At 72.1% G+C, this 57326-nt stretch carries 46 protein-coding genes (2 of these 46 only partly in view); 13 read left to right on the top strand and 33 right to left on the bottom strand.

Features of this window, described 5'->3' with window-relative positions; all coding sequences use genetic code 11:
• A protein-coding gene (locus tag WMF11_RS20705) for a hypothetical protein (RefSeq protein ID WP_437554078.1) crosses the window boundary here: on the bottom strand, positions 1–306 show its beginning. It extends 459 nt beyond the left edge of the window; the window shows 306 of its 765 coding nt (coding positions 1–306); it begins with the start codon at positions 304–306; the stop codon falls past the left edge of the window.
• A gap of 504 nt (positions 307–810) precedes the next feature.
• Between WMF11_RS20705 and WMF11_RS20700 the strand changes: the two genes are divergently transcribed.
• A complete protein-coding gene (locus WMF11_RS20700) occupies positions 811–1026 on the top strand; it encodes a biotin/lipoyl-binding carrier protein (protein ID WP_437554077.1) in 216 nt (71 codons plus the stop codon).
• Positions 1027–1164: 138 nt separating this feature from the next.
• Here the strand turns inward: WMF11_RS20700 and WMF11_RS20695 are convergent, their stop codons facing one another.
• Entirely contained in the window at positions 1165–2187 is a 1023-nt protein-coding gene (locus WMF11_RS20695; RefSeq protein WP_437554075.1) for an MlaD family protein, read from the bottom strand.
• A gap of 185 nt (positions 2188–2372) precedes the next feature.
• Between WMF11_RS20695 and WMF11_RS20690 the strand changes: the two genes are divergently transcribed.
• A complete protein-coding gene (locus tag WMF11_RS20690) occupies positions 2373–3113 on the top strand; it encodes an ABC transporter ATP-binding protein (RefSeq protein ID WP_437978671.1) in 741 nt (246 codons plus the stop codon).
• A gap of 31 nt (positions 3114–3144) precedes the next feature.
• Here WMF11_RS20690 and WMF11_RS20685 read toward each other — a convergent pair whose 3' ends face one another.
• Positions 3145–4002 (bottom strand): MlaE family ABC transporter permease, encoded by an 858-nt coding sequence (locus WMF11_RS20685; RefSeq protein WP_437554072.1) that lies wholly within the window; start codon positions 4000–4002, stop codon positions 3145–3147.
• A gap of 15 nt (positions 4003–4017) precedes the next feature.
• On the bottom strand, positions 4018–4908 hold the full coding sequence (locus WMF11_RS20680) for an MlaE family ABC transporter permease (protein ID WP_437910183.1): 891 nt from the start codon (positions 4906–4908) through the stop codon (positions 4018–4020).
• Positions 4909–5198: 290 nt separating this feature from the next.
• On the opposite strand from WMF11_RS20680, the gene WMF11_RS20675 reads away from it, so the two are divergent.
• Positions 5199–6137 carry a DMT family transporter gene (locus tag WMF11_RS20675; protein ID WP_437978670.1) on the top strand — a complete coding sequence of 313 codons (939 nt, stop codon included), beginning with the start codon at positions 5199–5201 and terminating at the stop codon, positions 6135–6137.
• A 54-nt stretch (positions 6138–6191) separates the two neighbouring features.
• Here the strand turns inward: WMF11_RS20675 and WMF11_RS20670 are convergent, their stop codons facing one another.
• The 4 genes from WMF11_RS20670 to WMF11_RS20655 all read right to left on the bottom strand — a co-directional run bounded on the left by WMF11_RS20670 (position 6192) and on the right by WMF11_RS20655 (position 10396).
• Positions 6192–7937, bottom strand: coding sequence for a cation:proton antiporter (locus tag WMF11_RS20670; RefSeq protein ID WP_437978669.1), 1746 nt, complete (start codon positions 7935–7937; stop codon positions 6192–6194).
• 108 nt (positions 7938–8045) lie between these two features.
• Positions 8046–8720, bottom strand: coding sequence for a glutathione S-transferase family protein (locus tag WMF11_RS20665; RefSeq protein ID WP_437978668.1), 675 nt, complete (start codon positions 8718–8720; stop codon positions 8046–8048).
• Between the two features lie 57 nt (positions 8721–8777).
• Positions 8778–9749, bottom strand: a complete 972-nt coding sequence (locus tag WMF11_RS20660) for an NAD-dependent epimerase/dehydratase family protein (protein ID WP_437978667.1) — start codon at positions 9747–9749, stop codon at positions 8778–8780.
• Entirely contained in the window at positions 9746–10396 is a 651-nt protein-coding gene (locus WMF11_RS20655) for a class I SAM-dependent methyltransferase (protein ID WP_437978666.1), read from the bottom strand. The genes WMF11_RS20660 and WMF11_RS20655 overlap by 4 nt, the downstream gene beginning before the upstream one ends.
• A gap of 417 nt (positions 10397–10813) precedes the next feature.
• On the opposite strand from WMF11_RS20655, the gene WMF11_RS20650 reads away from it, so the two are divergent.
• Positions 10814–13450 carry a S8 family serine peptidase gene (locus WMF11_RS20650; protein ID WP_437978665.1) on the top strand — a complete coding sequence of 879 codons (2637 nt, stop codon included), beginning with the start codon at positions 10814–10816 and terminating at the stop codon, positions 13448–13450.
• Between the two features lie 9 nt (positions 13451–13459).
• Here the strand turns inward: WMF11_RS20650 and WMF11_RS20645 are convergent, their stop codons facing one another.
• From WMF11_RS20645 to WMF11_RS20580, 14 genes are all read right to left on the bottom strand, one after another.
• On the bottom strand, positions 13460–14587 hold the full coding sequence (locus tag WMF11_RS20645; RefSeq protein WP_437978664.1) for an RtcB family protein: 1128 nt from the start codon (positions 14585–14587) through the stop codon (positions 13460–13462).
• Complete coding sequence (locus tag WMF11_RS20640) at positions 14584–14907, bottom strand: ribosome-binding factor A (RefSeq protein ID WP_231864927.1); 324 nt, start codon at positions 14905–14907, stop codon at positions 14584–14586. The genes WMF11_RS20645 and WMF11_RS20640 overlap by 4 nt, the downstream gene beginning before the upstream one ends.
• A gap of 351 nt (positions 14908–15258) precedes the next feature.
• Positions 15259–15909, bottom strand: a complete 651-nt coding sequence (locus tag WMF11_RS20635) for a hypothetical protein (RefSeq protein WP_437910165.1) — start codon at positions 15907–15909, stop codon at positions 15259–15261.
• Positions 15910–16023: 114 nt separating this feature from the next.
• The gene (locus WMF11_RS20630; protein ID WP_437978663.1) at positions 16024–16737 is read right to left on the bottom strand and encodes a hypothetical protein; all 714 of its coding nucleotides are present in this window, start codon (positions 16735–16737) and stop codon (positions 16024–16026) included.
• A gap of 72 nt (positions 16738–16809) precedes the next feature.
• Positions 16810–18183 (bottom strand): 3-deoxy-7-phosphoheptulonate synthase class II, encoded by a 1374-nt coding sequence (locus WMF11_RS20625; RefSeq protein WP_437978662.1) that lies wholly within the window; start codon positions 18181–18183, stop codon positions 16810–16812.
• A 232-nt stretch (positions 18184–18415) separates the two neighbouring features.
• The gene (locus WMF11_RS20620) at positions 18416–19399 is read right to left on the bottom strand and encodes a hypothetical protein (RefSeq protein WP_437978661.1); all 984 of its coding nucleotides are present in this window, start codon (positions 19397–19399) and stop codon (positions 18416–18418) included.
• Between the two features lie 68 nt (positions 19400–19467).
• Positions 19468–21195 (bottom strand): serine/threonine-protein kinase, encoded by a 1728-nt coding sequence (locus WMF11_RS20615; RefSeq protein ID WP_437978660.1) that lies wholly within the window; start codon positions 21193–21195, stop codon positions 19468–19470.
• Between the two features lie 317 nt (positions 21196–21512).
• On the bottom strand, positions 21513–21683 hold the full coding sequence (locus WMF11_RS20610) for a hypothetical protein (RefSeq protein ID WP_012236312.1): 171 nt from the start codon (positions 21681–21683) through the stop codon (positions 21513–21515).
• A gap of 226 nt (positions 21684–21909) precedes the next feature.
• Positions 21910–22740, bottom strand: coding sequence for an RNA polymerase sigma factor (locus WMF11_RS20605; RefSeq protein ID WP_437978659.1), 831 nt, complete (start codon positions 22738–22740; stop codon positions 21910–21912).
• Entirely contained in the window at positions 22737–23114 is a 378-nt protein-coding gene (locus WMF11_RS20600; protein ID WP_437554044.1) for a hypothetical protein, read from the bottom strand. Before WMF11_RS20600 ends, WMF11_RS20605 begins: the two co-directional genes overlap by 4 nt.
• 217 nt (positions 23115–23331) lie before the next feature.
• Complete coding sequence (locus WMF11_RS20595; RefSeq protein ID WP_437300722.1) at positions 23332–23649, bottom strand: PEGA domain-containing protein; 318 nt, start codon at positions 23647–23649, stop codon at positions 23332–23334.
• 2 nt (positions 23650–23651) lie between these two features.
• Positions 23652–25226 carry a glutamine-hydrolyzing GMP synthase gene (guaA, locus tag WMF11_RS20590; RefSeq protein ID WP_437978658.1) on the bottom strand — a complete coding sequence of 525 codons (1575 nt, stop codon included), beginning with the start codon at positions 25224–25226 and terminating at the stop codon, positions 23652–23654.
• A gap of 69 nt (positions 25227–25295) precedes the next feature.
• Positions 25296–25592 carry a hypothetical protein gene (locus WMF11_RS20585; RefSeq protein ID WP_437978657.1) on the bottom strand — a complete coding sequence of 99 codons (297 nt, stop codon included), beginning with the start codon at positions 25590–25592 and terminating at the stop codon, positions 25296–25298.
• Positions 25589–25978, bottom strand: coding sequence for a hypothetical protein (locus WMF11_RS20580; RefSeq protein ID WP_437910149.1), 390 nt, complete (start codon positions 25976–25978; stop codon positions 25589–25591). Before WMF11_RS20580 ends, WMF11_RS20585 begins: the two co-directional genes overlap by 4 nt.
• Before the next feature lie 70 nt (positions 25979–26048).
• Between WMF11_RS20580 and WMF11_RS20575 the strand changes: the two genes are divergently transcribed.
• The 3 genes from WMF11_RS20575 to WMF11_RS20565 are packed head-to-tail and all read left to right on the top strand — an operon-like array spanning position 26049 to position 28724.
• Positions 26049–27329: a glutamate-5-semialdehyde dehydrogenase gene (locus WMF11_RS20575; protein ID WP_437910147.1), complete on the top strand. Its 1281-nt coding sequence runs from the start codon at positions 26049–26051 to the stop codon at positions 27327–27329.
• 56 nt (positions 27330–27385) lie between these two features.
• On the top strand, positions 27386–28279 hold the full coding sequence (gene rsfS, locus WMF11_RS20570) for a ribosome silencing factor (protein ID WP_437978656.1): 894 nt from the start codon (positions 27386–27388) through the stop codon (positions 28277–28279).
• A gap of 7 nt (positions 28280–28286) precedes the next feature.
• Entirely contained in the window at positions 28287–28724 is a 438-nt protein-coding gene (locus WMF11_RS20565; RefSeq protein WP_437718623.1) for a 23S rRNA (pseudouridine(1915)-N(3))-methyltransferase RlmH, read from the top strand.
• A gap of 34 nt (positions 28725–28758) precedes the next feature.
• On the opposite strand, the gene WMF11_RS20560 is transcribed toward WMF11_RS20565, so the two are convergent.
• On the bottom strand, positions 28759–29712 hold the full coding sequence (locus WMF11_RS20560; protein WP_437910144.1) for an SDR family oxidoreductase: 954 nt from the start codon (positions 29710–29712) through the stop codon (positions 28759–28761).
• Positions 29713–29898: 186 nt separating this feature from the next.
• On the opposite strand from WMF11_RS20560, the gene WMF11_RS20555 reads away from it, so the two are divergent.
• Positions 29899–30909: a helix-turn-helix transcriptional regulator gene (locus WMF11_RS20555; RefSeq protein ID WP_437978655.1), complete on the top strand. Its 1011-nt coding sequence runs from the start codon at positions 29899–29901 to the stop codon at positions 30907–30909.
• 34 nt (positions 30910–30943) lie between these two features.
• Here the strand turns inward: WMF11_RS20555 and WMF11_RS20550 are convergent, their stop codons facing one another.
• Positions 30944–34282, bottom strand: a complete 3339-nt coding sequence (locus WMF11_RS20550; RefSeq protein WP_437978654.1) for a DNRLRE domain-containing protein — start codon at positions 34280–34282, stop codon at positions 30944–30946.
• An 884-nt stretch (positions 34283–35166) separates the two neighbouring features.
• Here WMF11_RS20550 and WMF11_RS20545 point away from each other — a divergent pair.
• Complete coding sequence (locus WMF11_RS20545) at positions 35167–37605, top strand: SUMF1/EgtB/PvdO family nonheme iron enzyme (protein WP_437978653.1); 2439 nt, start codon at positions 35167–35169, stop codon at positions 37603–37605.
• A 148-nt stretch (positions 37606–37753) separates the two neighbouring features.
• Here the strand turns inward: WMF11_RS20545 and WMF11_RS20540 are convergent, their stop codons facing one another.
• The 7 genes from WMF11_RS20540 to WMF11_RS20510 form a co-directional block, all read right to left on the bottom strand.
• On the bottom strand, positions 37754–39157 hold the full coding sequence (locus WMF11_RS20540; RefSeq protein WP_437978652.1) for a hypothetical protein: 1404 nt from the start codon (positions 39155–39157) through the stop codon (positions 37754–37756).
• Between the two features lie 83 nt (positions 39158–39240).
• Positions 39241–41259, bottom strand: coding sequence for a potassium transporter Kup (locus WMF11_RS20535; RefSeq protein WP_437978651.1), 2019 nt, complete (start codon positions 41257–41259; stop codon positions 39241–39243).
• A 400-nt stretch (positions 41260–41659) separates the two neighbouring features.
• A complete protein-coding gene (locus tag WMF11_RS20530; protein WP_437978650.1) occupies positions 41660–45619 on the bottom strand; it encodes a hypothetical protein in 3960 nt (1319 codons plus the stop codon).
• Positions 45620–45933: 314 nt separating this feature from the next.
• Entirely contained in the window at positions 45934–46428 is a 495-nt protein-coding gene (locus WMF11_RS20525) for a hypothetical protein (protein ID WP_437978649.1), read from the bottom strand.
• 79 nt (positions 46429–46507) lie between these two features.
• The gene (locus WMF11_RS20520) at positions 46508–47650 is read right to left on the bottom strand and encodes a hypothetical protein (protein ID WP_437978648.1); all 1143 of its coding nucleotides are present in this window, start codon (positions 47648–47650) and stop codon (positions 46508–46510) included.
• Entirely contained in the window at positions 47651–48922 is a 1272-nt protein-coding gene (locus WMF11_RS20515; RefSeq protein WP_437978647.1) for a FecR domain-containing protein, read from the bottom strand. It abuts the gene before it with no gap.
• Positions 48919–49542, bottom strand: coding sequence for an RNA polymerase sigma factor (locus WMF11_RS20510; RefSeq protein WP_437910120.1), 624 nt, complete (start codon positions 49540–49542; stop codon positions 48919–48921). Before WMF11_RS20510 ends, WMF11_RS20515 begins: the two co-directional genes overlap by 4 nt.
• Before the next feature lie 321 nt (positions 49543–49863).
• On the opposite strand from WMF11_RS20510, the gene WMF11_RS20505 reads away from it, so the two are divergent.
• Positions 49864–50691: an SPOR domain-containing protein gene (locus WMF11_RS20505; RefSeq protein ID WP_437910118.1), complete on the top strand. Its 828-nt coding sequence runs from the start codon at positions 49864–49866 to the stop codon at positions 50689–50691.
• Positions 50692–50737: 46 nt separating this feature from the next.
• Here WMF11_RS20505 and nikR read toward each other — a convergent pair whose 3' ends face one another.
• Both nikR and WMF11_RS20495 read right to left on the bottom strand, forming a co-directional pair.
• Positions 50738–51160 (bottom strand): nickel-responsive transcriptional regulator NikR, encoded by a 423-nt coding sequence (gene nikR / locus WMF11_RS20500; RefSeq protein ID WP_012236284.1) that lies wholly within the window; start codon positions 51158–51160, stop codon positions 50738–50740.
• Between the two features lie 14 nt (positions 51161–51174).
• Entirely contained in the window at positions 51175–52293 is a 1119-nt protein-coding gene (locus WMF11_RS20495) for a hypothetical protein (protein ID WP_437978646.1), read from the bottom strand.
• A gap of 365 nt (positions 52294–52658) precedes the next feature.
• On the opposite strand from WMF11_RS20495, the gene WMF11_RS20490 reads away from it, so the two are divergent.
• The 3 genes from WMF11_RS20490 to WMF11_RS20480 all read left to right on the top strand — a co-directional run.
• Positions 52659–53852 (top strand): SPFH domain-containing protein, encoded by a 1194-nt coding sequence (locus WMF11_RS20490; protein WP_437978645.1) that lies wholly within the window; start codon positions 52659–52661, stop codon positions 53850–53852.
• 123 nt (positions 53853–53975) lie between these two features.
• Complete coding sequence (locus WMF11_RS20485) at positions 53976–55790, top strand: protein kinase domain-containing protein (protein WP_437978644.1); 1815 nt, start codon at positions 53976–53978, stop codon at positions 55788–55790.
• A gap of 181 nt (positions 55791–55971) precedes the next feature.
• A protein-coding gene (locus WMF11_RS20480; RefSeq protein ID WP_437978643.1) for a response regulator crosses the window boundary here: on the top strand, positions 55972–57326 show its 5' end (the start). 1693 nt of this gene lie beyond the right edge of the window; the window shows 1355 of its 3048 coding nt (coding positions 1–1355); the start codon lies at positions 55972–55974; its stop codon lies beyond the right edge, outside the window.

Raw genomic sequence — 57326 nt, 5'->3', positions numbered from 1 at the left:
CATCGCCTCGAGCCGCGCCTTCTGCTCGGCCTCGACGCGCGCCTTCTCGATCTCGGCCTGCCGGATCGCCTCGAGCCGCGCCGCCTCCTCGCGGGACCGGCGCTCCTCGTTGCGACGGCGCTCCTCCTCGGTGCGGATGCGCTGCTCCTCGGCATCGCGCGCGGCGCGCTCCGCCTCGACGCGCGCCTTCTCGGCGGCGGCGGCGGCGGCGGCCTTCTGGGCCTCTTCGCTCTTGATGCGATCCTCCTCGAGGTTCATCAGCTCCTTGAGCGAGAACAGGACCGAGCTTTCCTTCTGTTCCGACATGACCTCGTGGCTCCTTCGATCGAGCGCGTGCGGTTTGGCTACCAAGGGGCGGTGCGGGGACCTGCAGGTCGCCCTCGGAGGGCCACCGAGCAGGACGATTCTGACCCGCAGAGCGGCTTTGACGCAATTATTCGCGAACGCCACGACCCTCGTGATGTCGAGGCGCCGCGGAGTCGCCAGCCAGAGTATCGCCGTGGTGCACCGCAGGTACCAGCGGAAATCGTTGCGCTCCGTCCCTTCCACCTCACCTCCACGTGTTCACCTCGGTCACCTCGGCCACGTCGGCCACCTCGTTTACCTCGCGTGCCCTCCGTTCTCCTTGGTCCTCCTTGGTTCACCTCCGTTCCCCCCGCTCGTCACCGCGCGCCTGCGCCGCCGGACGAACTGGTCCGTCGCCGAGGGCGCCCAGGGCATCACGGAAGAAGGTGCCGCCCGAGGGCGGGCTCCTTCGCTCACCACGGCCCCGTTGGATTCTCGGTGGCTCTCCGGTAGCGTCGCGCGCCCATGGCGAAACTCATCAAGGCGCACATCACCGGTACGGTCTGGAAGATCGAGGTCAAGCCGGGCGACGAGGTCGAAGAGGGGACCGTCGTCGTCATCCTCGAGTCCATGAAGATGGAGATGCCTGTCGAGGCTGAGGAAGCGGGGACGGTCGAGGAGATCCTCGTCACCGAGGGGGCCGCCGTCACGGAAGGCGCCCCGCTGGTCAGGCTGACCTGATCGACCGTCAGGGCCGGCGGGGACCCGACGGCCCACGGATGTACATCGCGCTCACGCCCGGGTCATCGGCCCGGCGCGCGGGGCGCTGTCGTGCGCCCTCGCAGGACGCGCGCCCTCGCAGGACGCGCGCGGCGCCGCTCACTCGCGCCAGAAGAACTTCCAGGGGTTGTGCTTCAGGTCGCGTGCGAGCTCCTGCAGGTCGTCGAACAGCTGCTCATCCATCACGAGCGCGCCGACCGTCCCCTTGCCGCGCTTCACGTGGGCGAGGACCGCCTGGGCGTCGGCGGTCGCAGCCCTCGCCCTGCCCGCGATCTCGGCGATGTCGTCGAGCGTCTTCCTGATCTTGACCTGCTCGGTCTCGCCGCCGACCGTGGTCGAGAGGCGGCGCGCGTTCGCCAGCGTCTCGCGCGCGTCCGCCATGAGCGGCGGCAGATCGCGCGCGGCCGTCCCGGTCAGCTGATCGGTGTTGGCGAGGATGCGGTCGATCTGCGGGTTGTTCACGTACCGCTGCCGGGCGTCCTTCACGAGATCGGTGCCGTCGACGCTCATCTGCTCGACGTTCTCGGCGATGCGATCGAGCCGATCCTGGTTTCGGTGCATGAAGTCGCCGGTGCCCTTCAGCGTCTTCCGGAGCCCGTCGAACGCCTCCCCGACCTCCTCGCGGTGCTCGCGCATCGCCGAGACCGTCGCGTGCAGGAGCTCGTAGCCCTCGGCGAGCAGCATGTCGAGGCGCGGCGGATCGAGCCCCCGGACGACGGCGTTCGGCGGGATCACCGGCCTGTCGGTCGAGCCGGGCTCTATCGCGAGGAACTGCTCGCCGAGCACGCCCTGCGTGGTGACGTAGAACGTGGCGTTGTCGTGGATGCTCTGCTGGTAGCGTTCCTCGAGGCGCACCTGGATCCGCACGAGCGGCTCGCGCTTGCCGTCCTTGCCGAGCTTGCCGCCGCTGAAGTGGATCTCGCTCAGCTTGCCGACCTCCACGCCGGCGATCTTCACCGGCGCCCCGGTCTGGAGGCCGCCCGGGTTGTCGAACTCGACGTAGATCGAGTACTTCGGCTGGAAGTTGACCCCGCCCATCACGAGGATGAACGTGGCGAGGAGCCCGAGCGCCGTCAGGATGAGGATCCCGACCTTAACCTCGATCGATCGCGGGCTTGCCATGAGTTCGTTATCTTCTCCGATCTGGCGGCGGCGGGGTGAGGGAAATAGGCCAGGATCCACCTGCCGCAGCGCGATATTCCAGCGGGCGGCGTGACGCTTCGCGCAGCCATTGCTTTGACGCAACCGCGCTTCTCGCTTCTTCTCTCGCTTCTTCTCTCACGTCTTCCCGGAATTGCCAGGTCCCGATGATTTCGTTCCGAAATGTCCGAAAATCCTTTGGCCCCAAAGATGTCCTCAAGGACGTCTCGTTCGACGTCGAGGACGGCGAGGTGTTCTTCATCATCGGGCAGTCGGGGGTCGGGAAGAGCGTGCTCATCAAGCACCTCGTGGGGTTGCTCTATCCGGACGGCGGGGAGATCTGGCTGGACGGAGAGGAGGTGAGCCGCTTCGACGAGGCCCGGATGTACCCGGTGAGGATGAAGTGCGCGATGGTGTTCCAGCACTCGACGCTGTTCGACTCGATGACGTGCGCCGAGAACGTCGCGCTCCCGCTCCGCAAGCACAAGGGGCTCAGGCCGAAGGAGGCGCTCGCGGAGGCGCTGCGGCGGCTCGAGCAGGTGCATATGCGCGAGTTCGGGGACCGCTTCCCGCCGGAGCTCGGCGACGGGATGCGCAAGCGCGTCGCCATCGCCCGCGCGCTCACGCTCGACCCGCGCTACGTGCTCTTCGACGAGCCGACCACGAGCCTCGATCCGGTGAGCGCGCGGCGCGTCGACAAGCTGATCCGCGAGCTCAGCGACACGCTCGGCGTGACGAGCATCGTCGTGAGCCACGACCTCGTGAGCATCTTCACGATCGCCGACCGCATCGTCATGCTCTATCAAGGTCTGGTGCGCCTGCTCGGGGATCGCGCGGCGTTCCAGGGCTCGCCGGATCCGGTCGTGCAGCAGTTCATCACCGGCAGCGCCGAGGGGCCGATCGAGTGAGGCGCCGGCGCGGCGCGGCGGGGCCGCCCGCCTAGCGGAAGATCAGGAAAGCGGCCGCCGAGATCAGCATGTTGAGCACGATGACCGCGAGCGAGGAGTTCACGACCGCGCGCGTCGTCGCCCAGCCAACGCCCTCGCTGCCGCCGAAGGTCGACAGCCCGGAGTGGCCCGAGACCACCGGGATCGCGGCGCCGTAGGCCACGCACTTCGCGAGGCCCGTCGCGAGATCACCCGCGTCGACGAGGCTGACGTTCATGAACGTCTCGGGGCTCACGTCGAACATGCTGTACGCGGTGACCATGCCGGTGGTGAAGGAGACCGCGGCGCTCCAGACGATGAGGCACGTGGTCATGAGGAGGCTCGCGATGAACCGCGGCTTGATGAGGTAGTCGATCGGATCGGCCGCGCACATGCGGAGCGCGTCGACCTGCTCGGTCACCACCATCGAGCCGATCTCGGCGGCGATGCCCGCGCCGACCCGCGTGGCGAGCATCAGCGCGGCGATCGACGCGGCGAGATCGCGGACGAGCAGCTCGAGGTACGTCGCCCCGAGCATGGTCAGATCCGGGATGACCCGCTTCGCCTGCTGGCCGGCCTGGAAGACCATGATCATCCCGATGAAGCCCATCACGACCGTCAGGAAGAACAGCGATTTGTTGCCGATCTCGTACATCTGCTGGAGCACCGCGCCCGGCTCGCGGCGCCCCTTCGCGCAGTAGTAAAGCGTCCTCACAAATACCGAGTAGAGCTCGCGCGCCGACTGGAAGAGGGACAGCGCGGCGGCGCCGATCGCGGCGACGCCGGACGCCTCCGGCGCGACATCCCTGAGCTCGCTCGAGGGCGGGCCGGCGCTCGGGCGATCGGAGGAGCTCTTGTCCGGGGAGGGCATGCGCGGCGCCGCCGATCAGTCGAGCGTGAAGGAGACGAAGTAGTCGAGGATGAAGATGCCGGCGGCCGAGGCGACGACGGTCGCGTTGACGGCGCGGCCGACGCCGGGCGCGCCGCCGGTCACGCCGAGGCCGTACTGGCAGCTCGAGAGCGCGAGCACGACACCGAAGACGACGCTCTTGACGAGGCCGCTCATGACGTCGCCGATGTCGAGCAGCCCGCTCGTGAGGCCGTTGTAGAAGACGGCCGGGGCGACGCCGAGGAGGAGGTCGCCGGTCAGCGCGGCGCCGAGCAGGGCGAGCGCGTCGGCGAAGATGACCGAGAGGAGCAGCGTCAGCACCATCGCGAGGAAGCGCGGGGCGATGAGGAAGCTCACCGGGTCGATCGCGAGGACGCGGAGGGCGTCGATCTGCTCGGTGACGACCATCGTGCCGAGCTCGGCGGTGTTGTTGGCGCCGACGCGGCCGTTGATCATGAGCGCCGTGAGCAGCGGGGCGATCTCGCGGAGCGTGCCGAAGCCGGCGCCCCAGCCGAGCAGGCCGTGCGCGCCGAAGCGCTCGACCAGCGGCGCCGCCTGGATGACCATGATCGCGCCGGTGAAGAGGGCGGTCACGACGACGATGGGCATCGACTTGACGCCCATCCTGTAGAGGTTGCGCATGAACTCGGCGCCGTCGACGCGGAGCGTGGCCACGCGCGCCGCGATCTTGCCCGCGAGCACGGCCATGCCGCCCACCGTGGCGGCGATCTGGAGGAACGAGCCGCCGAGCTGGTGGACGCCGGAGGGCTCCTGCGGGATCGGCGCCCGCGGCCGCTTCACGGGGGGCGCGGGCGGCGCGCCGGACGAGGCGAGCGCGCCGCCGCCGTGAGCGCGCGCGGCGGTGCCTGGGCCAGCAGGAGACGTCATGGGAGACGGGAGCTTAGCCCAAGGCTCCCGGGGAGCGCGGCGCGATCTGGCGTCCCCAGAGGCCGACGCCCGAGAGGTCGAGACCGCTACCCAAGCAGGAGATCGTCCTCTACCTGAAATGTGCCCGCCTCACTTCGAGGCAGCCTCGTGCGGTGGCAAACGCGCGCTCCTGCGCGCAATGCCGGCGCGCCTCCCGCCGGAGGAGCGCGCCGGCCCGGAGGCGGGCTGTCGGCGACGATGTCCGGTCCCCTGGTGGAGCGAGCCTGGTGAAGAGCAGAGAAGCAGATGGGATGTCCCCTCATGAGGGCGTGGGCGCGTTGACGGGCGAGATCCGGGCTGGCCTCCTCGACGACGGCCGGACGTTCGCCGTCCTCTCGGCGGCGACATTCGCGCTCAAGGCGATCTTCGTGAAGCTCGCCTACGCCGCGCACCCCGTCGACGCGGTGACGCTGCTCGCGCTGCGGATGGGCATCGCGCTGCCGTTCTTCCTGTGGCTCGTCCGGAGGGAGCGCGGCGCGGTCGAAGGGCCGCTGACGCCTCGCCTCTGGGGAGGTGTGCTGATCGTCGGGTTCATCGGATATTACCTCTCCAGCCTGTTCGACTTCATCGGGCTCACGTACATCAGCACCGGCCTCGAGCGGCTGATCCTGTTCGTGTATCCGACGCTCGTCCTCCTGATCGGCGCGGTGTGGCTGAAGCAGCCAGTCCACGGGAAGGCCTGGGGAGCGCTCGCCGTGTGTTATCTCGGGCTCGGGGCGGCCGTCTGGCACGATCTCGAGCAATCCGGGGACGTGCGGGCCGTCGCCATCGGCGGAGCGTGGGTGTTCGCGAGCTCGGTGACTTACGCGCTCTACTACATCGGCGTCGGCAAGCTCGCCTCCAGGGTTGGCTCGACGCGCCTCGCCGCGTATTGCGGGGCGGCATCGTGCCTGATGGTGCTCGCGCACTACGCGGCGACGGGGAGCCCGGCGAGGCTGGGCGAGCTCCCGGCGTCGGTGTGGGGGTACGCGGCGGCGATGGCGACGATCAGCACGGTGCTCCCCATCGTGCTGCTCGCCGCCGCCATCCGGCGGCTCGGCGCGGGCCGCGCGGCGACGTTCTCGACGCTGGGCCCGGTGCTCACGATCGCGTTCTCGTGGGTCATCCTCGGGGAGCCGGCCACGTGGCAGCAGGTCGTCGGGCTCACGCTGGTCGTGGGCGGGGTGACCTGGCTCGGCAAGTCGAAGTGAACCTGCGCCCCGCTCGGGAGCGCCGGGGCCGCGGGGCGCATGCCCGCCGCGAGGTCAGGCGTCGTGCACCGCGGGGCGAGGCCCTGGTGAGCCGCTGCCGAAGAGCTCGCTCCGGACGCGATCGCGCTCGCGTTCGAGCTGCTCGGACGTCGCGCCCAGCCGCACGAGGAGGCGCTCGGTCATCGAGAACGCGACCTCCGCCTCGCCGGTCACCACGACGTCCGCGCCCGCCTTCTTCAGCGCGGTCACCTCGCGCAGGTAGAAGGCGCGGGCGAGGACGAACAGCCGCGGGTTCACGCCCTTCGCCTGCTCGATCACCCCGTCCCCGGGCGCGCCGGCCGCCGTGAACAGCAGGCTGTCCGCCGTCCCGACCCCGGCCCGCTCGAGGATCTCCCGCTGCGTGGCGTCGCCGTAGATCGCGCGGATGCCCTGGTCCTGCAGCTGCTTGACCGTGTCGAGGTTCAGCTCGACGACGGTCGGCGCGATGCCGTTCTCACGGAGCAGCCGCGTCAGCGTCTTCCCGACGGGGCCGTAGCCCACCACGACGGTGCGGTGGGCGTGCTCGTCCAGCGAAGCGGCCTCGGCCTCCGCGAGGGCGGCGTCGCGCTGCTGGAAGAGCGCGGACGTCCACCGCGCGAGGCGATCGCGGAAGCCGAAGAGCATCGGGTTCAGCGTGATCGACACGATGGCGGCGACGACGAGCGCCTGCTCGGCCTCGACGGGGAGCACGCCGAGCTTCTTGCCGAGCGCCGCGAGGATGAACGAGAACTCCCCGATCTGCGCGAGCGAGAGGGCCACGGCGAAGCCGGTCTGGAGGGGGCGGCGGAGCAGCGTCGTCACCACGAGCGCGGCGAGCGGCTTGCCGATCAGCACCACCGCGAGCGTCGCCGCCGCCAGCTGCCAGCCCGCGGCGAGCTGCGCCGGGTCGAGGTGCATGCCCACCGAGACGAAGAAGAGCACGGCGAACGCGTCGCGCATCGGGAGCGCCTCCGACGCGGCGCGCGAGCTGAAGTCGGACTGGCCGACGACCAGGCCGCCGAGGAAGGCGCCGAGCGCCATCGACGATCCGAAGAGCATGGCCGAGCCCACGGCGACGCCGAGCGCGACGACGAGCACCGTCAGCGTGAAGAGCTCCCGCGAGCCGGTCTTCGCGACGTACCCCAGCAGCGCGGGGATGACGCGCTGTCCGACGATGAAGATGAACGCCACGAGCCCGGAGAGCTTCAGGACCGCGACCCCCACGGATACGGCGACGCCCGCCGCGCCCGCGCCCGCGGCTTCGCCCATCACGGCGGGGAGCAGCACGAGCACCAGCACGGTGAAGACGTCCTCGAGCACGAGCCAGCCGATGGCGAGGTGGCCAGCGGGGGTGTGCAGGACGTCGTTGTCGCTGAGGACCCGCGTGAGCACGACGGTGCTCGCCACCGAGATGGCGACGCCGAAGACGACCGCCGCGCCCCACGTCCAGCCCGCGGCGCGGCCGACCATGGCGCCGAGCGCCGTGGCGACCGCGATCTGGATCAGGGCGCCGGGCACGGCGACCTTGCGCACGGCGAGGAGCTCGCGGACGTGGAACTGCAGGCCGACCCCGAACATCAGCAGGATGACCCCGATCTCCGCGAGCTGGTCCGCGAGCCGCTTGTCCGCCACGAACCCCGGGGTGAAGGGGCCGACGAGGATGCCGGCCAGCAGGTAGCCCACGATGGGGGACAGTCTTAGGCGCTGGGTGACGAAGCCGAGCGCTAGGGCTCCGGTGAGCCCGCCCGTGATCGTGAGGATAAGATCGAGTTCGTGCGGCATGTCCCCGTCTAGCGCTTTCCGTCGCCGGTCGCCGCCTCGCGGTGCGGCGCCGTCGGTGATCCCGAGCGCGGCGTGGGCCGCGCTCGCCTCTGCCCACCTGTTTACGCGTTACATGCCCACCACGCCGATGGCCTCGTACGCCTCGATGATGTGCGGCTCCTCCCTGGCCTTCGCGATCCACGCCTGCATCGCGGGCAGCGCGAGGATCGACGCCACGTAGCGCCGGGAGACCGCGTCGAGCTCGACGCCGTATGTGTCGAACCGCGTCGCGACCGGCGCGTACATGGCGTCCGCCACGCTGAAGCGCCCGAACAGGAACTCGCCTCCCTGGCCAAAGCGCGATCGGCAGTCGTTCCACACGGCCTGGACGCGCGCGATGTCCTGCGACGCCGCGTCGGTGAGCGCCACGCCCTGGATCTTCCGCCGCACGTTCATCGGCAGCGCGGTGCGGAGCGCGGCGAAGCTGCTCGCCATCTCGGCGCTCACCGATCGCGCGACGGCGCGCGCGTCGCGCGCCTCCGGCCAGAGCTTCGCCGCGGGGAAGAGCTCCGCCGCGTACTCGGCGATCGCGAGCGACTCCCAGATCGTGAGCGCCCCGTGCTGCAGGGCCGGCACCTTGCCCGACGGAGAGTAACGCTGGATCTCCAGCGTGCGCGTGCCGGGCGCCTGGAGAGGGATCACCACCTCTTCGAAATCGGCGCCAGCCTGCTTCAGGACGAGCCAGGCCCGGAGCGACCACGATGAATAGGTCCTGTTCCCGAGGTAGAGGGTGAGCTCAGACATGCGCGGACTCTACCACCGCGGCCGACCCGCGCGGCGGCGGCCGCGTCGACGGCGCGGTCACTGCGCTCGTCGCGCCAGCTCGCCGCCGAACACCTCGCTCGCCAGCGCCTCCACCGCCATCCGGACCGCCTCGTCGCTCGTGTGGCGCACGCGGAAGCCCAGCGCCGCCAGCTTGCCAGGATCCATCCGCGATCGCGGCACGTCGCCAGGCCAGCCGCGCTCGCCTCCCTGATACCGGATCACCGCGTCCGGATAGGGCGACGCCGCCACGCACAGCTCCGCGATGCGCGAGACGCTCGTCGCGTCCTCGGGCGCGAGGTTGTGGATGTTGAGCCGCTCCCTGGCCTGGTCGAAGCCGAACAGGATCCCCTCCGCGCAGTCCCGGACATCGAGGTACGGCTTCGACTGGCGCCCGTCGCCGAGCACCTCGAGCTCCGTCCGCCGATCGCGCAGCTTCTTCAGGAAATCGAGCGCCGCGCCGTGCGTCCCGCGCGGCCCGACGACGTTGCCGAAGCGGTAGATCCACGCCGTGAGGCCGAAGCACTCGACGTAGGCGCTGATGAGCGCCTCGCCCGCGAGCTTGCTCGCGCCGTAGAGCGAGATGGGAAGGGCGCCGAGATCGCCCTCCGCGCACCGACGCGCGGTGTCGCCGTAGACCGTCCCGGAGGACGAGAAGATCAGCCGGCTGACGGCCGTCCGCCGCATCGCCTCGAGCACGTTGTACGTCGCGATGGTGCCCTGATCGAGGTCGAGCCGCGTCCGCGCGAGCCCCCAGCGCGCCTCGGGGTTCGCCGCGAGGTGCACGACGAGGTCGTGGCCCGCCATGGCCTCGGTGAGCCGCTCCAGATCGAGGGCGTCGGCCTCGACGAGCGTCGCGCGCCCGGAGGCGAGGTGCGACGCCACGAACGCGCGGCGCCCGACAGAGAGGTTATCGTAGATCGTCACGGGGCCGCGCTCGACCAGGCGATCGATAAGGTGGCTCCCGATGAACCCGGCGCCGCCGACGACGAACGACCTGAGCTCCGTCATCGCGCGTCTCCCGTGGTTCCGGTGATCTCCGCGGCCAGGCGCTCGATCCGCGCCGCGAACTGGAGCCGATCCTGGGTCACGAGGCGGAACGGCAGGTCGTGGATCCGGAGCGGCCACTCGAGGCCGGTGATGCGCCCGCCCGCGCCGCGCGCGAGCGCGACGAGCTCGCCCGGCGTGAAGTACGTGCCCCGCACCTCGACGTCGGGCGCGGCGTTGCCGGCGAGATCCATCCAGAGCAGCACGCGCTCCGAGACTGGGCCGAACCGGAAGTGATCCTTGAGCGCGACGACGCGCGACGCGACCCGGAGCGCCTCGGCGAGCAGCGCGCCGGGGCGCGCGGCGTGGTGCAGCACGTCGGAGAGGAGCACCGCCTCGAACGCCGCGTCGGGGAAGGGGAGGCGCTCGCCGTCATAGCCGATGACCGGCAGCGCCGCCCCGGGACGCGCCTTCACGTCCACGCCGACGACGCGGAGCGCCCCGACCAGGCGCGCGACCTCCAGCGCGACCGTGCCGTCGCCCGCGCCCACGTCGAGCAGCGACGCCGCGGGGCCCACCTGCGCGGCGAGCGCCCGCGCGACGCGGCCCACGCGCGGCACGTGGACCAGGCGATGGTGCAAGGAGAACAGGGCGCGCTCGAGGACCGTCATCGTGCATCCGAGCCCCGGCGCGGCCCGCGCCGGAGAGCCGCGCCACGCTAGTCGAGCGCTCGAGGACCGGCAACGTCCGGGGCCGTCCCCGCGCCGCCGGAGGCCGAGGCGGCGTCCTGAGCGCGACGAGCTCGTACGCCGCGGCATGGCAGGACAGCGACGACATCGCGAGATAACGACCTCTCGAGGGCGCCTCTCATGGCGCCCTGGGCTCCGTGGTCGTCGCGCCACCGCGCTCCGTCGCGCGTGGCAGGGCCGCACAGCGCAGCTCTCGTTACGCCCTACCCGAAAGGGCGGCTGCTCTGAAACAACCACTCTTCCATGGTCTGCGACAATGACGGTCTGTGGCGCGCGCCGCCCTCCGTTCTCGCGCCGCTCGCGCTTGACCGATTCGCGTCATCGAACATAGCTGAATCGATGATGGGAGCGCGCGGGAAGGGGCGTGTGAGGTGCGGTGGTTGTCGGCTCGTTCTGGCATCTCTCTGGTTCGCCATTTCAGGGTGCAGCGGAGAGACTGGAGACAAGGAGGCGGGCCAGGACACTGTCCCTCCGGACGACTCGGCGCCAGGTGAAGCGACGTTCGCGCCGGAGGAGGCCACGGAGCTCTGGTTCGTGGAGTTCGAGCGAGCGCCGGCCGCGAGAGGCATCGGTGGCGCCAGCGTCAAGGGCCTTATCGACCAGGAGCGGGATCTCTTCCGGCGAGCTGCCGCGGCCCGCGGGCTCCGGTACAAACAACGATTCTCGTTCGAGGAGCTCTGGAACGGCCTCTCCGTCCGGGTCGCGCAGGAGAGCTCGGCTGCGCTCGTGGACATGCCCGGGGTCAAGGCCGTCTACCCCGTGGCGCCGGTGGAGCTCGACACCACGCGCGCCGCGCCGACGGTCGACCCGGACCTCGCCGTCGCAGGCGAGATGTCGGGCGCGGACGTCGCGCGCCGGGAGCTCGGCGTGACCGGCGAGGACATCCGCGTCGGCGTGATCGACAGCGGCGTCGACTACCATCACCCCGATCTCGGAGGCTGCTTCGGCCCGGGCTGCCGCGTGGCGTTTGGCTACGATTTCGTCGGCGACGATTTCGTCGCTGGTGACGCGACCAAGCCGCCCGTGCCCGACGGAGAGCCGGACGATTGCCTGGGCCATGGCACGCACGTCGCCGGCATCATCGGGGCGAACGGGGTCGTGCAGGGCGTGGCCCCGGACGTGACCTTCGGCGCGTACCGCGTGTTCGGCTGCCGCGGCGGCTCGCGCGCCGACATCATCCTCAAGGCGATGGAGCGGGCAGCCAGCGATGGCATGCACGTCATCAACATCAGCATCGGAACGCCGTTCCAGTGGCCTGACTACCCGACGGCCACGGCGGCGAGCGCGCTCGTCGCGCGCGGCGTCGTGGTCGTCGCGTCGATCGGCAACAGCGGCGAGAAAGGGCTCTGGGCCGCGGGCGCGCCCGGCGTGGGTGAGGCGGTCATCGGCACCGCGTCCGTCGACAGCACGCGCGTCACCACCCTGTCGTTCACCGTCGCGCCGGGCAACGCCGTGATCGGCTACACCCGCGGCGCCGGGAGCCCGCCCGCGCCGCTCTCGGGGAGCGCCGCCCTCGCGCGCACGGGGACGACCACCAGCGCCCGCGACGCGTGCGCCGAGCTCCCCGCCGGCAGCCTCGCGCGCCAGATCGCGCTCGTCCGGCGCGGCGGCTGCTCGTTCCACCAGAAGGCCGCGCACGCGCAGGCCGCGGGCGCCGCCGGCGTCCTGTTCTACAACGACCGGTCCGGGGCGATGAGCCCGTCCGTGGAGGGCGACCCTCCGATCACCATCCCGGTCGTGGGGATCGCGCAGGCCGACGGCGAGCTGCTCAACGCGCGTCTCGACGCGGGGCCCGTGACCCACAGCTGGACGCACCAGGCCGTGGCCGCGCGGAACAGCACCGCGGGCCTCGTCTCCCGCTTCAGCTCGCACGGCCTGAGCGCGGCGCTGTCCTTCAAGCCCGATCTCGCCGCGCCCGGCGGCACGATCTACTCGACGGTGCCGATCGAGCAAGGTTCGTACGACACGCTCAGCGGGACGTCGATGGCGGCGCCGCACGTGGCCGGGGCCGTCGCGCTCCTGCTCGCCGCGCGCCCGGAGCTGTCCGCGGCGCGCGTGCGCGACGTCCTCCAGAACAGCGCGGTCCCCGCGCCGTGGAGCGGCGATCTGGGCGCCGGCGTGCCGGAGAGCGCGCACCGGCAGGGCGCAGGGGTGATCCGCGTCGACCGGGCGATCCGCGCGACCACCGTGATCAGCCCCGGAAAGCTCTCGCTCGGAGAGAGCGAGGCCGGCCCCGCCGCGCGCACGCTGACGCTCGAGAACTCGAGCGGGCACGACGTCACCTACGACCTGTCACACACGCCCGCGGCGTGCGCGACCGGGGGCGACCACTGGGCGCCGGCGAGCGCCACGACCGGCGCCGCGCGCGTCGATTTCAGCGCCGCGAGCGTGACGGTGCCCGCGGCCGGGAGCGCGACCGTCTCCGTCACCGTCACGGCGAGCGACGCGCTCGCGGAAGGCGGCCTGTTCGGCGGCTACCTCGTGTTCACGCCGCGAGGCGGCGCGGCCGACGGCCTGCTGCGGGTGCCGTATGCGGGCTTCAAGGGCGATTACCAGAGCCTGCCCCTCCTCAAGCCGTCGGGTTTCGGCGCTCCGTGGCTCGGCAAGCTGAGCGGGACGCGCCTGACCCAGCAGCCGCGCGGTGCGGTCTACACGCTGGCGTCGGACGACACGCCGTATGTGGTCGTCCACCTCGATCACGGCGCGGAGCTCCTGACGCTGGACATCGTCGACGCCGCCACGGCGAAGCCGTGGGGGCGCGCGTTGATGCTGTCCCACGTCGGTCAGAGCGCGTCCGCGACGGCGGTCACGCGGTATGGATGGAAGGGCACGACGAAGCTCGACGGGAGGCACACCGTCGTGCCGGACGGGGATTACCTGATCAAGCTCCGCGCGCTCCGGGCGCTCGGCGATCCGGACAACGAGGCGCACTGGGAGACGTGGACGTCGCCCGTCGTCACCCTCGACCGGCCGTGACGGGTCCGCTCATGGCGCCTTGTAGACGAGCGCCGGCCAGAGCCGGCGGACGACGCGCACGAGGTCGCGTTGCGCTCGCATGACCGCGCCGATGTCCTTGTAGGCCGAGGGCGCCTCCTCGCGCAGCCGGTCCGCGAGGCGGTGATCGAACCATACGCCCTCGGCCTCGCGCAGCAGCTGCCGCGCGCCGATGCGGCGGCGCGCCTCGCCCCGCGGCAGCGCGCGCCCGGCGCCGTGCGCTGACGAGCCGAGCGCCTCGGGGTGGCCGCGCCCCTCGACGTGGAAGCTCGGGCTCCCCATCGACCCGGGCACGACGCCGGGCTCCCCCTCGCGGAGCCCCATGGCGCCCTTGCGGTGCACCCACAGCGCGCGTCCGCCGTGCTCCTCGCGCCGGACGTGGTTGTGATCGATCTCGATGCGCGACGACGCGTCGGCGTCGACGCCGAACAGCTCGGCGAAGAGCGAGAGGGCCTCGGTGACCATCCGCGCGCGGCTCGCCCGCGCGTACCTCGCTGCCCAGGCTGCATCATCGAGGTACGCGCGCCCGGCCTCGCTGTCGGCGTCGAGGAAGCGGACGCCCGACGGATCCCGCGCCGCGAGCGCCTCGTGGTGCTGCCGGATCGCCGGGCCCATGGCGCGCGAGCCGCTGTGGAGGAGCAGCCACAGCGCGCCCTCCTCGTCGCGCTGCACCTCCAGGAAATGGTTGCCCCGGCCGAGCGTACCCAGCTCCATCCGGCCCTCGCGGTGCTTCATCGCCTCGAGGCGAGGCGCGCCGAGCCGCGCCTCGGCGAGATCGCCGGGCAGCGGCGGGGCGCCGGCGGCCGGGCGCAGCAGGTGCGGGACGCGGCCCCGCAGCGCGGAGAGGAGCTGCGCCGCGCGATCGCGATCCGTGAGCAGATCGGCGTCCGCGCGGAGCCGCAGCGCGACCATGCCGCAGCCGATGTCGCCGCCGACCGCCGCCGGCAAGAGGCGACGGGTCGTGGCGGTCACCGTGCCGACGCACACGTCGTCGGCCACGTGCGCGTCGGGCATGACCGCGATGTGCGCGACGTCGTCGGTGCGCGCGAGCCGCGAGAGCGACGCGCTGAGCGCCGCGCTCGCGCCGTCCGGGAGCCACGCGGAGATGCGCGCGCTCACGGCTCTCCCTCCGGCGGCAGCACCTGAAACGCGAGCGTCGGCGCGCGCTTGCGGGTGATCGCCCCGGCGACCTCCGCGCGCACGTAGCCCGCCACCTTCTCCAGCCGCGCCGCCGCCACCTCCGGCGGCGTGCCAGGCCTGACCTGCACGACCACCGCGAGCCGGCTGGCGTCGGGCGCCGGCTCCACACCCATCACCCAGACGTCCTGGAGGACGTCGTCGCGCAGCGCGGCGAGCGCGTCGCTCACCGCCTCCTGCACCTGACGGCAGAGCTGGCGCTCCTTGCGCTGCGCGCTCCGCGCCGCCGTCCCACCGAACAACGAACCTGCATCCACGACGGAGCGCGCGCGTTCGCGGCTCCGCGATCGATCTTTGCCCATGCCATGCTCCCGAGAGCGCAGCGACGCACCTACGCGTCGGCCGCGCAGTTCCAGCGACACGCGAGATGAACTCGGGGATGTGAGCCTCGCCGGCGCGCTCAGCGGCGCGTCAGGCCGAGGCTCGTCGATGCAATGGGGTGCATGGCGGGCCTCCTTCGCCGCGTAGGGTGCACGAGCGAGGGCCGCGGCGCAAGGCGCGCCCGGGCAGCGCTCCCGGCGGGGGCGCGAGCCGTGCGCGCCCGCTCGTGGCCGGCGCGCGGCCTGCGGCCCGCGCCCGGCACACCGAGGGGATTACGTGGCCTGGCGGTACGTCGGCTCGGCGCACTGGCGCTCGGCGGCCCTCGCGACGTCGCGGAGCATCTGGGGGATGAGGAACCTGTTGAGGGGCCTCATGAGGGCGTCCCAGAAGAACAGCCCCCGCCGCGTCCGCGTGTCGGTCGCGCGGATACGCAGCTCGTACGAGAGCATCGTCCGACGCTGGCCGTAGGGCGTCACGATGTAGCCCCCCACCATCTTGATGTGCCCGGGGCAATCGAACGCCTTGAACTCGGCGGGCGTCCGCCTCGTGAACAGGCTCTCTGCGTTCTTCAGACGCCCGATCGAGCCGATGGCGATCTCGGAGCCCTCCTTCTCTGCCAGCTTGATCTCGCCGTAGTCCTCGACGTTCAGGAGCGTCATCCGCGCGCGCGCGGGCAGCGGCGTGAGGCGGAGCCGGCGCCGGGCGCGCCGGATCTCGGCCACGCGGAGCGCGAGGGCCGCGCGCAGCAGGAAAGAGCGGCTCCTCGCCAGATCCAGCCGCTTCAGCGCGGCGTACGTCACCTCCGGCGTCGCCATCACCACGATCTCGTGGTTCGCGACGATATCGGCCTCCGGCAGGAAGTACTCGAGCAGCGTGGGGCACGCCCCGGAGCGCTGCTGGCCCTGGGACGAGGCGCCCGTCATGGACTGACCCGCTCCCTGCCGGAGCTCACCCTGTTCTCTCGATATGCTTTGCATGGCGAACTACCCCCTGCGGTGATTCATTGGGGTAGTCTCGACGGATCGCCAGTGATCGCGCTACGTGGCCTGCTGGCGATGATGATGCGCCGGCGCCGCGCACTGGTAGTTGGCGACCCTGGCGACGACGCGGAGCATCCGGCGCATGACGAGCCTCCCGAGCGGCGCCGTCAGCGCGTCCAGGAGGAACAGCCGCCGCCTCGTCCGCGTGTCGGTCGCGCGGATGCGCGTCTCGTACGCGAGCAGCGTCCGGCGCTGTCCGTAGGGCATCACGACGAAGCTCGCCGCCGCCTTGAAATGACCCGGGCAGTCGAACGACTTGAACTCGGCCGCGGTCCGCCTCGTGAACAGGCTCTCCACGTTGAACAGGCGCGCGATCGAGCCGATGACGATCTCGGAGCCCTCCTTTTCGGCAAGCTTGGACTGGCCGTAATCCTCGATGTTCTGGAGCGACATCCGCGCGCGCGCCGGGAGCGGCGCGAGGCGGAGTCTGCGCCGGGCGCGCCGCACGGCGGCCAGGCGGAGCGCGAAGACCGCGCGCAGCAGGAGAGAGCGGCTCCTCGCGAAATCCACCCTCTTCAGCGTGGCGTACGTCACCTCCGGTGGCGCCATCACCACGATCGCGTGGTTCATGACGATATCGGCCTCAGGCAGGAAATGTTCGAGCAGCGTGGGGCTGGCGCCGGAGCGCTGCGGGCACTCGTGCGAGGCATCCGTCGCGGCTTGCTCTCCGCCCTGTCGGCTCTCACCCTGTTCCGTCGAGATGGTCTGCATGGCGAACTACCCCCTGCGGGTGTTCATTGGGCAGTCTCGACGGAACGCCAGCAGGAGACTCCTGCCCTCGACTCAGCCCTTCGCGCGCCGGGAGGCCTCCGCCATGCGGTGGGCGATGCGGAACGCCATCTCGAGCGACTGGCGGTAGTTCAGCCTCGGATCGCACAGGCTGGCGTAGCGCTGGTCGAGATCGGACTCCGTGAGCCCCGCCCCGACGCACTCGGTGACATCGTCGCCCGTGAGCTCGAAGTGGACGCCGCCGAGGTGGGATCCCATGGATTCGTGCACCTCGAAGCTCGCCTCGATCTCGGTGAGGATATCCTCGAAATTCCGTGTCTTGATCCCGCTGGACGTCGTCTGGGTATTGCCGTGCATCGGGTCGGACATCCAGAGCACCTTGCGCCCCGCGGACCGCACCGCCTCGATCAGCGGCGGGAGCCCGTCGCGCACGCGGCCCGCGCCCATGCGCACGATGAGCACGATCTTGCCCGGCTCGTCCGCCGGGTTGAGCCGATCGAGGAGGCGGATGACGTCATCGCGGAGCGTCTTCGGGCCGAGCTTGATGCCCAGCGGGTTCTCCACGCCGCTGAAGAACTCGACGTGCGCGCCGTCCGGCTGCCGTGTGCGCTCGCCGATCCAGGGCAGGTGGGTCGTCAGGTCGTAGAAGCCAGGCCGGCGCGCGACCTTCCGCGTCTGCGCGGACTCGTAGTGCAGGTTGAGCCCTTCATGGCTCGTGAAGAACTCGACCCGAGAGAGCTCCCCGACCGGCACCTCCGCGAGCGCCTCCATGAACCGAAGGGCCTCCCCGACCTGCTCCGTCATCCGCTGGTATCGCTCGCGCAGCTCCCCGGGCAGATCCGCCCGCTCGAGGAAGCTCAGGTCCCAGTACTCGGGGTGGTGCAGATCGGCGAAGCCGCCCTCCGACAGGGAACGGATGAAATTCAGGGTGATCGCCGCGTGCTGGTATCCCGCGATCATCAGGTTTGGATCGGGGCGCCGGGCGGAGGCGTCGAAGGGGGCGCGATTGATGAGATCCCCGAAATAGCTGGGCAAGCTCACGTCATTGCGCGTCTCGACGGGGCTGGAGCGCGGCTTGGCGTACTGCCCGGCAAAGCGCCCGAGGCGCACGACCGGCCTGCGGGCGCCGTGCACCAGCACGAGCGACATCTGGAGCAGGATCTTGAGCTTGTTCGTGACGATGTTCGGGCGGCAGTCGTCGAGCGTCTCCGCGCAGTCTCCCCCCTGGAGCACGAACCGGCGGCCGAGCTGCGCTTCGGCCAGATAGCCTTTGAGTCGCTCGACCTCCCACGAGGTCACGAGCGGCGGCAGCGCCCGGAGCTTCTCGACGGCCACCTGGACGGCGTCGGGATCGTCATAGGGGAGCGGCGCAGCGTTGAACCGTTCACGCCATGAATCCGGAGACCAGGGTTGAGCAGGAACGTACATGAGTTGAGCCCTATTATGGCAAGGCTCCCACCTGCGCAACCCTCGGTCAACGTCATCGATTCGGGCGTGAGGCGATGGGCTCGCAGGCGCGGTCATCGGCTCGCGGGCGCGGTCATCGGCTCGCGGGCGCGGTCATCGGCTCGCGGGCGCGGTCATCGGCTCGCGGGCGCGGTCATCGGCTCGCGGGCGCGGTCATCGGCTCGCAGGCGCGGTCATCGGCTCGCGGGCGCGGTCATCGGCTCGCAGGCGCGTCGGCCGCCCGGGGCGATGGCCCGGTGCGCGCCTCGATCGCCTGGATCGCCGCCTTGATCTCTCCCGCGATCGAAGCGCACGCTGCCGCGCACCGGCTCATGCCCAGAAAGCCGCAGCCCTTGCCCTTGCTGGTGATGAGCGGCGTGAGGACATCGACGGCGCGCCGATCGCCATCGGTCGTCGCGCGCGCCAGCAAGGCCTGCCTCGCCTTGCAGGAGGGCGCGATCCGGAGCTCGTGCGCGATGCGCAGCGCGGGCGTCGCCCGCCCCAGGACCGCGGCCTCCGCGAGCCGCTTCGCGGCGCGCTCCTTCAGCGCGGAGCTGCCCACCGCGAGCTCGTAGAGCAGATCCGCCCCGTGGCTCCCCATGCCGCTCGCCATCAGGTCGAGCGCGGCCGAGGCCGCCTCGGGCGGTCCGCCGGCGGCGCTCGAGACGATGCGCTTCACGTCGTCGTCGGCCGCCGCCCCCGGATCGAGCTCCAGCAGCCGCTTCGCCGCGGCGAGCGCGGCGGCGTGGTAAGGCGGCGGGAGCGCGTGGCGCAGCATCAGCGCGCGGAAGATCACCGGATCCTTCGGGTAGCGCGAGGCGAGCGCCTCCAGCGCGAGCACGCCGCCCGCGGTCGCTGTGGCGAGCTCGTCGGCGGGGACAGCATCGGAGGGTCGCGGCGCGACCGGACGCCGGAGGCCGGAGCTCGACGGCGGCGCGCGCTCTGCGAGCGAGGCCGCCTCGAGCCGGGAGAGCGAGACGCCGTCGCGCAGCAGCGCCGCGGCGAACACGACGGCGACGAGCGCAGCCGCCCCCGTGACCAGCCAGAGCGCCGCGGGCGGCGTCCGCGCCAGCAGGGAGGCGCGCGAGCCCGAGGCGTTGCCGCCTGCGCCGAGCACGGTGGTTGTTCCCGCCTGTGTGCCCGCCCTGTCGGGGCTGCTGGCCTGGCGGGCGCTCGTCCCAGGTGCCTGCGCTGGCATGGCCTGCTCCCCCTAACACACGCCCGGACAGCGGCCCATGGCCCACGTCCGGCGGCCCGGCCGCGGGCTCATCGCCGCTGTCCTCGCCACTGGAACAGGGCGGCAGCGCCCGCGGCGAGCACGCTGATGAGGAAGAGCAACGCGTCCCAGATGGGCCATGCGATGCCGATGGCGCGCTGCAGGAGCACGGCCTCGACGAGCCGCACGAGCAGCGACGCCGACCCGTAGGCCACGAGGGCGATCACGACGGGCGTCGTGAGCCGCGGCGCGAGCGCGCTCATCCGGGCGTCGTCCCGCCAGACACGCCGGAAGACATAGAAGCCGCCGAGCAACCCGACGCCGAACAGGGCGCACAGGATCCCGAGCGTGAGCAGGGTGGCGCCCTGGCCCGACAGCGCGGCGGCGTCGCCGCGCGCCGCGCGCGCGAAGCCGGCGAGGCAGCTGACGAGGCCCGCGCCGAGCCACCCGAGGCCGAGGCTCACCGCGAGGAAGACCATCTGCCGCGTCAGGTACGCCTCCGACGACGCCGAGCCGGGAAGGCCGAAGGCGTGCGAGAGCGCGTAAGGCCGCCCGAGCACGACGGACGCGCGGGCGAGCGACGCGCGAGCGCTGGGCGGCCCGGGCGCGGCCGCTTCCTCGTAGGGCGCGAGCTCGCTGGCGAGCTCGCCCATCGAGGCGTGGCGGCCCTCTCTCTCCTTCGCCATGGCGCGCTGGACGACGGCCTCCAGGCCCGGCGGGATGTCCGGGTTCAGCGATCGCGGCGGCGGGGGCTCCTCCGTCATGACCGCGAGGAGCACTGCCGTCGGGTCGCTGCGCTCGAAGGGGCGCTGCCCGGTGAGCGCGTGGTAGAGGACCGCGCCCACGGCGTAGATGTCGGCTCGAGGGTCGATCTCGTCCCCCTTCGCCTGCTCCGGGGCCATGTACGCCGGCGTTCCGAGCACCATGCCCGTCCTCGTGAGCGTGGACGGCGCGGAGGTCTTCGAGATGCCGAAATCGAGGACCTTCACGGTCGGACACGCAGGGTCGCCCGTGAGGAAGATGTTCTCCGGCTTGATGTCCCGGTGAACGATGCCCGCTGCGTGCGCGGCCGCGATGCCGTCGCACACCTCGCGCGCGATCCGCACCGCGGCGCCGGCCGGCAGCCGCCCTCCCGACCCCGCGAGGAGCTCGTCGAGGCCCTTGCCATCCAGGTACTCGGCGATGATGCACGGCCGGCCGTCGCTCAGCCGGTTCACGTCGAAGATCTCGACGACGTGCGGGCTCCGGATCGACGCTGCGGCTTCTGCCTCGCGCTGGAACCGCGCGAGGACGGTGGGCTGCTGGGCGAGCTCGGGGTGGAGCGTCTTCAGCGCGAACCGCTTGCCCGGGATGCGGGTGTGGTGCGTCTCGTAGACGCGGCCCATGCCGCCTTCGCCGAGCAGGCGGATGACGTGGTACGCGCCCGCCACCGTGGTGCCGACGAGCGGGTCTGCCTCCGCCGGCTGCCCGTCCGCCGCGCTGCCCGCAGGGCTCGCCGCGCTCGCCGTGGGAGGAGCGGGTGGACGGACCGTGTCGGCGGTCGCGTCGTGCGCAGCCGCCGCTGCGAGCCCCTTGGGGAGCGCAGCGGGGCGGACCGTCTCGGCGGCCAGCTCGTACGCCGCCGCGCCCGACGCGGAGGGAGGGGGAGCCCCCGCGGGAGGAGGGGGCGGCGGAGGGCGAACCGTCTCCGCGGTCGTGGAGGTGACCGCAGCGGCGGCGGCCGCGGCCTGCGCTCCGCGCACGGCGGCAAGCGCGGCCTGCCGCTCCGTGTCGCTCATGACGCGGGTGGGTCCGTCGCCCTCCTCGCCCCCTGCAGAGCGAGACGAAGGCACGGCAGGAGTGCCCGAGCGACCGGGCGAAAAGCTCGAATCCGACACGCTCAGGGCCTCGCTCCCATGGATCCGGGTCGAACCTCACCAGAGGCGAGGATCGACGAGTCGTCGCCAACGCGCGGGCGAACACCGCGAGGCGACGCTACCACGGATCGCGCCGCGCGAGGGCGCCGACCTGCGGAACCGCGATCGGCACGTGATGTCGAGGTGTTCGCGCGGCCGGGCTGGCAAGTGTCGCGCGGTGCGTAACGGTGGTCAGCCGGTCAGCTCGCGGGCTGCTCGACCTGGACGGGCTTCTGCTTGGCAGCCTTGCGCTGCTCCGCATCGAGCAGGCCGATCCGCGCCTTCTGGCAGCGCTTCAGGCGCTTCTTCTTGAGCGGGGTGGCGAGCCATTCGTGACGCAGACGGACATTCCACTTCGGAGTATTGGCCATGATCGTAGGACTTTCTCTGCGAGGGCGGCGGAGACTACACAAACGTGCGGGGGCGTCAAGCTGTCAGTGGGGTCGCCCGCTTCGTATTTTTCGCTCTTGTCTTGCCGTTTACCGTGTGTGCCGTCCGCCATCGCGTGCTCGCGTGGTCGCGTGGGTGTGTGCGGCGCCGTGTGTGTTGCGTTCTGTCCCTATCGTCTGTGCGTTGGTGGCGCTGGCTCGCTGGTCCTTACCACGGCGCCGGCGGGGCGGTCCTGGCAATGGCAGCGCGCTCGTCGATCCGCTGCTGGAGGCGGCGCCAGAGCGCGCGTGCAGCGGGCGCGGGGACGGGAGGGAACGCGCGCACGGTGTGGAGCATGGTTGCGGCGCTCGTGTGGAGGTGGCGCTCCGACGCGGTGAGGGCGCACAGGGCGCTGCGGCGCTCGGCCGACTGACGCGCGACGGCGGCGCGGAAGTCCTCGCGGGCGAGGCGCAGGCGGGAGCGGACCGTGTTCTCGTTGAGCGAGAGCTCGCCGGCGATGTCGGCCACCGCGACGCCGAGGAGATCGTACATGACGAGGATCACGCGCCGCTCGGGCGCGATCTTCAGCAGCAGCGCCGTCACGATCTCGGCGCGGTCCGCGCCCGCGAGCGACTGCTCGGGCGTCGGCGCCGGGGCGCGCCCGTCGAACGGCCAGGACACGCCGGCTCCGGAGGGGATCTCGCGACGCCGGTGAGCGCGCGCGTGGTAGTGGCTCGCCTTTCTCCATGCGATGCCGAACAGCCATCGATGCAGCGCCGCCTCGGGCGTGATGCGAAGGGGCGGCGGTCCTGCCGCGGCGAGCCCGCCCGCAGGGGCCGCGTGGAAACGCCATGGCTCGTAGCTGGCCAGGCCACGATAGGCCGCGAGGAAGACCTCCTGGAGCATGTCGTCCAGATCGTTCGCCGAGACACCCAGCCAGCGGAGCGCGTGATGAAGGAACGGCAAGCCCACGGCGTAGACCGTCTCGAACGACGGGCGCGCCGGCGCGGACGGCGGCGAGGACGGCGGCGAGGACGGCGAGGAACGCGGCGGCGTCATCCGGAGCCTCGTGGCGCCGGGATCTCCGCGCCGGCGCAGGTGGGGTAGGGACGCGGCGCAGGCCGTCCGGATGGCACATCGAACGCCGGCGGCGGCCGGAGCCAGCGCTCGACCGGCTCGAGCTCCACGAGCATGTCCAGAGAGGTCCGGAGGGAGAGGCGGAAGTCGTCGTCCTCGGCGGCTCGAGCGCTGTGGAACGCGACATAAAACAGCACGGTGCCCAGCTGCATCGCCCGCGGATCTCCCCGGCGTTGCAGGAAGCGATCGGCGAGATCGCACAGGGCGTGAAACAGGCGGCCTCCCGGACGACAGCTCTCGGGGCCGCACACCTCGAGGGTGGCGCACCGGCGGGCGCGCCGAGCTGATTTGTTCATCGAAGGCGCGCGCGTCTTCGTCACGCGCGCCTTCGGACTGCTCCGATTCGGCATGATGCGGTCCCCCGTAAAGTGGAGATCGGGATGGATGCCGCGTGCATCCACCCCATGGATTACGGAGACCGCGTGGAGATGATTTCGTCCTGTGCTCTCGCGCGTGCGCCCCGGTGAGGGGGCGGCTGCGCCAGGCCCAGCCGGCGCCAGCCCCGCGAGATCGTCAATCCGGCACGGGCGTGAGCTGCACCTGGAGGTGGATCGGCGGGGCGCCGCTCCTGGCCTCGACAAGGCGGTCCCAGGCGAAGTAGCCGGCCTTCTCCACGGTGATCCGGTGCGCGCCGGGTGGCAGCGCGACGCCGTGGGCGGCGACGTAAGCGAGCGCGCCGATGTACTGGTCGTCGATGGTGACCGACGCGTCGGGCACGTTCCCCTTCACCCGCAGCGAGACCGTCGCCGGAGCCCGCGCGACGCACGCCGACAGCCCGAGCATCAGGAGCGCCGCCGTGGCGCGCGTCCGCTTCGCGCTCGCGCTGGCCATCGTCACTCCCACTCGATCGTCGAGGGCGGCTTCGAGGACACGTCGAGCACCACGCGGTTCACGCCGCGCACCTCGTTGATGATGCGCGAGCTCACCCGGGCGATGAGGTCGTAGGGCAGCCGCGCCCAGTCGGCCGTCATCCCGTCGGTCGAGTGCACCGCGCGGAGCGCGATCGCCTCGTCGTAGGTGCGCTCGTCGCCCATCACGCCCACGGAGCGCACCGGGAGGAGCACGCAGAAGCTCTGCCAGAGCGACTCGTAGAGCCCGGCGGCGCGGATCTCCTGGTCGAAGATGGCGTCGGCCGCCCTGAGCACGCGGAGCTTCTCCGGCGTCACCTCGCCGAGGCAGCGCACCGCGAGCCCCGGGCCGGGGAACGGCTGGCGGTACAGGATGTCCCGCGGCATGCCCATCGCCTCGCCGGCGGCCCGCACCTCGTCCTTGAACAGCTCCCGCAGGGGCTCGATCAGGCCGAGGTTCATCCGCTCGGGCAGGCCGCCGACGTTGTGGTGGCTCTTGATGACCGCGCTCGGCCCCTTGAACGAGACGCTCTCGATCACGTCGGGGTAGAGCGTGCCCTGGACGAGCCACTTCGCGCCCTGGACCCGCTTCGCCTCCTCCTCGAACACCTCGATGAAGAGGCGGCCGATCACCTTGCGCTTCTGCTCGGGATCCACGACGCCGCGCAGCCCCTCGAGGAACCGCGCCGACGCGTCGACGGCGTCGAGGTTCATGTGGAAGTGGCCGCGGAAGGTCCGCTCGACGCTCTCCGCCTCGCCCTCGCGAAGCAGGCCGTTGTCGACGAAGATGCACGTCAGCCGGTCGCCGAGGGCGCGCTGGCAGAGCACGGCGGCGACCGAGGAGTCGACCCCGCCCGAGAGGCCCAGGATGACGCGGTCGCTCGGCCCGGCCTTCTCGCGGACCGCGGCGATCGCCTCCTCCACGAACGACGCGGGCGTCCAGGTCGGCGACAGGCCGGCGACGTCGAACAGGAAGGACTGGAGGATCTCCTTGCCGCGCGGCGTGTGGACGACCTCGGGGTGGAACTGGAGGCCGTAGAGCTTGTCGCGCTCGCGGGCGACGGCGCAGAGCGGGCTGCCGGTCGTGGTGCCGAGCGACACGAACCCCTCCGGCATCGCGGTGAGCCGATCGCCGTGGCTCATCCAGACGTCGATGGAGTCGCCCTCGGCGAAGCGCGAGAAGATGCCCGTCGGGCGCTCGACGCGCACCGCCGCGGGGCCGTACTCGCCCCCGGTGTGCGCGCGCTCGACCTTGCCGCCGAGGTGATACGCCATGAGCTGGAGCCCGTAGCAGATGCCCAGCGTCGGGACGCCGAGCTCCAGCACCTCCCGGGAACAGCGGGGAGCGTTGTCTCCGTACACGCTGGCGGGGCCGCCCGAGAGGATGAGCGCCCGCGGGGCGAGCCGGCGCAGCTCGGCGACGGGCACGTCGAAGCGGTGGATCTCGCAGTAGACGCCAGACTCGCGCACGCGCCGGGCGATGAGCTGCGTGTACTGAGAGCCGAAATCGAGGATGACGACGAAGTCCCGCCGGGGTGAGAGCATGGCTGCCGCTAGCATGGCGGGGCTGGATCCGCCAGAGTCGCGCGGCCCAGGCGCTCGCCGCACGCCCGCTCGCGGCGCCCTGCGCTACGGCTGCGTGGGCGGCGGCGGCGTGGTGGGCGGCGGCTGCGTGGACGCGGGCGGCGCGCCCGGCGACGGGGCGAGCAGCGGCGCGCCCGGCGTCGCGTCGGTCGCATCCGGCTCGTCCGGCGGCGCGGCGGGCGCGTCGCCGACGCCTCCGTCGTACTCGCGCGGGCGCTCGTACTCGGGCGGCGGACCGGGCGGGAGCGGCTTCGGCGCGGCGGAGGAGCACGCCGCGGCGAGGTGCGCGGCGAGGATCGCGGCGAGCGCGGCGATCGGCGAGGCGTGGCGGGCGCGTGTCATAGCTCCACTCCGCTCCCCCCGGTGTTCCCGGGAGGAGCACGATACGGCGGTATTTCGGGAGGGCTGGCCGGATCGGGCGGGACCTGGAGCCCCTCCGGATCGGCGAACGGCAAGGAGGGGACGGAGGGGGCCGCCGGCGGCGCGTCGAGCGGCGCCCCCAGCGCGCCCGGCGCCGCGAGCGGGATGCCGGTGCTCGCCGTGGCGGGCGCGTCCGCGCCTGCGTCCGAGCCCCTGCACGCCGGCGCGATCACGGCGAGGAACGCCCCCGCGAGGAGCGCCGCGCCGCGCCGCGGGCGGGCAGCGGCGCTCCCTGTGCGGGCGCGGCGGGCGTCTCGGGAGCGGGGTGCGAACGACGCCTGGCTCGAGCTTCGGAGATCGCCGGACACGGCGGGTACGCTAGCATGGACGCGCAGGAGAACGGTTGGCCCGCGCAGGGAGGCGAGCTAGGTTCCCGCTGTGGAACAGAGCAACATCGATCTAGAGGGCACGCTTCGCGCGCTCTGCCAGCGCGCCCGGACGGCTGCCCGCGCCCTCGCCCCGCTGGACAGGGCCCAGAAGGACCGCGCGCTGCGCGCCATCGCCGAGCGGCTGCGTGCCGAGGCCGGCGAGGGCAAGCGCTCCCCGGTGCTGGCCGCGAACGCCGAGGACGTGGCCGCGGCGCGCGCCGCCGGCGTCTCCGAGGCGCTCGTCGACCGGCTCGTGCTCGACGAGGCGCGGCTCGCGGCGATCGCCGGCGCGGTGCTCGAGGTCGCCGCCGCCAGCGATCCGGTCGGGCAAGTCGTCGGGATGGAGCGGCGGCCGAACGGGCTCCTCGTCGGGCAGGTGCGCGTCCCGCTCGGCGTGATCGCGATGATCTACGAGTCGCGCCCCAACGTGACGGTCGACGCCGCCGTGCTCTGTCTGAAGAGCGGCAACGCCGCGATCCTCCGCGGCGGCAAGGAGGCGGCGCGCTCGAACGCGGCCCTCGGCGAGCTGATCTCGGACGCGCTGCGCTCGGTCGGGCTGCCGGCCGACGCCGTGCAGAGGGTCCCCTCGCTCGACCGCGAGGCCACGCGGGTCCTGCTCGGGCTGACCGGCATGATCGATCTGGCCATCCCGCGCGGCGGCGAGGGGCTCATCCGGTTCGTCGCGGAGAACGCGCGCGTCCCCGTGATCCAGCACTACAAGGGCGTGAACCACCTCTACGCCGACGCCGGCTGTGACGTCGAGATGGCCTGCCGCCTCGTCGAGAACGGCAAGCTCCAGCGCCCCGGCGTCTGCAACGCGCTGGAGTGCCTGCTCGTCCACGAGAGCGTCGCGGCGCCGCTGCTCGGGCGCGTGGCCGCCCTCTCGGAGCGCGGGCTCGAGCTGCGCGGCGACGCCGCCACCTGCGCGCTCGTGCCGTCGGCGCGCAAGGCCGCGGAGGACGACTACGGGCGGGAGTTCCTCGCGCCCGTCCTCGCGGTCCGGGTCGTGCGGTCGCTCGACGAGGCGATCGAGCACATCGGCCGCTACGGCTCGATGCACACCGAGGTGATCTGCACGCCCCGCTACGATCACGCGCAGCGGTTCCTGCGCGAGGTCGACGCGAGCTGCGTGCTCGTGAACGCGTCGTCCCGGTTCAACGACGGCGGCGAGCTCGGCCTCGGCGCGGAGATCGGCATCTCCACGACGAAGCTCCACGCCTACGGCCCGATGGGGCTCGCGAGCCTGACGACGCTCAAGTGGATCGCGTACGGCGAGGGCCAGACCCGCTGACGCGGGCGAGACGAGTGGCGCCGGTCATCGACCGGGCGCAAGAAAGCGAGAGAACGTTGGCGAGCAAGAAGGACGCAGGCGAGGGGAGCAGGAAGCCGCGGGCGAAGTCGGGGCCTTCGGCGAGCGAGGGCGCGGAGCCGCGCGCGCCGGCGCGGAAGAAGGCGACCACGGCCAAGGCGGGCGCGGCCGGTCGAGCGTCGTCCGCGGCGAAGCCGAAGCGGCCGGCGTCGCCCCGGATCCGCGCCTCCCACGCGGGCGTCGGCGAGCCCGGCGCGAAGAAGGTGGTCCGCGCGCGCCGCGCGGGCGGCGAGGCGGAGCCGCTGGAGCGCGCGGCGCGGCCGATCCCGGCGGATCGGCCGGCCTCGAGGGCGCGGCGTCCGTCGCGCGACGACGGCGACGCGCCGGCCCCGCGGGCCGCGCGTGGCGGCGGCGAGGGCGGCGCCAAGGCGGCGCTGCCGCTCGCGGGGCGGACGCCCGCGCGCGCCAAGTCGCCGCTCGCCGGCCCGAAGCGCGCCGGCTCGCGCCGGAGCACGCCGCCGCCCGTCCCCGAGCCTTCGGCCCCCGCGCGCGAGCTCGCGCTGACGCTGGCCGCGGCGGGGCTCGACAAGAAGGCGATCGGCGTCGAGATCCTCGAGGTCGTGGGGCGCGTCGACTACGCGGACTACCTCGTGATCATGACCGGCCGCTCCGACAGGCACGTCCACGCGATCGCGACGGGGCTGGAGGAGGCGGTGCGCAAGCAGAAGCTCGCGCCGCTCTCGATGGAGGGCCTCGCCGCGGCGACCTGGGTGCTCATCGATTTCGGCGACGTGGTGGTGCACGTGTTCCAGGAGGAGACGCGCCGCCTCTACGACATCGAGGGGCTCTGGATCGACGCGGGGCGCGTCCCGGTCCCGGAGGAGAGCCTGCCGCCGGGGGCGCAGCCCGCCCCGCGGTTCGATCCGAGCTGAGCGCGCCGTGCGACTCGTCGTCGCCGCCGTCGGGCGCGTGAAGGACAAGCCGCTGCGCGCGGCGATGGACGAGTACCTCGGCCGCATCCGCCGCTATGTGGCGTGCGACGAGATCGAGATCCAGGACGGCCCGCCGGCGAAGGTCGGGCCGCTCCTTGCGCGCGCGTCGGCGGGGGCGAACGTCATCGCCATGGAGGTGGGCGGCAAGGCGCTCGGCAGCGAGGCGTTCGCGGCCGGCGTCGAGCGCTGGGGCTCGCGCGGCAAGGGCGTGGTCGCGTTCCTGATCGGGGGCGCGGACGGGCTGCCGCCGGACGTGTCCGCCGCGGCGGACGACCGGTGGAGCCTGTCGCCGCTCACGTTCCCTCACCGCCTCGCGCGGCTCGTGCTGATCGAGCAGCTCTACCGCGCGATGACGCTGCTTCGCGGCGAGCCCTACGCCCACTGAGGCGGCCGCGCCGCCCCTGCGGCCGCCGCCCCGGTCACTCCTTGGGCCAGTCGGGGCACGCGAGCTCCATCGGGCCGTTGAACCAGCTCGCATAGGCCGCCTCGCCGGCCCTGTTGTACCGGCCGAGGTGCCGCTCGAAGTACTCGCCCCAGTGGGGCCTCCGGCCGTCGGCGTCGGCGAACCCGTACTCCCTCGCGAGATCCCACGAGCTGAACACGCGGCCGGACTTCGCCGCGACGCGCGGATCGGCGGCGAGCGCCGCGACGGCGCGGCCCACGTAGAACGGGGTCTCCGATTCGATGAAGTGCGGGTCCTTCTCGGCGGCGTCTCGCCAGTTCGCCTCCGTGACGCCGAAGTGGTCGAGCATGGCCTCCGAGCGCAGGAAGCCGGGCGTCACCGCGAGCGCCGTCATGGCGGGGTGGCGGCGCAGCTCCCAGGCCATGGCGAAGGCCAGGCGGATGACCGACATCTTCGCCAGGTCGTAGAAGAGGTTGCCGCGGTAGCCGAAGTGGTCGCCGTCGGTGATCTCGACGATGAGGCCGCGATCGCGCTCGAGCATGAGCGGCACCGCGTGGCGGCTCGTGATGATGTGCGAGGTGACGGCCCGCTCGAGCAGGACCTTCCCGCTGGGCAGGGAGAGCTTCCAGAACGGCTGGCCGAACTCGGTGAGCTCATCGCCGCCCCACACGTCGTTGACCAGGACGTCGAGCCGCCCTTGCTCCTGCCGGATCCGGGCGCAGAGCGCCTCGACCTGCTCCTCGACGGTGTGGTCGACCTGCGCGGCGAGGCCGCGCCCTCCCGCCGCGCCCACGAGCTCGGCTGTCTCCTCGATGGTCTCGGGGCGCTGGCCCGTGGCGGGCCGGCCGCGGACGCTGCGTCCTGTGCAATAGACCGTGGCGCCGGCCTCGCCGAGCGAGCATGCGATGGCGCGCCCCGCGCCGCGCGTGGCTCCGGCGACGAGGGCGACCTGTCCTTCGAGCGGTCTCATATGGTGTCTCCTCCTTGGGGACCGGCGGCTCGGCGGGCGCGCGGGCTCCTGCGATGCGCGCGCCCTTGCATTCCGGCCTGCCCCGGTCGTCCTGCGACGCTACGGGACAATTCCTGACGTCTCCTGTCATGAATTGCGCGTAGCCTTGCGGGCAGGTCATTTCGGGGTCGGGAGCCACGGACGGTCATGCGCGCGGATCGGCTGCTCAGCTTGATGTTGCTCTTGCAGCGGGCGAAGAGCCGGCAGCTGACGGCCGAGGACCTGGCGCGCCGCCTGGAGGTCTCGGCGCGGACGATCTACCGGGACCTCGACGCGCTGTCGTCGGCGGGCGTGCCCGTCTATGCGCAGCGCGGCCCGAGCGGCGGGATCTCGCTGGCGGAGGGGTGGCAGACGAGCCTGACCGGGCTGACGCAGCCCGAGGTGCAGGCGCTCGCGGCGGTCGCCGCGCCCGGGGCGCTGGCCGACATCGGGCTCTCGACGGCGCTGGAGAGCGGGCTGATCAAGCTGTCGGCGGCGCTGCCGGCCGTGCACCGGTCGCTGGCCGAGCACGCGCGGGAGCGGCTCCACGTGGACGCGTCGGGGTGGTTCCAGGGCAGGGAGGTGGTGCCGCACCTCGACGTCCTGCGCGAGGGGGTCTGGCAGGATCGCAAGGTGTGGCTCGCGTACCGGGACTTCGACGGGGAAGCGAGCGAGCGGGTGGTGGAGCCTTATGGCCTCGTGATCAAGGCCGACCGCTGGTACCTCGTCGCCGGGACGGAGCGGGGGCCGAGCATCTTCCGGGGAGCGCGGGTTGCGGGCGCGCGGCTCCTCGACGCGGTGTTTGCGCGGCCGGAGGCGTTCGACCTCGCGGCGTGCTGGAAGACCTTGAGCCGGCGGTTCGCGGAGCAGAGGGCGAGCTACGTGGTGACGTTGCGCGTGACCGGGGAGGGGGAAGAGGCGCTCCGGCGGGTCCGGCCCGGCGGCGAGCACGAGCGGTGGGGGCGGGAAAAGCGCGGGCGCGAGGGGACGAGCGTCGTGACGGTCGACTTCGAGCGGGAGTCGATCGCGATCTCGCAGATCGTCGGGCTGGGCAGGGGCGTCGAGGTGGTCGAGCCGGCGGCGCTGCGGGCGCGGCTCCGGGAGATCGCGAAGGATCTACGAGCGGTTTATGGGGCGCGTCGCGCGGCGGCGCCTCAGCGTGCGGGCAGGAAGAGGTGAGCCGACGCCGGAGGGGTCGCGAACGTGTCCAGGCTCATTCCACGTCGGGACACGAATACCCGATCTCCCAGCCCTGCACCTGGACTCCGCCGGCGCCGTCGCTCGTCGGATTCAGCGTCACCTGGAGCTCGAGGTAATCCGCTTGCGCCCCCGGCAGCGCGCCGAGATCGACGGCGCACGGCGGCGTCGAGGTGTCGTCGCACACCTGGGTATCGGCCGGCGTCGCGTGGGCAGTCGCGGCGAGCGTCACGGCCGCTGCGCCTAGATCGGCGGTGTCGTCGGCCGATCGCACGAAGAACTCGACGTTCGAGTCGCCCGGCGTGGTCGTGCTGTACGTGAGGTATTCCCACCGGGCCTTGGTCCCCGGCGGGCAGACGCCGTGGTAGCGCTCCCAGCTCGTGGTGATGGGCGAGAGGGCCTCGGCAACGCACGGGACGGCCGCCTGGACCTTGCTCCCGGGGTTCTCGCGGACGATGGAGCAGGTCTGCGGGCAGAGCCTGGCGGTCGTGTGCGTCGCGTCGGTGAAGTACCAGCCAGTGCCGCAGCTGCCGAGCCCGGCCTGGGGCGTGAGCGTTGTCTCCACGCCGGCGGCGTTCTCGTAGACGACGGACACCGACGCGGGATCCGAGACGCCCGCGAGGGGGACGGCGACGTTGCAGGGCTGCGCCTCTCCGCGGATCGAGACCAGCGCATTGAGGAGGTTCCCTTGCAGCGTCGAGCCGGCGCTGAGGTTGAACGCCTGTCCTCCGCCTTGGTCCGCGATGAGGTTGATGATCTCCGCGTTCGAGTTGCCGAAGCCCACCGCGTGCACGCGAACGCCGTGGTTAGCAAAGGCATTTCGCGCCAGGTTTCCGATAGCGTTGGGGACGGTGTTGCAGCTCGACGGGACGCCGTCGGTGAGGAACACGACGGCGACCTCCTCCTCGGGATGGGCGTTCTTGTAGTTGATCGCCCAGGTCGTGGCGCCGTCCAGCGCCGGATACATCGGCGTTTCGCCGTTGGGCGTCGGGAAGTTGATGAAGGCCTGCAGGAGCTTGATCTCTTGCTGGTCCCCCATCGCCGCAGCCTCCTCGGTCAACCTGTCGGCCGCGGCGCCGTTGAACGGGACGAGCGGCAGCGCGCAGCCGCCGCCGCCGGCAGGCGGACACGAAGGGGTCTCGTTGCACGGGCCAGGGTTGTCGTGCGGCCAGAACCGGAGCGCGACGCCGAGCCCCGCCGACTCCGGATCCTGGAAGAAGGCCTTGAGCGCGTTCGTGGCCGGAATCCATCGATCCGCGCTCACGTCCACCCCCGACAGCGTCTGCCGCATCGAGGTGGATCGATCGAGCGCCACGAACAGGGTGACCGGCCTGACCTGCGTGGTGCTGGCCGTTGCGGTGCAGGCGGGCGACCCGCACTCGCCCGATTGATAGACGCTCCCGTTGTTGCCGCACTGGCACTCGGCGATCTGCCCCGCGCCCGGCGGATTTACGATGAGCTCCATGCCGTCGGTGACGCCGGTGCAGCCTGCCACGCTGATGCACTCGCCCGGCTCGATCGGCTCCGTCGTCGTGCAGGCGAGGGTGCCGCCGCTCGGGCTGCAGGCGTCGAGGATCCGGCTCGGCTCCGAGGAGGGGAGCTGGCCCACGCCCGCAGCATAGCGGTGGATGGCGATGCCCGCGGGCGCCTGCGTGGTGCCGCGGTTGCAGACGGGGATCGTCCCGCCGCAGGGCACGCCGATCGTGAGGTCCGGGAGAGAGCATTCGGGGTTCGTCTCGCCCGGCAGATAGGCATTGCAGCTGCCCTGCTCCGGGCAGGTCTCGCCGCAGACGCTCTCGACGAGGTCGACGCAGCTCTGCGTCCAGGCGCCGCCCGGCGCGCAGCAACTCGGTGACACCGCGCAGATGTCAGCCACGCACGAGTTGCAGCCCGCGTTCAACCGCTCGCCGGTGTAACACTTGTCGTGCGCGCAGCCCGGATCGGTCTCGCAGCTGGAGCCGCACATCGCCCCGGCCAGGGCGACGCAGCTCGCGTCCCATCGCGGGGTGACCGAGCTGCACGTCTTGGGGGCGCACTCGGTGGCGACATAGCCCGCGCAGGTCGCGCTCCAAGTGCCGGTGCAGCGGCCGCCCGACAGCACGGTTCCCGGGGGACATACGCCGCTGGGCGCGGTGCAGCGGCCTGGGAAGACGCAGGTGCTGCCCGTGCCGATGATCGCAGTGCACTGCGCCGTCGTGCTGCACGTGATTTCGCAGCAGCGCGGATGGTTCGCGCAGATGGTCGCGATGCACGCGTCCCCGCAGGTCGTGGTCATGTTGGTCGCTGGGCCAGGGACCGCCTGGCAGGCGTCATGCCCGCAGTCGCCAGGCACGTCCGTCGGCGTGCAGCAGTTCGGGTTGGCGTCGCAGACCTTCGTGACGCAGCCGCTGCACGTCGACAGCAGCGAATCGCCCGTCGCGCACGGATCGTGGGCGCACGCGCCCTGCGCGGGGTTGTCGCAGCGTTGGTCGAACTGGCAGTCCTCGCCGGTCGTGCACGGCTCGTTCGTGCCCTCCCGCGCGACGGCCTCCGGCAGCTCGTCGAGGTCACCGACCGACCAGCCATAGGTCGCGCCGGTGCCCTCGAGGTCGACGGGGCTCCCGCCCGGCGGCCCCTCGAACGACTCGCCGCCGCAGGGCGCGCACGGGCCCCCGCAGTCGACGCCGTTCTCGCTGCCGTTCTGGATCCCGTCGTCGCACGTGACGTAGCAGACGTCGAGCTTCGGCCGGCTCGCGATCTCCGGCCGCTCGCTGCTCTTGAACTCGCTCCTCACGACCGGATCTTCCTCGATGAGGACGCCGTGGTTCTCGGCCTCGCCGCTCACCCACGCGCGCGCGAGCGCGGTGAGGTCGGAGGAGCGGACGCCGGCCGCCCCGCCGCCGGTGAACGACGCGGCGATGGCTGGATCGAAGGACTCTCCGAAGCTCCCCCAGGTCGCGGTGGACTCCGCCCAGGCGCTCGTGACGCGGTGGACGCGGACCGCGCTGGTGTCCGCCTTGTAGATCTGCGAGAGCGACAGGTTCGCCGACACGACCTCGGCGTTCGATGGGAGGCCGGAGAGGTCGAACCGGAGCAAGCTGCGCCGGATCCCGCCGCTCGCGCTCGTCCCCGAGCTGAGCGCCACGTTCGCGCCGTCGTTCCACGTCGGCGCGTTCTGCCAGAGCACGACGTCGGCCACGCCCGCTGGTCCGGCGCCGCGCTGGACGGTGGTGCACACCTGTCCTTCGGTCGATAGTTCCTGCGCGGCGCGCGCCACGCTCTCGTCGCCGTCGTCGCCCGCGCCGCCGGGATCGGCGCCGCACGAGGCCGCGAGGGCGCTCGCCAGACCAGCGCACAGGGCGCTGAGCATCTTCATTTTATCTCTCATGCAAAGGTTCTCCGTGACAGGTGTTGTGGTTCGCCGCGCAAGGCTTCGCCGCGCGCAAGGCCAGAGTCGTGTGGCCCCACGGTCATGAGCGCTGGGTACGAGGCGAGGTGCGGCGTGAGTCGCTGCAAAAGCCCAAGACAAATATCCATCCATGGTCCGCCGCTCACGCATGCATGTCAAGACGGTAAGGCGACGATTCCTTGGTTCGGACATGGGACGCGGGCTGCCGGCAGCGCGTTCATCGTTGAGGTTTTTGCAATTGTTTGCGTGGTCCGCAACAACTGCGTCACGCACGGATCGGCCGAAAGATTTTGCGAATTGAATTGTTTGCGCGGTCTGCATCGACTGCATCGTATCTGCATCGCTTGCAACATTTTGCGAAGCTGTCATCAAGGCGGCGGCGGATGAGCCACGTGCGAGTCTCACCGGCCGGTCAATGCCGATCGATGGCCGGCCGGAAGGTCGGTTGTCCTTGGAACAGGCAATTCACGGCTTGGCCGCTCGCCAGGCACTGCATGGAACCTGGAGGGCAACACGGGGAGACACGAGCTGTGGGGGCGCTGCCGCTCGGTGCGCGAGAAGGCGGGTCGCAAAGAGTGCCAGCGGCCACGCCAGGGCGGTTACGTTGAGAGTCAATTCCAGGGGCTCAGGTCGGGGCGAGCCGTATGAACCCGCGAGGACGGTGCGAGACGCGGGAATCGTGCGAACCGTGCGAACCGTGTGAGCCGTGCGAACCCGTGCGAACCCGTGCGAGACCACCGCGCGGGCGCGACGATGGGCTTGACTTCCAAGGGGGCGTTTGCTCTTCCTAGTAGATTCCCCTGGTCGACTCGCCGCACCACGCGCCTTCCTGGCTGGCACCTCGGACGACCGTGCAGAAGCCCATCGACGTATTCATCTCCTACGCGCGCAGGGATGAAGCCGCTCTCCGGGAGCTCGTGTCCCACCTGGCGCCCATGCAGCGACAGGGGATCCTGCGGGCGTGGCACGACCGGGAGCTCGAGGCCGGCGCTCGATGGGAGGAAGAGGTGCGCGAGCGCCTCGAGGCGGCGCAGCTCATCTTGCTGCTCGTGAGCGCGGATTTCATCGCCTCACCGTCCTGCTGGGACGTCGAGATGGAGCGCGCGATGGCCCGCCACGCGGCCGGCTCGGCGCGCGTCATCCCGATCCTGCTCAGGGCGTGCGACTGGAAGGGCGCGCCGTTCGGTCGCCTCGCGGCGTTGCCGGACAACGAGCGCCCCATCCAGGGCCGGGCCGATCGCGACGAGGCCTGGACCGACGTGGCGCTCGGCATCCGCGCTGCGCTCGAGAAGAACGAGAAGAGCGACAAGAGGCGCCCGCGCGCGCAGAGCCACAGGCCGATCTACCCGGACGCCGAGACCCGCAGGCTCGCCCAGGAGCTGGAGCGCGCGCGCGTGCGGCTCGGGGCGCTGCAGCTCGCAGGCGGCGACACGGCCGAGGCGCAGCGCGAGGTCCTGGAGCTCCGGCGGCAGCTGCGCGAGGGAGGCCAGCTCCGCGCCGGCGACAGGCTGGGGCAGCGCGGCAGGTACCTGCTCCTCGATCGCGTCGGGCGCGGCGGCTTCGCGAACGTGTGGCGCGCGCGCGACGACGAGCAGGGCCACGTCGTCGCCATCAAGGTGCTGCACTCGAGCCTCGCGGAGGACGCGCTCCGGCGCGAGCGCTTCTTCCGGGGGGCCCAGCGTATGGCGGGGCTCGATCACCCCGGCGTCGTGCGCGTGATCGAGCCGCACGGCGAGGACGGCGGCTTCCACTTCTTCGTCATGGAGTTCGTCAGCGGCGGCGACCTGCACCAGGCGGTCCTCCAGCAGCGGCTCCTGGCAGCGCAGGTGATCCCCCTCGTCCTGCGCGTCGGTGACGCCCTCCGCGCGGCGCACGCGAAGGGCCTCGTGCACCGCGACGTGAAGCCGGCGAACATCCTGCTCGAGCCGTCGGGCGAACCGCGGCTCACGGACTTCGACCTGGTCGCGGCCGCGGACACGACCGGCGGGACGCGGACGGGCGCGCTCGGCACGTACGTGTACAGCGCGCCGGAGTCGATGGACCGGCCGCAGGACGCCGACGTGCGAGCCGACGTGTACGGCCTCGGGATGACGGCGCTCTTCTGCCTCCACGGCGCGCAGCTGCCGGCCGAGGCGGTGCACGACCGGGCGGCGTTCCTGCGGGAGCTCTCGTGCGACGGCACGGTCAAGGCGGTCCTGGAGCAGGCCGTCGCGTGGAAGCGCGAGAAGCGGTACGCCAGCATCGACGACCTCTGCGCGGCGCTCAGCATCGCGAGCCGGCCGCGGGGCTCGCTGCAGCCCCGGCGCGGCCCGTCCGAGTCCCCTCCGGCCGCGGCGCCCGTGGCGGTGGTGCCCTCCGCCACGGCGACGCCGGCGACCGGGATCCCTGCCGTCGGATCCCCGGCCTTCACCGCGCCGGCGGGGAGCCCGGGGGCCTTCGTGGCCCGCGCCGTGGACGCCGAGGAGGACGCCGGCCGCGCCGCGAGCGCGCCCAAGATCGAGATGGCCGTGATCGTGGGCGGGCGTTTCTGGATGGGCAGCGCGGACGAGGACGTGTTGGCGAAGCCCGATGAGCGCCCGCGGCGGCAGGTGCTGGTCGCGGCGTTCAGGATGGGCGTCCATCCGACGACGCAGCGGCTCTACCGCGAGGTGATGGGCACGAACCCGGGGCTTCCCGCGAGCGACGAGCTCCCGGTGAACAACGTCAACTGGTGGGACGCGATCGAGTTCTGCAACCGTCTGTCCGCGCTACGAGGGTTCGGGCCCGCATACCAGCTCGAAGGAGATGGCGTGATCTGGAATCGCGAGGCCAACGGCTATCGGCTCCCCACAGAGGCAGAGTGGGAGTACGCGGCGCGGGGGACCCGCGGACGCATGTATCCGTGGGGTGATGAGCCGCCATCGGACCAGCTCGCCTGGAGCGACGCGCGCATCAAGAGCCCGGTGCTCGCCATGCGGGCCGGACCCAGCCCCGTGGGGTACTACCCGAAGGGGGCGTCGCCGTTCGGGATCCTCGATATGGCGGGCAACGTCTGGGAGTGGTGCTGGGACTGGTACGGCGATTACCAGGCCGTCGAGGGGCCGGTGAGCAATCCGGTCGGGCCTTCCATCGGCTACGGGCGCGTGCTCCGCGGCGGTTCGTGGCGTGTGGTCGCGAAGAACCGGCTGCGGGCCGCGGCGCGCCACTTCATGTTCGCCAGCGCGAAGAACGCCGACGTCGGCTTCCGCTGCGTCCGCGGCTCGATGCAAGCCCACAGCGCGAAGCCGCCGGCCGGGCAGCCCGCCCGCTGACGGCGGCGCCGCCCGCGAGGGCCCCTCGCGCCGGTTGCTGTCCGCGCCGACGGGCCGCGCCGCGAAGAGCTGCGCCAGAGCGATCGAGCGAGGCCTGCGCAGCGCCCGCGAGATCGTCCTGAAAGCGCCGCACCCTCCGGCGGACCGCTCACTCCGGGAAGAACGTCTCGATCGTCAGCGCCGGCGTCCCGTCCGCGTGGACCCCGCCGAGCAGCGCGAGCGTCCCGTTTGGCGCGGGCACCACGGCCGCGCCGCGCCGCGGCTCCCGCAGCGGCAGCTCCTCGACCTGCGCCGCCGCGACGTCGACAAGGAAGCTCCGCGTCAGCCCGTCCTCGCCCGCCTCGGAGCCCACCGCGAGGATGCGCCCGCCGGGCAGCGCGAATGCAGCGACGCTCCCGATGGCCGCGGTCAGCGCGGCGCCCTCGACCTCCACCGCCGCGCAGGTCGCGGCGCACCCCGGCGCGAGCCGCCGCGTCGGCGCCGCGGCGCCGCCCTGGACCCCGCCGACGAGCGTGATCTCCCCGGGACCGGTCACCGCGGCGCCCGCACCCTCGGAGGCGTCCGGCGGAAACGGCCTCGGCGAGAACTCGGTCGCGCCATCGCCGAGCAGCTCCAGCCCCTCGCCGTCCGCGCTCCCGCCCGCGACGACCAGGCCCAGGCCTTCCACCCACACGGCCGCGGCGCCGGCCCGCGCGTGGCGGAGCTTCGCCACGGAGAGCGCCCCGTCCGCGCCGACGACGAGCACCTTGTCCGAAGGCGCGCCCGCCACCCCCGCGGCCACCCCCGCGCGCGTCGCGCCGACAACGAACGAGCGCCCGTCCGAGGCCTCGACCGTCCGGCCGCCCGCCACCTCCGCGAACGAGCCGAGCCCCTCGGGGAGCGACGCCTCGGCGCTCTGCCCCGCCGCGACGTCGGTCCAGCTCGCGCCCTCGTCGTCCAGCGTGAGCAGCAGGTCTCCCCGGACCACGAGCGACCGCGCCGCCCGCGGCAGCGCGCCGCTGGAGGCGCTCCCGCCCCACGCCGCGAGGTCGTACGCGTCGAGCCGCGCCGGGTCCACGTCACCCGCCGCGGCGCCCCCGGCCGCGGCCCCGCCGGTGAGGATCAGGTAGCGCTCCGCGAGCGCCGCCCCGGGCGCGCCGACGCGCGACGCCGCGAGCTCGCCCGGCGGCCGCGCCCACCGGCCGGCGCGCTGGGCGAAGAGCGGCAGCACGTCGCCCGTCACCGCGGCGAGGTAGATGCCCGCCGCGGAGCGCCCCCGCACCACGGTCGCGCCGCCCGCGTCGAGGCCGCGCACGTCGAACGTGTACGCCCGCTCCGCCGGGATCTCGCCGAAATCGAGCTCGCCGCCCGGCGCCGCCGCCGCCGACACGGTGACGTCTCCCTCGGCCGCCGTCGCGGTCACCTCGATCCGGGCGACGGGTGGGTCTTCCTGGAACGCGGTCGCCTCGTGCCCCGGCACGACCTCGACCGTGAGCGTCCGCGGCCCTTCCGCGCAGCCGAGGAGCGACAGGCCGAGCGCGGGAAGGACACGGCCCAGGAGCGGGATCTTCATGAGGGCCGAGTCATAGCGCCTCGAGCGCGCGAAAGCCCAGAGGAGGTGGACCGATCGCGCCGCGCGCCGATGTCCACCAGGCGCTACAGGTCGACCTGCACGCCGATCTCCACCACCCGCTCCGGCGGCAGCCTGAAGTAGTCGGGCACGGCGCCGGCGTTCCGCGCCATCACCGCGAAGATCGTCTCCGTGATCCTGCCCATCCGGCCCCTGTCGGTGGCGAGGATCGTCTCGCGGCCGAGGTAATACGCCACGTCCGCGAAATCGATGGGCAGCGCGTGCGCCGCCGCGGCCCGCCGCAAGAGGGCCGGCACGTCGGTCGACTGCATGAAGCCAGAGCGGATGACGACCTGGTGAACCCCCTTGTCGAGGCTCGTCACGTCGAGGCGCTCCCTGTCGGCGACCCGGGGGACGTGCTCCGTCACCACGGTCAAGATGACCACCGTCTCGTGCAGCACCTTGTTGTGCTTGAGGTGGTGCGTCAGCGCGTAAGGTGTCTTGCCCGCGCGCGAGCTCAGGAAGACCGCCGTGCCGGGGACCCGCGCGCGGCACTTCGCGTCGAGATCGCGAACGAAGTTGTCGACCGAAGGGGCCGCCCGCGTGAAGCGCTCGGCGAGGATCGCGCGGCCTCGCTTCCAGATCACCATCATGGCGAACAGGACCGCGGCGATGACCGCCGGCACGTACCCGCCGTCGAGGAACTTGATCAGGTTGCCCCCGAAGAACGGCAGATCGAACGAGAGGAACAGGATCAGCAGCGGCAGCGCCTTCGCGAGCGGGGCTCGCCACGTGTGCCGCATCACGACGAAGAAGACGATCGACGTGATCCCCATCGTGCCGGTCACCGCGATGCCGTACGCCGCGGCCAGCCGGCTCGACTGCTGGAAGATCAGCACGAGCGCGAGGCACCCGGCCGCGAGGGCCCAGTTCGTCAGGGGGATGTAGATCTGCCCCGCGGCCTCGCTCGACGTGTGGCGCACCTGGGTCCGCGGCAGGTACCCGAGCTGGATCGCCTGGTGCGTGAGCGAGTAGGCGCCCGAGATCAGCGCCTGCGACGCGATCACGGTGGCCATGGCGGCGAGCGCGACCAGCGCGTAGGTGAGGGGACCCTTCGGCACCATCGCGAAGAACGGGTTCGCGGCGGCCTCGGGCTCCTGCAGCAGGAGCGCCCCCTGGCCAAAGTAGTTGAGCACGAGCGCCGGGAGCGCGGCCGCGTACCAGGCGAGCCGGATCGGGCCGCGCCCGAAGTGCCCCATGTCCGCGTAGAGCGCCTCGCCCCCCGTGATGACGAGGACGACCGACCCCAGGATCGCGAACCCGTGGAAGCCGTGGGCGGCGAAGAAGCGCGCCGCGTACACGGGGTTCAGCGCGGCGAGCACCGCCGGGTTCCTGGCGATGAACACGAGCCCGAGCGCGGCGAGCGCGGTGAACCAGAGGACCATGATGGGGCCGAAGACCTTGCCGACGCGCGCCGTCCCCCAGCGCTGCACGCTGAAGAGCCCGACGAGGATCGCGCAGGTGAGCGGCACGACGAACGGCTTGAGCCCGCTCGTCGCCACCTCGAGCCCCTCCATGGCGCTCAGCACCGAGATGGCGGGCGTGATGACCCCGTCGCCGTAGAGGAGCGCAGCGCCGAGCACCACGAGCCCGGCGAGCCACCCGACGCCCTGCGTCCCGCTGGCGCGCAGCCGCTCCGGCACCAGCGCGAGCAAGGCGAGGATGCCGCCCTCACCGTCGTTGTCGGCCCGCGTGATGAAGGTGACGTACTTGACCGTGACCACCATCATCAGCGACCAGAAGAGGAGCGAGAGCAGCCCGAGGACGTTGTCGGGCGTCGGCGGGACGCCGTGCGTCGCGCTCACGCACTCCTTGAGCGCGTAGAGCGGGCTCGTGCCGATATCGCCGAAGACGACCCCGAGCGCGGCCAGGGCGAGCGCTGCCTTGCCGCCGTGGTGGCCGTGCGCCGCGGTAGCGTCGGCGCCACGGCGAGCAGCGCCGTGCTGCGTGGGACCATCGTCCGCGCGGGTCACCGCCCGCTGCGTCGCTCCAGGAGGGACCGGCAGAGCGCCGGGGGGAGGCTCGGCAGAGGCCGGGTCGTTCATGGGGCGGAGTCATAGCGCTCGCCGTCGTGAAAGCCCACCGCCGCGCAAATGGAGCCGAATCAGGCCCGGATCCTGGAGGCCATGGATGCGCTCGTCAACCGCGCCGACGCGAACAAGCAGAAAGGGCGGAGCCCGCGGAGGTGCAAGTCTCCTCCACAGGGGCTCGCGGAGGCTGGCGCATGATGCATTGAGGAGGTGAAGCGCTCGTCGCGAGACGGAGCTGGTCATCTTGGCTCAAGCTGCGCTCGTGGTTGAAGCTGCCACCGCGCTCGACGTTCTTCGTCCGGGCGCGGTGACATCGCGCGGTGCACGAAGACCAGGAGCTATTGAATCGACCGGCGCCGGACCGGGAGAGGCCCCCGCCAGGACGGTCGCGCTCCGCGCGGGTCAGGCGGTGGGCTCAGCCAGAGGGCAGGCGATGGCCGGCGCGTAGAGCGCGCCGCTTTCGGAGCACGCCGAGGGCCAGCGGTGCGAGCAGCCAGAGGGAGGTCGATGCGCTCGACCTCGTCGTTCCGATGTGAGCGCACGAGCATCCTCCATCGTCCGACGGGTCCGCGTCGGCTGAGCCAGAGCCGCTCGAATCGGGGGGCGCGCCGCCTGTAGAAGCTCCGCCACCACCAGCCGAGCTGTTCGACCCACCCGTTGTGGCGCTGCCGCTCGTCGAGGCGCCTTCCGCAGACGTTCCAGCGCCACCTGTGCTCGCAGCGCCGCTGCTCGCGCCACCGGCGCCGCCGCTGGTCACCGCGCCTGCCGTGGCGCTCGTGCTGGCGCCCCCAGCGCCGCTCTCTCCGCCTGCGCCTGCGCTGGTCACCGCGCCTGCCGTGGCGCTTGTGCTGGCGCCCCCAGCGCCGCTCTCTCCGCCTGCGCCTGCGCTGGTCACCGCGCCTGCCGTGGCGCTTGTGCTGGCGCCCCCAGCGCCGCTCTCTCCGCCTGCGCCTGCGCTGGTCACCGCGCCTGCCGTGGCGCTCGTGCTGGCGCTGCTGGCGCCCCCAGCGCCGTTCTCTCCGCCTGCGCCGCCGGTGTTCGCACCTCCGGTGCCGGCGGCGCCCGCACTGCTCTCTCCGCCGCTGCCGCCGCTGCTCCCGGCGCCTGCCGTGACGCTCGTGCCGTCGCTGCCGGCTGCACCTCCGGTGCTCGTGACGCCCGTCCCTGCGACGTCACACGAGCCCTCGATGCAGATACCGCTTGCGCCGCAGCTGTTGCCGTTCGTGGGACCACAGATCCCGTCGACGGCAGCGCCCGCCGCCACGCTGCACGCAAAGCAGTCATCCGTCGCCGCGCTGCAAGTCGTCCGGCAACAGACACCATCGACGCAGTGCCCGCTCTTGCACTGGATGTCGAGCTCGCACTCCTGTCCTTGCGACGCGGCGTCCATCTGATTGGCATTGACGCGATAGTTCTGAACGCCAGTCGTCTGGTCACCGAAGACGTACGTGACAAGCGAGCTGCGTCCGTCCCCGACCGCTGCCACGGTCGGCGAGTGGTACGCCCCGGTCGACGACGACAGGAGCGTCGTGCCGAGGACCACATCGCCCGCCGGTGAGAGCCACGCCCCGTGGATCTTCTTCTCTGTGATGCCTCCGGGCCACACGATGAGCGTGTCGACGCCGTCGAAGGCGAGCTCCGGTCCCTGCCGATACCACGCGCCGGAGTACCCTGCGATGCTCGTCGCGGAGAGCTGGATCCAGCTCGGATCCAGGACGTTGCCCGTGCTCGGCGACACGCGGGTCGCCCACATCCGGTAGGTCGTCGAGCTGACGCTGCTGCTGGCGACCCGTCGCGCCGCGACCACGAAGGACGTGCCGTCGTAGGCGACCGCGGGGAACATGCCCGTACCCAGGCTGAGACCTGGGCTCGGATCGAGGCGCGCGCCGTCGGACAGGACGCGCGCGCCTCGCGTCCCGCTCGGCAGGAGGCTCGTTCCAGGCGTGTGCCAGACGATGAAATATTGACCTTCCCCATAGGCCATCGTGACGTGGCTCGCGCCCGTCCGCTGCGCCACGAGCAGCGGCGGGTCGTCGAGCACCGCGCCGTCCGCGCCGATGCGCGACGCTTCGAGCTTGTCGTTGTCACCGCCAGCCGTATCCTGCCAGGCGACGAGGTACCCAGAGCCATCCGAGGAGACCGCCGGAGTCTTATCGGAGCCGCCCACCGAGATCGCGATGCCGTCCGGATCGAGCACCTGTCCGTCCGGCGTCACGCGCGCTCCAACCACGTCGCGGCGGGTGTAATTGCTGCCGCTCCTGCGTCCGTCGAGCCACACCACGAAATAGCCGCTCTCGCTCGCCGCGAGGCGAGGCTCGCGCTGATCGTACGGCGCACTGTTGATCAGGATTCCGGCTGGATCCAGGACGGTGCCCGCCTCGCTGACGCGCGCGCCATAGAGGTCGGTGCGCGTCCCCTCGCGGTAGTCCTGCCAGACCACGAAATAGTTTCCATCCCTGTAGGCGATGGCGGGCATCGACTGCTCGCTCGCTGCCCGGCTCAGGTGCAGGCCTCCGACGTCGAGGGCGGCGCCGTCCGCGATGCGGGTGCCAAAGACCTCCCCGTCGTCGTCGCCAGCAAAGCTTCCATTGCCGAACCGCCCATCCTCCCACGCGGCGAGACACCCGGCCGCGCCGCAGAACACGGTGGGTAGCGCCTTTCTCCCGCTGGCCGTGACGAGCGCGCTCCCGGCGCCGCCCAGGACCGCGCCGTCGGGGCTCACCCGGTTCACGAACACGTCCTGAGCGCTGCCGGAGCTCCAGACGACGACGAAGCTCGTCCCGTCGAACGCCGCCGAGGGGGCGACGTGCGTGCCGGGCTCAGCAGAGAGCTTCTGGCTCACCGCGTCCTCCACCACGCCGGCCTGGCTCACGCGCACGGATTCGATTTGCGGGCGATCGGTCCCGTTCTGGTAGGCGACCAGGTAGCGCGTGCCGTCGAAGGCGACGGACGGCTTGATCTGATCGTAGGCGCCGGCCGCGATCGTGATGTGGTTCGGCTCGAGGACCACGCCCGCAGGCGAGATGTGCGCGCCGTAGATGTCGAAGCCGGCGACGCCCCCGCCCCGACGATCCGACCAGGTCGCGAAGTAGTTCGTGCCGTCGAAGAGGAGGCGCGGCTCGAGCTGCGCCTGAACCTGGGTGGCGACGTTGAAGGAGGCGCCTACGAAGGTGCCGCTGGCGCTCACCAGCCGCGCCTTGATGTTCGAGCTCGAGTCCGTGTGCGTCGGCCACGCCACGAGGTAGTTCGTGCCGTCGAAGGCGACCGCGACGTCCCGCCCGAGGGCCTGCTCGATCACCACACCACCCTGGCCGTGGAGCGGGACGCCCGCCGGCGTGATGCGGTTGAATCGAACCCAGCCGCTGATGTCGACGAACGCCACGAGGTAGTTGGTGCCGTCGAAGGCGATGGCGGGAGGGTGCTGCGCCGTGCCGTTCTCGAGCACGGGGATGCCCCCCGGATCGAGGACCTCTCCGGCCGGCGTGACGCGCGTGGCAAAGAGCCTGCGGTAGTTCTCGTCGATGGCCCGGTTGTCGTTCCAGATCACGAGGTAGTTGGTGCCGTCGAAGCTGATCGCCGGCATCGACTGATCGAGGCGCGCAAAGCCGAGCACCGGCTCGTTCAGCGGGATGCGCAACGTGAGGAGCGGATCGATCTCGGCGGGGAAGATGGAGCGCGCCACGACCTCCTCCGGCACCACGATGCGCAGCGCGCCCTCGCCCAGGTGCTCGACGGCCAGCGGGACGACGTTGCCCGTCGCGTCGCGCCATGTCGCGTCGCCGTAGCTCACCACGCGACCGTCATCGGTCACGAACGAATGCCCCGAGCCCGCGGAGTACCCGCGGTACGAGGCCCCCGTCACGCGGAGCCGCACCTCGAACGCCCCCGCGCACGGCGCCTCCGCGAAGGAGAAGCTCTGATGAAGGCCTTCTTCCGTGTTCGCGAGGTGCTCGACGGCCCAACCGCGATCGAGCGCGAGGTGACCGTCGGCGACCACCTCCGCGCCGCGCCGCTCGGGCGACGCGAGCTCGCCTCCGCCGCACGAGAAGCCGGACGTCTCGAACGCGACCTGGACCGACGGGGCCGCGCCTCGAGCGGCTTTGCCGGCAAGGCCCAGCTCCACGCGCTCCTCGGAGACACGCGCCCGGTAGGCGCCAAAGCCGCCGCTGAAGGTGCTTCCGGGCGTCCGGCGAAAGGCGAGGCGCGCTCGACGCATCGTCTTCTCGAGGTCGAAAGGCACGGCATGAGGCGACCTGGCGCCGCTCTGGACAGCCTTCGAGGCCTTCGCCTCGGCTCCCGGCTCCGGCGCGGAAGAATCGGAGCAGGCCGCCCCGCCGAGCGCCGCCAAGGTCGTCAGCAGCAGCGCGCTGGTCACCCAGCGGCTCGCGCCTAGCCCGGGGTGCGAAGGCCTGGTCGTAGGGTGCGAGGTGCGAGCGCAAGAAGGCATGTGCCCGCAATTTCTCACGCTCGAGCTCGCTCGCCCATGGAAAGCCGCCGACCACCCCGGAGAAAGTCGCCGCGTCTGGCGTTGGGTCGCCTCGAGCGTGCTCTTCACTCGGGGATCGTTGGAGGCTGGTTTGTGAGAAAATTTACGCCACTCGGCCAGCGCATCCAATGCGCCATGGAGGCGACGCCCGGAAGAAACGAGCGGGCTCTCCCCAGCGGGGCCAGGCTCGCCGACCTCCGCCTTCAGTCACATTGGTACTTCCACATGCAGAAGCCCTGTTCGTCCCGGAGGCCAGGCCCGTGGAACATGTGCCAGCACTCCATGCCGCTCGGGCACGTGGTGTTCGCGTCGCAGGGCAACTCGCAGACCGAGTTGCACACCGGCGTGGCGGTTCCGCTCGGCGGCCGCGGGCAGTCCTCCGCCGTTTCGCACTCGTAGTTGCATTGCGCCGCCAGATCACACCACATCGATCCATCGTCTTGTCTGTCGGCCACGTACGCGGCCCTGCATGTGCGCTCTGCGCCGTCCGGTTCACGATCCGGGCATTGCATACGGCCGAAGTTCCCGTCCTCGGGGGGGATGCAGGGAGCCCACGGCCCTTCGGTGGGCACCTCGACGGTGGTCGCCAGGTGGACTTCCACGATCGGATCGACATGGCGGTCGCCGCACGCCGCCTGTGCGGGCGCGAAGGCCGCCGACAAGCCAAGAGCCCAGAGCTTCGTAGCCGTGATCTTCATTGGGTCCTCCACGCCGCGCGCCGACGCGCCCGGCGTCAAGATGGTCTGCGCTGAGGTCACGGAAGCTGCCCGTTTCGGCTCACGGCAACACGACCTCCACGCCGAGAGACGCGCCCAGGAACGGGCGACCCCACGTGTCGGTCGCGCGACCTGCGGCGTCGATCACGAGGCGCGGCACCGCGATCCCGGCGAGCAGGTGCTCGCTGATCCGCAGGTGTGGCGTCGGCGCGAACGAGAGCCCTGCGCGCAGGTACGCCGCGACCGCGTACGCGTCCTCCGACCTGCCGGCGTACCGGGGCGAGCGGCCTTCGCCCTCGACGTGCAGCCAGGCGGCGGCGAGCCCTGCGCCGGCCGATGGCAGCCACGCGGCGTCGGTGGGGCCGAGCGGGACGCGCATCCCCAGGGCGGCGAGCGCTATGCGCGTGTGCCGCGTGCCCTCTTTGCCCTCACGGCTCGCGCTGGCGAGCGGGATCTGGACGAAGGTGGAGAGCCCCAGACGAGACCGGATCATCGCGTACCCCGACACGTCCAGCATCGGGGTGGCGGGCACGCCGCCTGCGCTCCACAGGATCGCCGGCGCCGCCCCGACGCCGAACGTCATCGGTGTGCTTCGGATTGCGCCTGGCCCGAGGGCCGGGGGAGGGGGCGGGCGGGAGGTGCCGTCGGCTCGCGGGCGCGCGGCGGCGACGGGCGCGGGCCTGGCCGGCGGTGGCTCTTGCATGTCGACGACGGCGCGAGCCTCGGGATCGGCTTCGACCTCGCCCTGCGACGGACGGGGCGAGCGCACATCCAGGAGGCTCGCGCGCAGGAGCTCCACCGCGCGAACCGCGACCGTGGCTGGATCGTCGGCCATCACGGCGCTGTGGACCGATTGACCAGTCGCACCACGAGCGATCGAGATCTCGACGCCACCCGGCACCTCCGTCACCCGGATCTCCGCCGCCGCTCCGGCCTCGCGCGCGCTCGTCTCGATGGGCCCCTGGGAGGGCGGCTCGGCGCCGCCCCTCACGACCACCACGGTGAATCCGAGCGTGGCGAGCTCGGCATACACGCGGGCCATGATGGAATCCGACCGGCGATCGGCGATCAGGACGACCTTCGTGCGTGGAGGCTCCGGCGGCGGATCCGGCGGCGCCGCGCGCGCTTCGGGTGCGACGAGGAGGCAAAGCCCGAGCGCCCAGCCTGCGCCGTGCGCCGCGCGATCCGGCCTTCGAGGCGGCATTCACTCCCCCTCGAGGAGATCCCTGGCGTGTGCGGCGTGGGGCCCCGCCGGATACCGCGCCAGGTAGCGGCGCGCGGCCTCGCGGGCCTCGCTGGCCGACCCCATCGACTCCCGGCACTCGATGACCCTCCCGAGCGCTTCCTGCGCAAAGGAGCCGCCCGGTTGCTCTTCGAGGTACACGAGGAACCAGCGCTCGGCCTCGGCGTACGATCGCCGCTGGTCGAACGCCATCCGGCCGAGGTGGAAGGCGGCCTTCGCCGCCTCGCCCGAGCCCGCGAACCGGCTCCGCGCCGCGGTGAGCGCCGCCGCGGCGCGATCCGCCTTCCCGGAGAAGCGCGCGACGTCCGCGAGCGTCAGCAGATCCGCCGCGCTCGCGCGGGCGACGAGCCCGTCGAAGCCCTCGGCCTCGGCCGCCGTCATGGCCTCATGGTACCTGTCGTCGGCCACGAGATCGCGCCAGCTCGGCCGGCGAGGGGCGGCGTCCGCGGCCTTCGCGACCATCGCGCGTTCGCTGGCGCCGGTCGCCGCGGGGGCCGGCTCGAAGGCCGCCTGGTCGAGGGGCGTGGCGGACGGCGCAGGCGGCGCGGCGGCGCGCAGCTCCCCGCGCGTGAGCTCGAAGCGCTGCTCCTTGCAGAAGACCTCGAGCGTCTCTCCCGCGGCGACGGTGCGCCGCCCCCCCACGAGCGGCCCCGACACGGCGACCGATCCTTCCCGCAGCACCAGCTTGAGCTGCTCGCTCGCCGGGGACCAGCTCAGCTCGAAGCGCGTGCCGGTGACCAGCACGTCGAACGGGCCGACGTCGAAGCTCCAGGCGCTCGTCGCGGTGTGCGTCACCGTCGCGGTCAGCCGGCCGCCTTCCAGCAGCACGCGCGCGCCATGTGCGTCGGCGGCCACCACGCGCGCCCGGGCGTTCGCGTCCAGCGCCAGGGAGGTGCCGTCCGAGAAGGCGACCGCCAGAGGAGCATCCGCGCTGGCGGCGATCCACGCCCCGACCCGACCTCGCGCCGAGCCCACCGCGAACGAGAGCGACCGCGACGAGGGGAGCAGCACGAGGAGCAGCGCCGCACAGACCCCCGCCAGCGCCACGAGGGCCGCGGGCGCGATCCACCGGGGACGCTTGGGGCCGATGCGCGCGGCCCCGGGACGGGAGGATCCGCCGGCCGCGATCTCCAGGAACCGTCGGCGCGCGCCACCGAGATCCTGCGCCGCGAGCTCCTCATCCTGGGCCCGGCGGAGCTCATGAAGACGATCGAACGGGGGACGATCGCTCATGACGCGCCTCCCTTCAGCCACCCCTCGAGGGCGGGCTGCTCCCGCGCCGCCTCGAGGAAGTGGACCTCCGCGCGGGCCAGCCTTCGCTTGATGGTCGCGAGCGAGACGCCGCACGCGTCGGCGACCTCCTGGAGATCCATGCCCTCGATGCGCCGCAGCGCGAACGCGATGCGCTCGTCGGCCGGGAGCCGCTCCAGGGCTCGATAGGTCGCGCGCAGCGCCTCGTGGGCCTCACCTTCGTACGGGGGCTCCACGAGGGGTGGGAGCTCGTCGGGGGCGAAGAAGAGGAGCCATTTCCGGCGCGCGCGCCGCTGGATGCAGGTCCGCGCCGTGAACACGGCGACCGAGGTGATCCACGCCTTCAGCGCCGCCGGATCGCGCAGGGTGTCGAGCGAGGACAGCGCGCGGACGAAGGCGTCGTGATGCGCGTCGGAGAGGTCGCGGCTGCCGCCGAGCACCCGGCCGAGGACGCGGAGCACGTGCCCGGAGAAGCGCTCGTGGAAGGCGGAGAGCGCGGCAGGATGCCTCGCGCGGAGGCCCTCCACGAGCGCCTCGTCGCTCGCATAGGCGACCACGCCGAGCCTTCGCGGGGGCGCAAGCGCGCTGGCGCGCATCACCATGATCGTGGGGCTCCGCTGGGAATGACCGAACGCCTCCTGCCGCCTCGTGATCCGATCGGCCCCCTTGAGTCACGGCAGCGCCGCGAGACGGCTCACAGCGGACGAAGCCCGCGGGGATCGGCCGGCGAGCGCGCGCCCGCCGCCAGCCGAGAACTTTCTCCGCGCGCGCCGCGCATGCGAGGCTGACCGGCCCCGCCGAAGCGCGCGCTCACCCGAGAGCGCTCGTCCAGAGACCGGACCCATCCGGGAGATGTAGGATAAAGTAGCACACGAAAGTTGTGGGTCGCCGGCCGGGCAGGGTAGACGGGGCGAGGAGGACGCATGAGGCGCAGCAAGGGCGAGAGCATGGACACCGGGGCGGTGCGGAACCTCGAGGAGATCCAGGAAGAGGATCCCGGGGCTCGCCCGTCGCGCGCGGGCGCGCTGGTGCTGGCCTCGCTCGGCGGGGCGTGCATCGTCTTCGCCGCGGTGGCGCTCCTGCGCGCCCCGCAGCGCGAGCGGCCGGTCACCGCCGATCCGCTCGGCGATCTGGTCGCGCGCACCCACCCGGCCGGCGTGAAGCCGGCCCCGCGCCCTGCCACGATCGGGGAGGACGTGACCTTCCCCGCGGTCCTCTCGGACGCGGAGCACCCGACGACCGCGCTCGAGGCCGTGCGCGATCCGCGGGCGGCCAAGGCGGCCACCTCCGCCGAGGCGCCGGCCGCGGAGCCCCTCCCGCCGCCTGCCGCGGACCGGCTGCCCGTGGTCCCGCTGCCGGCGCAGCACGTGCTCGGGCCCTCCGGCGGCGAGGCCGCACCGAACGACACGCTCACGGCGATGGCTCGCCACGTGTCGCGCGAGGAGGGGCCGGAGACCGAGCGGGGAGGGCCTGGCAGCTACCAGCTCCAGGTGAGCTCGTTCAAGGACCCCACCGACGCCGAGAATTTCGCGGCGGCCCTGCGCCGGCGCGGGCACAAGGCGTACGTCGAGCCGGCGTACGTCAAGGGCCGCGGCCTCTGGCACCGGGTGCGCGTGGGCCCCTTCAAGTACAAGCGCTCGGCCGTGATCTACCGGCAGGAGTTCGAGGCCAAGGAGCGCCTCGTGACGTTCATCGTCGACCCGCCCAAGACCACGGTCAAGGTGGCTGACAGCTCCGGCGACGACGCGTAGATCGGGCGCTCTGGAGAGCCCTCCTCCATCGGCGCGCCGCCCCTCGCTACCGGCGCGCCGCCCCCGGGAGCGCCGCGGCCGGCGTGAGCGCGCAGGACAGGACCCCCTTGGCCCCGGCGAGCTGCCCGGCGAGCTCGGACAGCTCCTGCCCGCGGCCCTTCAGCACCATCACCTGGAGCAGCCGGGCCGCGTCGAGGCGGACCAGCAGGCTGGAGACCAGAGACCCGGCGCGCCGCTCCTCCAGCTCGGAGATCCGCAGCACGAGCTCCCGCACCTCGGGCTCGTAGACGAGCGTCAGCGTGGCCGCCACCTCGGCCCCCTCGTCCAGCGCGGCGCGCGTCAGGTCCGCGCGGACCAGATCCCGCAGCGCCTCCGAGCGGTTCTCGTAGCCCTGCGCGGTGATGCGCCGATCGAACTCGGCCAGCAGCGCGCGATCCATCGCCACGCCGAAGCGGACCAGGTCGCTCATCGCTCGTCCCCCGTTCAGCTCTTGCGCCGCTCGAGGTGCCGCCGCGCGGCGTCCTTCACCGGCGACGTCACGTTCTTGCTCTTCGCGATGCCACGGAGATCGGACTCGCGCAGGTGCTGGACCAGCCGCGTCGCGACGAGCACCGGCGTCCTCGGGTTCTCGACGAGGTTCCGCTTCACCGTGTAGCTCTTCAGCCACTCGGGCGTCGTCGAGATGATCCGCAGCACCTCGTCCGAGATGTTCCGGTTGCGGCTGATGAGGACGACCTCCTCCTCCTGCATCTGCGGGCTGCGCACCGCGGCGCTGGCCACGAGGCGGTTCGAGTCGCGCACGAGCAGCATGCGCTCCTCGCGCGAGCCGAGCATCGCCCGCCGGATCCGCTGCGACATGGTCATGTCGGCGAGCCGCTTGTAGAGCGGGACGTACTGCTCCTTGATCGCCTCCTTGCCCTCCTCGTCCTCGACGTGGGTGTCGACCGGCTCGTCCGCGGCGAGCGCCTCCGCGAGCGCCTGCGTCTCGCTGAACAGCACGTCGTCGGGCGTGGGCTCGGGCGACGGCTCCGCGATGAGCTCGTCCTTGATCGCGACGCTGACCTCGCGCCACGCCGGGATGCCCGTGAGCTCGACCCCGTTGCGGGACGCGAGATCGACGAGGCGGTCGGCGGTCGACATCCGCGTGTTCTTGTTGAGGTAGAGCTTCTCGATGACGCGCGGGTTCTTGAGCAGCCGCTCCTCGTTGACGGCGATGAGCTCCGTCACCGCCTCGTCCCCGGTCCGCGCGAGCTCCTCGATCGTCTCCGCGGCGACGCCCGGCATCGCGAGGAGCCTCTCGACGACCGGGAGGCGGTCCGCGTATACGCGGGCCAGCCGGTCGATGACCGGCGGCTGCAGATCCGCGCCGAGCGCCCCCTGGAGCAGCGGCTCGGGGAGCGCCGCCAGCGTCTTCTCCGCGGTCTCGCGGGCCGGCTCCTCCTCGCGCGACGCGAGCAGCACGAGCACCGTCACGACGTCGCCCGGCTTGAGCCCGGGGGCGATGCCGCGCGCCGCCATCTCCCTGAGCTTCTGCGGCGCGCCCGGCTGCGCCAGCTTCTGCGCGGGCGCCGAGAGGGCGCCGACGTCGATCGGCGCGGTCATCGAGGCGCCCGCGCCAGCGCGGCCCCGTGCCAGGAGGACGAGCGCTTCGGCTGCCGAACGGCGGAGCTCGGGATCCCGGAGGACGCGGGCGACGCAGGGGACTCGGATGACTCGGGTGACGCCAGCGGCTCGACCAGAGCTAGCAGAGCAAGCGGAGCAACGGGCATACGGTCCTCCCGGCGGGCATTGCTGCCCTGCGATCTGCGGATTATCCTGAGGCCGCTGTGTGCCTGAAAGGCGCGGCGATCGTCAACGGAGAACGAACGGCGCGGGCCCTGCGCGCCGTCTGCCGGAATGAAGCCCGAGCCCGGGGGGCAGGGGACCGGCAGGTCCGTCACACCCAGCACACCGAAGAGGAGCGCGACATGGGGATTTTCGATTTCGTGAAGAGCGGCGTCCGCGAGATGATGATCGCGCGCCCGGACGCGGCGAAGCATCTCATCGTTTACAAGCACCCGGACCAGAACGTCCCCTTCTGGTCGCAGCTGACGGTCGACAGCGATGAGTGTGCCCTCTTCTTCAAGGACGGCAGGTACATGGGTTACCTGCCCACAGGGCGCCACACCCTCCAGACCCAGAACATCCCGTTCCTGAACAACCTGGTCAACAAGTTCACGGGCGGGGACGTCTTCATCGCCGAGATCTTCTTCGTCAAGACGCAGCCGGTCCGCGGCGTGCCGTTCGGCGGGCCGCTGGAGTCGATGGAGGACCCTGTCCTCTACGAGTTCGTGACGCCGCGCATCTTCGGTGAGTTCTCGCTGGTCGTGGTCGATCCGGTGCGGTTCGTCGTCGGGTACCACGGGCAGTGCGGCGGCAGCGGGGACAACGACGTCGTCCTGAGCTGGATCAAGGGCAAGTTCTTCATGAGCGTGAAGACCGTGATCGGCCAGGTCTGCGCGCAGCAGCAGAAGAGCCTGCTCAACCTCGGCGGCATGAGCATGGAGCTCGGCGCCCGCATCGTGCAATCCGCGCCGAACCTCGAGGAGATCGGCTGCAAGATCCTCGAGATCGGCAACTTCAACATCAACTTCGCGGCCGAGGACCAGAAGCTCCTCCGCGAGGCGAACAAGGCGCGCGGCGAGGCGCGCCGCGGCATCGGGGTCGCGCAGGACAGCGCCCGCGCGAAGCAGTTCGAGCTCGATCAGCGGTTCCAGCAGGACGCGCGGTACGTGCAGCAGCTGGCGGGCAACTGGCAGAACTACGCCGCCGGCCAGGCGATGATGGGCGCCGGCCAGGGCATGGCGCAGGGCGGCGACGGCAGCGGCGTCGCGGGGCTGGGCGCCCAGGTGGCGATCGGCGCCGGCCTGGCGCAGGCGATGAACCCCGCGCTCGCCGCGCAGGGCCAGCCCCAGTTCGTGCCGCCCCACATGCAGCAGCCGGGCGCGCCGCAGGGCTACCCGGGCGCGCCGCAGGGCTACCCGGGCGCGCCGCAGGCTGCCCCCGCCGCAGCCCCCTCGATCGAGCAGCGCCTGGAGCGCCTCGGGGAGCTCAAGAGCAAGGGCCTCATCACCGACGAGGAGTTCCAGGCCCGCAAGGCGAAGATTCTCGAAGAGATCTGAGTCCTTACCAGGCGGCGCCGGCCGCCGCGCGCGGCGACCCGCGGGGGGGCGCTCCACGGCGGTCGCCAAACTGGCGCCATCTGATCCGAACCACTGAGCGCGCTTTCGGCTAGACTCGATGGGGTGCCAGTGACGCTCCGCATGGCCGGGGATGCTCAGCCCGAGATGACCGCCGGCGAGTCCGAGGCTGCCGAGCTGTTCCATCGGGAAGACATCCCGCGGCTGCACGGAGACGAATCATTTGCCGAGCCGCCAGCGCTCAGCGATGTGCCGCCAGCGCGCAGCGATGCGCCGCTCCGCAGCGATGTGCCGCCGCGCGGGGAACCACTGCCAGCGCACATCGACGCGCGCCCGGCGCTGCCGGCGCTCCCGCCGCTGCCGGCGCGCTTCGACGGACCGGCCCGCCGGGGGAAGGTGAAGCAGACCCCGCGCGCGCGGCGCTGCCCGACCTGCAAGCAGACCTTCTCCGGCGACTCCCGCTTCTGCCCGTTCGACGGCGATCCGCTCGCCGACGCGCCCGACTGGAATCCATCGGCCGATCCGATGCTCGGGCGCACCATCGACGGCCGCTACGAGGTGCAGGCGGTGGTGGGGGAAGGGGGGATGGGGACGGTGTACGAGGTGCGCCACAAGTCGCTCGGCCGCCTCTTCGCCCTGAAGGTGCTCCGGCACGACATCGCGCAGGACGCCGAGCTCGTCGCCCGCTTCATCCAGGAGGCCAAGGCGGCCGCGGCGATCGGCCACCCCAACATCGTCGCGGTGAGCGACTTCGGCGCGATCGAGGTCGAGACGGGGCAGGCAGAGCTGCCGTTCTTCGTCATGGAGTTCCTCTCCGGGACCTCCCTCGCGTCGCTGCTGCGCACCGAGAGGACGCTGCCGGCCGACAGGGTCGGGCAGATCATGCTCCAGTGCGCCGCCGCGCTCGGGGCCGCGCACTCGGCGGGCGTCATCCACCGCGACCTGAAGCCCGACAACGTGTACCTCGTCCGCAACGGCGATCAGGAGTTCGTCAAGCTGCTCGATTTCGGCGTGGCGAAGGTGACCGGCGGCAAGCGGCTCACGCGCATCGGCATGGTGTTCGGGACGCCGCACTACATGAGCCCGGAGCAGGCGGAGGGGAAGCGCATCGACGCCCGCGCCGACATCTATGCGCTCGGCGTCCTCATGTACGAGTGCTTCGCGGGGCGCGTCCCCTTCGAGGCGGACACGTACATGGGCGTGCTGACCAAGCACATGTACATGTCGCCCGAGCCGCTCGAGCAGGTGATGCCCGACGCCACCGCGCTCGGCGCGTTCGGCCCGATCGTCATGCGCTGCCTCGCGAAGAACCCCGAGGAGCGCTTCTCCTCGATGGCCGACCTCGTCGAGGCCATCGAGCTCGCCCTCGATCCGCCGGGCCGCGTGACCTCCGTCGCGCCCCCGGGCGAGCTGCCTCGCCACGAGTCGGTACGGCCGCGCGCGTACGAGTCGATGCGGCCGCGCGCGACCGAGTCGATGCGGCCGCGCGCGACCGAGGAGATGCTCGCCCCGGTCCAGGCGCCCGCGGAGCCGTCCGAGCCGCTCTCGATGACCGCGCGCGTGGCGATCGCGCTCGCGGCGGTCCTCGTGCCCATCGTCATCGCCCTCGGCGTCCGCGCCTTGCGCGCCTCGACGCCCGAGGAGCTGCCCGAGGTCGCCGCCGCCGAGGCTCCCGGCGGCGCCCTCCCGGCGGAGACGGCGCCCGCCAGGGCGATCGACGAGCCGCCCGCCGCGCCCGCGGCCGCGACGGCGGCGCCCGCGCCGACCGCGCAGGAGCCGCCCCGCACCCAGGGCACAGCCGCCCCGATCCCGGCGAAGCCGACCGCGGCGACGGCCCGTCCGTCGGCGACCGCGGCGCCCACGGCGTCCATGGTAAGGCCGCAAGCAACCGGCGATATCGTCGATCCCTGGAAGCGCTGATCGCCCGATCGGCGCGCGACGAAACCTGGCCTTCCCAGCCGTCCTGTGTGCACGATGGACGACGTCGATCACCGGGCCCGCGGCCGCGGGACAAGCGATCGACGGCAGCGGCGACGCTCAGGGCGGAGCGCTTGACAGCGTCCGTTCGGGCTCGCCATCCTTCGCGAGGCGGAAACCTCTAGTGGCCAAGCAACAGCTCCTCCTGGTCGACGCGGATCCGCGCAGCGTTCGGGTCCTCGAGGTCAGCCTGAAAAAGGCCGGTTACAGCGTGACCACCGCGAAGGACGGAGCGGACGCTCTCGCGAAGCTCGAGGTCTCCACGCCGGACCTCGTCCTCAGCGACACGCGCCTCCCCAACGTGGACGGATATGCCCTCGTCCGCAAGATGAAGGAGCGCGCCGACTGGGCCTCGATCCCGGTCGTCTTCCTGACGAGCCAGCGGTCCATCGAGGACAAGATCCGCGGGCTGGAGCTCGGCGTCGAGGACTACCTCACCAAGCCGATCTTCGTGCGTGAGCTCATCGCGCGCGTGACGCTGCTCCTCGCGCGGCGGACGCGCGAGGGGATCACGACGCGCCACTTCTCGACGACGGGGCGGACCAGGTTCTCCGGGTCGATCCTCGACATGAACGTCGTGGATCTGCTGCAGACGTTCGAGGTGAGCCGGAAGAGCGGGATCGTCCACCTGTCGCACGCGGACAACGAGGCCCAGGTCTACTTCCGCGAGGGCAAGGTCGTCGACGCGACGCTCGGCCGGCTCTGCGGCGAGGAGGCCGTCTACCGCGCGCTGCTGTGGAACGAGGGGACGTTCGAGGTCGAGTTCTGCAAGGTCGACAACCCCGACGGGATCGAGACGTCGACGCAGGGCCTCCTCATGGAGGGCATGCGCCGCGTCGACGAGTGGGGCCGGCTCCTCGAGGCGCTGCCGTCGCTCGCGACCGTGTTCGAGGTCGACAGCGAAGAGCTGCTGGAGCGGCTGAACGAGATCCCCGACGAGCTGAACGGGATCCTGCGCCTGTTCGACGGCAAGCGCACGCTGATGCAGGTGGTCGACGCGTCCCCGTTCGAGGATCTCTCGACGCTCTCGACCATCTCGAAGCTCTACTTCGAGGGGCTGCTGGTGCCCGCCGCCGCGCTCCCGCCCGACGACGTGGTGCCGAGCGAGCCGGAGGCGGCGTTCCACGACGAGTTCTCGCCGCTCTCGTCGCCGTCGAGCGCGCGGCGCTCCAACTCCAACTACCCCGAGGGGAGCCCGGGGAACGCCGGCCCCGACGACCTCGAGGACGCCGCCGTGGTCCCGGCGCCGCTCTCGAACCGGGTCTCTCCGGCGGTGCTCCCGCGCTCCCGGCCCGGTCACGAGCTGCACGCGCCGGCGGGGGACCCCGACGCGGAGTCCCCCGGGCGCCCCGTGACGACCCGCAGCGCGGTGCACGGGCCAGGGGCGGTCGGTCGAGCGGCCAGCGCGAGCGCCGCCGTGGCGCGATCCGCGCCGGAGGGGGCGCGCGCGCCGTCGGAGCCGCCGCGGAGCGCCGTGTC

This window comes from Sorangium sp. So ce295 (assembly GCF_051527405.1).
Classification (GTDB): domain Bacteria; phylum Myxococcota_A; class Polyangia; order Polyangiales; family Polyangiaceae; genus Sorangium; species Sorangium cellulosum_B.
Note: the sequence above shows the minus strand (reverse complement) of the source record. Positions and strands in the feature narration are given on the sequence as shown.

Excerpts from the sequence above, each read along its gene's own strand:
- WMF11_RS20655 (WP_437978666.1), bottom strand. The coding sequence starts at position 10,396 with ATGACGGTCCTCGAGCGCGCCCTGTTCTCCTTGCACCATCGCCTGGTC.
- WMF11_RS20685 (WP_437554072.1), bottom strand. The coding sequence starts at position 4,002 with ATGCCCTCCCCGGACAAGAGCTCCTCCGATCGCCCGAGCGCCGGCCCG.
- guaA (WP_437978658.1), bottom strand. The coding sequence starts at position 25,226 with ATGCTAGCGGCAGCCATGCTCTCACCCCGGCGGGACTTCGTCGTCATC.
- WMF11_RS20490 (WP_437978645.1), top strand. The coding sequence starts at position 52,659 with ATGGGGATTTTCGATTTCGTGAAGAGCGGCGTCCGCGAGATGATGATC.
- WMF11_RS20665 (WP_437978668.1), bottom strand. The coding sequence starts at position 8,720 with ATGTCTGAGCTCACCCTCTACCTCGGGAACAGGACCTATTCATCGTGG.
- WMF11_RS20695 (WP_437554075.1), bottom strand. The coding sequence starts at position 2,187 with ATGGCAAGCCCGCGATCGATCGAGGTTAAGGTCGGGATCCTCATCCTG.
- WMF11_RS20610 (WP_012236312.1), bottom strand. The coding sequence starts at position 21,683 with ATGGCCAATACTCCGAAGTGGAATGTCCGTCTGCGTCACGAATGGCTC.
- WMF11_RS20700 (WP_437554077.1), top strand. The coding sequence starts at position 811 with ATGGCGAAACTCATCAAGGCGCACATCACCGGTACGGTCTGGAAGATC.
- WMF11_RS20540 (WP_437978652.1), bottom strand. The coding sequence starts at position 39,157 with ATGAAGATCCCGCTCCTGGGCCGTGTCCTTCCCGCGCTCGGCCTGTCG.
- WMF11_RS20660 (WP_437978667.1), bottom strand. The coding sequence starts at position 9,749 with ATGACGGAGCTCAGGTCGTTCGTCGTCGGCGGCGCCGGGTTCATCGGG.
- nikR (WP_012236284.1), bottom strand. The coding sequence starts at position 51,160 with ATGAGCGACCTGGTCCGCTTCGGCGTGGCGATGGATCGCGCGCTGCTG.
- WMF11_RS20675 (WP_437978670.1), top strand. The coding sequence starts at position 5,199 with ATGTCCCCTCATGAGGGCGTGGGCGCGTTGACGGGCGAGATCCGGGCT.
- WMF11_RS20520 (WP_437978648.1), bottom strand. The coding sequence starts at position 47,650 with ATGCCGCCTCGAAGGCCGGATCGCGCGGCGCACGGCGCAGGCTGGGCG.
- WMF11_RS20635 (WP_437910165.1), bottom strand. The coding sequence starts at position 15,909 with ATGACGGGCGCCTCGTCCCAGGGCCAGCAGCGCTCCGGGGCGTGCCCC.
- WMF11_RS20600 (WP_437554044.1), bottom strand. The coding sequence starts at position 23,114 with ATGAACAAATCAGCTCGGCGCGCCCGCCGGTGCGCCACCCTCGAGGTG.
- WMF11_RS20535 (WP_437978651.1), bottom strand. The coding sequence starts at position 41,259 with ATGAACGACCCGGCCTCTGCCGAGCCTCCCCCCGGCGCTCTGCCGGTC.
- WMF11_RS20650 (WP_437978665.1), top strand. The coding sequence starts at position 10,814 with ATGATGGGAGCGCGCGGGAAGGGGCGTGTGAGGTGCGGTGGTTGTCGG.
- WMF11_RS20680 (WP_437910183.1), bottom strand. The coding sequence starts at position 4,908 with ATGACGTCTCCTGCTGGCCCAGGCACCGCCGCGCGCGCTCACGGCGGC.
- WMF11_RS20670 (WP_437978669.1), bottom strand. The coding sequence starts at position 7,937 with ATGCCGCACGAACTCGATCTTATCCTCACGATCACGGGCGGGCTCACC.
- WMF11_RS20620 (WP_437978661.1), bottom strand. The coding sequence starts at position 19,399 with ATGCCAGCGCAGGCACCTGGGACGAGCGCCCGCCAGGCCAGCAGCCCC.
- WMF11_RS20510 (WP_437910120.1), bottom strand. The coding sequence starts at position 49,542 with ATGGTGATGCGCGCCAGCGCGCTTGCGCCCCCGCGAAGGCTCGGCGTG.
- WMF11_RS20595 (WP_437300722.1), bottom strand. The coding sequence starts at position 23,649 with ATGGCCAGCGCGAGCGCGAAGCGGACGCGCGCCACGGCGGCGCTCCTG.
- WMF11_RS20615 (WP_437978660.1), bottom strand. The coding sequence starts at position 21,195 with ATGAGCGACACGGAGCGGCAGGCCGCGCTTGCCGCCGTGCGCGGAGCG.
- WMF11_RS20550 (WP_437978654.1), bottom strand. The coding sequence starts at position 34,282 with ATGAAGATGCTCAGCGCCCTGTGCGCTGGTCTGGCGAGCGCCCTCGCG.
- WMF11_RS20505 (WP_437910118.1), top strand. The coding sequence starts at position 49,864 with ATGAGGCGCAGCAAGGGCGAGAGCATGGACACCGGGGCGGTGCGGAAC.
- WMF11_RS20555 (WP_437978655.1), top strand. The coding sequence starts at position 29,899 with ATGCGCGCGGATCGGCTGCTCAGCTTGATGTTGCTCTTGCAGCGGGCG.
- WMF11_RS20625 (WP_437978662.1), bottom strand. The coding sequence starts at position 18,183 with ATGTACGTTCCTGCTCAACCCTGGTCTCCGGATTCATGGCGTGAACGG.
- WMF11_RS20560 (WP_437910144.1), bottom strand. The coding sequence starts at position 29,712 with ATGAGACCGCTCGAAGGACAGGTCGCCCTCGTCGCCGGAGCCACGCGC.
- WMF11_RS20605 (WP_437978659.1), bottom strand. The coding sequence starts at position 22,740 with ATGACGCCGCCGCGTTCCTCGCCGTCCTCGCCGCCGTCCTCGCCGCCG.
- WMF11_RS20495 (WP_437978646.1), bottom strand. The coding sequence starts at position 52,293 with ATGACCGCGCCGATCGACGTCGGCGCCCTCTCGGCGCCCGCGCAGAAG.
- WMF11_RS20630 (WP_437978663.1), bottom strand. The coding sequence starts at position 16,737 with ATGCAGACCATCTCGACGGAACAGGGTGAGAGCCGACAGGGCGGAGAG.
- WMF11_RS20585 (WP_437978657.1), bottom strand. The coding sequence starts at position 25,592 with ATGACACGCGCCCGCCACGCCTCGCCGATCGCCGCGCTCGCCGCGATC.
- WMF11_RS20515 (WP_437978647.1), bottom strand. The coding sequence starts at position 48,922 with ATGAGCGATCGTCCCCCGTTCGATCGTCTTCATGAGCTCCGCCGGGCC.
- WMF11_RS20525 (WP_437978649.1), bottom strand. The coding sequence starts at position 46,428 with ATGAAGATCACGGCTACGAAGCTCTGGGCTCTTGGCTTGTCGGCGGCC.
- WMF11_RS20690 (WP_437978671.1), top strand. The coding sequence starts at position 2,373 with ATGATTTCGTTCCGAAATGTCCGAAAATCCTTTGGCCCCAAAGATGTC.